This is a genomic window from Pseudomonas sp. gcc21 (assembly GCF_012844345.1).
In the GTDB taxonomy this organism is placed as follows: domain Bacteria; phylum Pseudomonadota; class Gammaproteobacteria; order Pseudomonadales; family Pseudomonadaceae; genus Halopseudomonas.
Genome location: NZ_CP051625.1, coordinates 3,441,948 through 3,499,618, shown reverse-complemented (window position 1 = coordinate 3,499,618; position 57,671 = coordinate 3,441,948). Strand labels below are relative to the sequence as shown.

Annotated in this window: 49 protein-coding genes, 3 tRNA genes and 3 rRNA genes (2 of these 55 cut by a window edge); 22 read left to right on the top strand and 33 right to left on the bottom strand. The window is 58.3% G+C overall.

The features are described 5' to 3' along the window. The 4 genes from ychF to putA all read left to right on the top strand — a co-directional run. Nucleotides 1-1,071, top strand: partial view of a redox-regulated ATPase YchF gene (gene ychF / locus HG264_RS16205; RefSeq protein ID WP_169408568.1) — the 3' portion only. Its footprint begins 30 nt before the window's first position; only the last 1,071 of its 1,101 coding nucleotides appear in the window; its start codon lies off the left edge, out of view; its stop codon occupies nt 1,069-1,071. A 166-nt stretch (nt 1,072-1,237) separates the two neighbouring features. Next, on the top strand, nt 1,238-2,320 hold the full coding sequence (locus tag HG264_RS16200) for a mechanosensitive ion channel family protein (protein WP_169408567.1): 1,083 nt from the start codon (nt 1,238-1,240) through the stop codon (nt 2,318-2,320). Nucleotides 2,321-2,448: 128 nt separating this feature from the next. Next, nucleotides 2,449-2,525: transfer RNA gene (locus HG264_RS16195), tRNA-Met, on the top strand. 317 nt (nt 2,526-2,842) lie between these two features. Beyond that, complete coding sequence (putA, locus tag HG264_RS16190) at nt 2,843-6,817, top strand: trifunctional transcriptional regulator/proline dehydrogenase/L-glutamate gamma-semialdehyde dehydrogenase (protein WP_169408566.1); 3,975 nt, start codon at nt 2,843-2,845, stop codon at nt 6,815-6,817. Between the two features lie 25 nt (nt 6,818-6,842). Here putA and HG264_RS16185 read toward each other — a convergent pair whose 3' ends face one another. The 14 genes from HG264_RS16185 to HG264_RS16120 form a co-directional block, all read right to left on the bottom strand. Then, a complete protein-coding gene (locus HG264_RS16185) occupies nt 6,843-7,739 on the bottom strand; it encodes a DMT family transporter (protein WP_169408565.1) in 897 nt (298 codons plus the stop codon). Beyond that, on the bottom strand, nt 7,739-8,374 hold the full coding sequence (gene can / locus HG264_RS16180) for a carbonate dehydratase (protein ID WP_169408564.1): 636 nt from the start codon (nt 8,372-8,374) through the stop codon (nt 7,739-7,741). Before can ends, HG264_RS16185 begins: the two co-directional genes overlap by 1 nt. A gap of 71 nt (nt 8,375-8,445) precedes the next feature. Continuing rightward, nucleotides 8,446-8,898: a ribosomal protein S18-alanine N-acetyltransferase gene (gene rimI / locus HG264_RS16175; RefSeq protein WP_169408563.1), complete on the bottom strand. Its 453-nt coding sequence runs from the start codon at nt 8,896-8,898 to the stop codon at nt 8,446-8,448. After that, nucleotides 8,891-9,373 carry a hypothetical protein gene (locus tag HG264_RS16170; protein ID WP_169408562.1) on the bottom strand — a complete coding sequence of 161 codons (483 nt, stop codon included), beginning with the start codon at nt 9,371-9,373 and terminating at the stop codon, nt 8,891-8,893. Before HG264_RS16170 ends, rimI begins: the two co-directional genes overlap by 8 nt. 314 nt (nt 9,374-9,687) lie before the next feature. Further along, the gene (locus HG264_RS16165; RefSeq protein ID WP_169408561.1) at nt 9,688-11,232 is read right to left on the bottom strand and encodes a 2-isopropylmalate synthase; all 1,545 of its coding nucleotides are present in this window, start codon (nt 11,230-11,232) and stop codon (nt 9,688-9,690) included. 361 nt (nt 11,233-11,593) lie between these two features. Further along, nucleotides 11,594-11,709, bottom strand: a 5S ribosomal RNA gene (gene rrf, locus HG264_RS16160). A 151-nt stretch (nt 11,710-11,860) separates the two neighbouring features. Further along, nucleotides 11,861-14,751: ribosomal RNA gene (locus tag HG264_RS16155) — 23S ribosomal RNA — on the bottom strand. Nucleotides 14,752-15,046: 295 nt separating this feature from the next. Then, nucleotides 15,047-15,122 (bottom strand) — tRNA-Ala (locus HG264_RS16150). A 26-nt stretch (nt 15,123-15,148) separates the two neighbouring features. Continuing rightward, a tRNA-Ile gene (locus HG264_RS16145) sits at nt 15,149-15,225 on the bottom strand. A 64-nt stretch (nt 15,226-15,289) separates the two neighbouring features. Next, nucleotides 15,290-16,826: ribosomal RNA gene (locus HG264_RS16140) — 16S ribosomal RNA — on the bottom strand. The 16S, 23S and 5S rRNA genes sit together here with 2 tRNA genes alongside, the layout of an rRNA operon. A gap of 550 nt (nt 16,827-17,376) precedes the next feature. Next, nucleotides 17,377-18,222 (bottom strand): CDP-diacylglycerol--serine O-phosphatidyltransferase, encoded by an 846-nt coding sequence (pssA, locus tag HG264_RS16135; RefSeq protein ID WP_169408560.1) that lies wholly within the window; start codon nt 18,220-18,222, stop codon nt 17,377-17,379. A 123-nt stretch (nt 18,223-18,345) separates the two neighbouring features. Further along, nucleotides 18,346-19,362, bottom strand: coding sequence for a ketol-acid reductoisomerase (gene ilvC / locus HG264_RS16130; RefSeq protein WP_169408559.1), 1,017 nt, complete (start codon nt 19,360-19,362; stop codon nt 18,346-18,348). 58 nt (nt 19,363-19,420) lie between these two features. Then, entirely contained in the window at nt 19,421-19,912 is a 492-nt protein-coding gene (gene ilvN, locus HG264_RS16125) for an acetolactate synthase small subunit (RefSeq protein WP_150301401.1), read from the bottom strand. A gap of 1 nt (nt 19,913) precedes the next feature. Then, entirely contained in the window at nt 19,914-21,638 is a 1,725-nt protein-coding gene (locus HG264_RS16120; RefSeq protein WP_169408558.1) for an acetolactate synthase 3 large subunit, read from the bottom strand. A gap of 411 nt (nt 21,639-22,049) precedes the next feature. On the opposite strand from HG264_RS16120, the gene HG264_RS16115 reads away from it, so the two are divergent. Beyond that, on the top strand, nt 22,050-22,478 hold the full coding sequence (locus HG264_RS16115; RefSeq protein WP_169408557.1) for a DUF4124 domain-containing protein: 429 nt from the start codon (nt 22,050-22,052) through the stop codon (nt 22,476-22,478). Here HG264_RS16115 and HG264_RS16110 read toward each other — a convergent pair whose 3' ends face one another. The 3 genes from HG264_RS16110 to mrcB are packed head-to-tail and all read right to left on the bottom strand — an operon-like array spanning nt 22,479 to nt 25,853. Beyond that, nucleotides 22,479-22,808, bottom strand: coding sequence for a YqcC family protein (locus HG264_RS16110; RefSeq protein WP_169408556.1), 330 nt, complete (start codon nt 22,806-22,808; stop codon nt 22,479-22,481). Beyond that, nucleotides 22,808-23,509, bottom strand: coding sequence for a tetratricopeptide repeat protein (locus HG264_RS16105; protein WP_169408555.1), 702 nt, complete (start codon nt 23,507-23,509; stop codon nt 22,808-22,810). The genes HG264_RS16110 and HG264_RS16105 overlap by 1 nt, the downstream gene beginning before the upstream one ends. Before the next feature lie 16 nt (nt 23,510-23,525). Further along, a complete protein-coding gene (gene mrcB, locus HG264_RS16100) occupies nt 23,526-25,853 on the bottom strand; it encodes a penicillin-binding protein 1B (protein ID WP_169408554.1) in 2,328 nt (775 codons plus the stop codon). Nucleotides 25,854-25,976: 123 nt separating this feature from the next. Between mrcB and HG264_RS16095 the strand changes: the two genes are divergently transcribed. The 3 genes from HG264_RS16095 to HG264_RS16085 all read left to right on the top strand — a co-directional run bounded on the left by HG264_RS16095 (nt 25,977) and on the right by HG264_RS16085 (nt 28,918). Next, nucleotides 25,977-27,524 carry a bifunctional aminoglycoside phosphotransferase/ATP-binding protein gene (locus HG264_RS16095; protein ID WP_169408553.1) on the top strand — a complete coding sequence of 516 codons (1,548 nt, stop codon included), beginning with the start codon at nt 25,977-25,979 and terminating at the stop codon, nt 27,522-27,524. Nucleotides 27,525-27,711: 187 nt separating this feature from the next. Further along, nucleotides 27,712-27,978: a TfoX/Sxy family protein gene (locus HG264_RS16090; protein WP_169408552.1), complete on the top strand. Its 267-nt coding sequence runs from the start codon at nt 27,712-27,714 to the stop codon at nt 27,976-27,978. 148 nt (nt 27,979-28,126) lie between these two features. Further along, nucleotides 28,127-28,918: a cyclic nucleotide-binding domain-containing protein gene (locus HG264_RS16085; protein ID WP_169408551.1), complete on the top strand. Its 792-nt coding sequence runs from the start codon at nt 28,127-28,129 to the stop codon at nt 28,916-28,918. 172 nt (nt 28,919-29,090) lie between these two features. Here the strand turns inward: HG264_RS16085 and HG264_RS16080 are convergent, their stop codons facing one another. Genes HG264_RS16080 through HG264_RS16070 form a run of 3 tightly spaced genes read right to left on the bottom strand, consistent with a single transcriptional unit; the run spans nt 29,091 to nt 31,760 of the window. Next, the gene (locus HG264_RS16080; RefSeq protein ID WP_169408550.1) at nt 29,091-29,945 is read right to left on the bottom strand and encodes a ChaN family lipoprotein; all 855 of its coding nucleotides are present in this window, start codon (nt 29,943-29,945) and stop codon (nt 29,091-29,093) included. A 7-nt stretch (nt 29,946-29,952) separates the two neighbouring features. Further along, a complete protein-coding gene (locus tag HG264_RS16075) occupies nt 29,953-30,714 on the bottom strand; it encodes a heme ABC transporter ATP-binding protein (protein ID WP_169408549.1) in 762 nt (253 codons plus the stop codon). Then, complete coding sequence (locus HG264_RS16070) at nt 30,714-31,760, bottom strand: iron ABC transporter permease (protein ID WP_169408548.1); 1,047 nt, start codon at nt 31,758-31,760, stop codon at nt 30,714-30,716. Before HG264_RS16070 ends, HG264_RS16075 begins: the two co-directional genes overlap by 1 nt. A gap of 119 nt (nt 31,761-31,879) precedes the next feature. Here HG264_RS16070 and HG264_RS16065 point away from each other — a divergent pair, with 119 nt between their 5' ends. After that, nucleotides 31,880-32,236 (top strand): Rieske (2Fe-2S) protein, encoded by a 357-nt coding sequence (locus tag HG264_RS16065; RefSeq protein ID WP_169408547.1) that lies wholly within the window; start codon nt 31,880-31,882, stop codon nt 32,234-32,236. A gap of 300 nt (nt 32,237-32,536) precedes the next feature. Here HG264_RS16065 and sfsA read toward each other — a convergent pair whose 3' ends face one another. Together sfsA and HG264_RS16055 are read right to left on the bottom strand one after the other, a co-directional pair. After that, complete coding sequence (gene sfsA, locus HG264_RS16060; RefSeq protein WP_169409174.1) at nt 32,537-33,238, bottom strand: DNA/RNA nuclease SfsA; 702 nt, start codon at nt 33,236-33,238, stop codon at nt 32,537-32,539. Then, nucleotides 33,238-34,419: a pyridoxal phosphate-dependent aminotransferase gene (locus tag HG264_RS16055; RefSeq protein ID WP_169409173.1), complete on the bottom strand. Its 1,182-nt coding sequence runs from the start codon at nt 34,417-34,419 to the stop codon at nt 33,238-33,240. Before HG264_RS16055 ends, sfsA begins: the two co-directional genes overlap by 1 nt. Nucleotides 34,420-34,636: 217 nt before the next feature. Between HG264_RS16055 and dksA the strand changes: the two genes are divergently transcribed. From dksA to HG264_RS16000, 11 genes are all read left to right on the top strand, one after another. Continuing rightward, on the top strand, nt 34,637-35,077 hold the full coding sequence (dksA, locus tag HG264_RS16050) for an RNA polymerase-binding protein DksA (protein WP_150301411.1): 441 nt from the start codon (nt 34,637-34,639) through the stop codon (nt 35,075-35,077). Between the two features lie 75 nt (nt 35,078-35,152). Next, nucleotides 35,153-36,049, top strand: a complete 897-nt coding sequence (gluQRS, locus tag HG264_RS16045) for a tRNA glutamyl-Q(34) synthetase GluQRS (protein WP_169408546.1) — start codon at nt 35,153-35,155, stop codon at nt 36,047-36,049. Nucleotides 36,050-36,104: 55 nt separating this feature from the next. Further along, the gene (locus HG264_RS16040; protein ID WP_150301413.1) at nt 36,105-36,281 is read left to right on the top strand and encodes a hypothetical protein; all 177 of its coding nucleotides are present in this window, start codon (nt 36,105-36,107) and stop codon (nt 36,279-36,281) included. Then, nucleotides 36,271-39,213 (top strand): sensor histidine kinase, encoded by a 2,943-nt coding sequence (locus tag HG264_RS16035; protein ID WP_169408545.1) that lies wholly within the window; start codon nt 36,271-36,273, stop codon nt 39,211-39,213. Before HG264_RS16040 ends, HG264_RS16035 begins: the two co-directional genes overlap by 11 nt. Before the next feature lie 31 nt (nt 39,214-39,244). Then, complete coding sequence (locus tag HG264_RS16030; protein ID WP_169408544.1) at nt 39,245-40,660, top strand: sigma-54 dependent transcriptional regulator; 1,416 nt, start codon at nt 39,245-39,247, stop codon at nt 40,658-40,660. 825 nt (nt 40,661-41,485) lie between these two features. Continuing rightward, nucleotides 41,486-42,865: a polynucleotide adenylyltransferase PcnB gene (pcnB, locus tag HG264_RS16025; RefSeq protein ID WP_169408543.1), complete on the top strand. Its 1,380-nt coding sequence runs from the start codon at nt 41,486-41,488 to the stop codon at nt 42,863-42,865. A gap of 3 nt (nt 42,866-42,868) precedes the next feature. Further along, nucleotides 42,869-43,375, top strand: coding sequence for a 2-amino-4-hydroxy-6-hydroxymethyldihydropteridine diphosphokinase (folK, locus tag HG264_RS16020; protein ID WP_169408542.1), 507 nt, complete (start codon nt 42,869-42,871; stop codon nt 43,373-43,375). A gap of 159 nt (nt 43,376-43,534) precedes the next feature. Then, nucleotides 43,535-44,329: a 3-methyl-2-oxobutanoate hydroxymethyltransferase gene (panB, locus tag HG264_RS16015; protein WP_169408541.1), complete on the top strand. Its 795-nt coding sequence runs from the start codon at nt 43,535-43,537 to the stop codon at nt 44,327-44,329. A 4-nt stretch (nt 44,330-44,333) separates the two neighbouring features. After that, a complete protein-coding gene (panC, locus tag HG264_RS16010) occupies nt 44,334-45,185 on the top strand; it encodes a pantoate--beta-alanine ligase (RefSeq protein WP_169408540.1) in 852 nt (283 codons plus the stop codon). Between the two features lie 258 nt (nt 45,186-45,443). Beyond that, on the top strand, nt 45,444-47,387 hold the full coding sequence (gene acs / locus HG264_RS16005; protein ID WP_169408539.1) for an acetate--CoA ligase: 1,944 nt from the start codon (nt 45,444-45,446) through the stop codon (nt 47,385-47,387). Nucleotides 47,388-47,473: 86 nt separating this feature from the next. Beyond that, nucleotides 47,474-48,655 carry an acetyl-CoA C-acetyltransferase gene (locus HG264_RS16000; RefSeq protein ID WP_169408538.1) on the top strand — a complete coding sequence of 394 codons (1,182 nt, stop codon included), beginning with the start codon at nt 47,474-47,476 and terminating at the stop codon, nt 48,653-48,655. A gap of 62 nt (nt 48,656-48,717) precedes the next feature. Here HG264_RS16000 and HG264_RS15995 read toward each other — a convergent pair whose 3' ends face one another. The 11 genes from HG264_RS15995 to HG264_RS15945 all read right to left on the bottom strand — a co-directional run bounded on the left by HG264_RS15995 (nt 48,718) and on the right by HG264_RS15945 (nt 56,509). After that, nucleotides 48,718-49,122, bottom strand: a complete 405-nt coding sequence (locus HG264_RS15995; protein ID WP_169408537.1) for a DUF2784 domain-containing protein — start codon at nt 49,120-49,122, stop codon at nt 48,718-48,720. Between the two features lie 12 nt (nt 49,123-49,134). Further along, a complete protein-coding gene (locus tag HG264_RS15990; RefSeq protein ID WP_169408536.1) occupies nt 49,135-49,545 on the bottom strand; it encodes a lysozyme inhibitor LprI family protein in 411 nt (136 codons plus the stop codon). 163 nt (nt 49,546-49,708) lie between these two features. Beyond that, entirely contained in the window at nt 49,709-50,080 is a 372-nt protein-coding gene (locus tag HG264_RS15985; protein ID WP_169408535.1) for a DUF1622 domain-containing protein, read from the bottom strand. 35 nt (nt 50,081-50,115) lie between these two features. Next, a complete protein-coding gene (locus tag HG264_RS15980) occupies nt 50,116-50,268 on the bottom strand; it encodes a hypothetical protein (RefSeq protein WP_178102822.1) in 153 nt (50 codons plus the stop codon). Between the two features lie 519 nt (nt 50,269-50,787). Continuing rightward, nucleotides 50,788-51,702, bottom strand: a complete 915-nt coding sequence (locus HG264_RS15975) for a class I SAM-dependent methyltransferase (protein ID WP_178102838.1) — start codon at nt 51,700-51,702, stop codon at nt 50,788-50,790. A 96-nt stretch (nt 51,703-51,798) separates the two neighbouring features. After that, complete coding sequence (locus HG264_RS15970) at nt 51,799-53,229, bottom strand: iron-containing redox enzyme family protein (protein WP_169408533.1); 1,431 nt, start codon at nt 53,227-53,229, stop codon at nt 51,799-51,801. Between the two features lie 117 nt (nt 53,230-53,346). Beyond that, entirely contained in the window at nt 53,347-53,868 is a 522-nt protein-coding gene (locus HG264_RS15965) for a DUF421 domain-containing protein (RefSeq protein ID WP_169408532.1), read from the bottom strand. Nucleotides 53,869-53,880: 12 nt separating this feature from the next. Further along, entirely contained in the window at nt 53,881-54,864 is a 984-nt protein-coding gene (locus HG264_RS15960; RefSeq protein WP_169408531.1) for a cation diffusion facilitator family transporter, read from the bottom strand. Then, a complete protein-coding gene (locus HG264_RS15955; RefSeq protein ID WP_169408530.1) occupies nt 54,861-55,583 on the bottom strand; it encodes a transporter substrate-binding domain-containing protein in 723 nt (240 codons plus the stop codon). The genes HG264_RS15960 and HG264_RS15955 overlap by 4 nt, the downstream gene beginning before the upstream one ends. Nucleotides 55,584-55,675: 92 nt before the next feature. Continuing rightward, a complete protein-coding gene (thpR, locus tag HG264_RS15950; protein ID WP_169408529.1) occupies nt 55,676-56,212 on the bottom strand; it encodes an RNA 2',3'-cyclic phosphodiesterase in 537 nt (178 codons plus the stop codon). A 36-nt stretch (nt 56,213-56,248) separates the two neighbouring features. Beyond that, nucleotides 56,249-56,509 carry a hypothetical protein gene (locus tag HG264_RS15945; protein ID WP_169408528.1) on the bottom strand — a complete coding sequence of 87 codons (261 nt, stop codon included), beginning with the start codon at nt 56,507-56,509 and terminating at the stop codon, nt 56,249-56,251. Between the two features lie 173 nt (nt 56,510-56,682). Here HG264_RS15945 and HG264_RS15940 point away from each other — a divergent pair, with 173 nt between their 5' ends. Beyond that, nucleotides 56,683-57,273 carry a hypothetical protein gene (locus tag HG264_RS15940; protein ID WP_169408527.1) on the top strand — a complete coding sequence of 197 codons (591 nt, stop codon included), beginning with the start codon at nt 56,683-56,685 and terminating at the stop codon, nt 57,271-57,273. A 44-nt stretch (nt 57,274-57,317) separates the two neighbouring features. After that, nucleotides 57,318-57,671, top strand: the 5' portion of a protein-coding gene (locus tag HG264_RS15935) for a pseudouridine synthase (protein ID WP_169408526.1). 342 nt of this gene lie beyond the right edge of the window; only the first 354 of its 696 coding nucleotides appear in the window; the start codon lies at nt 57,318-57,320; the stop codon falls past the right edge of the window.

Genomic DNA, 57,671 nt, shown 5'->3' with positions numbered 1-57,671 from the left:
CCTAACGTAGGCAAATCCACTCTGTTCAATGCCTTGACCAAAGCCGGCATCGGTGCTGAAAACTTTCCCTTCTGCACCATTGAGCCGAACAGCGGCATCGTGCCCATGCCCGATCCGCGCCTGGACGCCCTGGCGGCCATCGTCAAGCCGCAAAAGACCCTGGCTACCACCATGGAGTTCGTCGATATCGCCGGCCTGGTTGAAGGCGCATCGAAGGGCGAAGGCCTGGGCAACCAGTTTCTCGCCAATATTCGCGAGACCGATGCCATCGCCCACGTTGTGCGCTGCTTCGAAGACGAGAACGTCATCCACGTTTCTAATACAGTCGATCCCAAGCGAGACATCGAGATCATCGATCTGGAATTGATTTTTGCCGACCTCGACAGCTGCGAGAAGCAACTGCAGCGCGTTACCCGCAACGCTAAAGGGGGCGACAAGGAAGCGGTGGCGCTGAAGGCCTTGATCGAGAAGCTGATCCCGCATTTTTCTGAGGGCAAACCTGCACGTTCGCTATTGAGCGATCTGGCCGATGACGAAAAGAAACTGATCAAGAGCCTTCATCTGCTGACCAGCAAACCCGTGATGTACATTGCCAACGTGGCCGAAGACGGCTTCGAGAACAATCCGCACCTGGACGTTGTACGCGGCATCGCGGAAGCAGAAGGCGCGCTCGTCGTGCCGGTCTGCAACAAGATCGAAGCCGAGATTGCTGAGCTTGACGACGGCGAAGAGAAGGACATGTTCCTCGAAGCCATCGGCATGGAAGAGCCCGGGCTGAACCGCGTGATCCGTGCCGGCTACGAATTATTGAACCTGCAAACCTACTTCACCGCCGGCGTGAAGGAAGTGCGTGCCTGGACAGTCAAGGTAGGGGCGACCGCGCCTCAGGCTGCCGCAGTCATTCACACCGACTTCGAGAAAGGCTTCATTCGTGCCGAAGTCATCGCCTACGAGGACTTCATCAAATACAACGGCGAAGCCGGCGCCAAGGAAGCGGGCAAATGGCGCCTGGAAGGCAAGGAGTACATCGTCAAGGACGGCGACGTTATGCACTTCCGCTTCAACGTCTAATCCATCCTGAATCTTAGATCAGGCCTTGCGAAGCCGCCTCCGGGCGGCTTTTTCTTGCCCGCAAACTAATGGCTGCCGCTGCCGAGGTCAGCGGGGAAGGAACTTATCCAGCACAACACCGCCAGAATCCATATCGCCTTTCCTACGTTTCGGGAGAATTCGAGGTATGAATTGGGAAGCTTTCTGGACTAATTCGTTGCTGTTCGATCTGATAATCCTCTGTGGCATCACCATCGGCAGTTACATCCTGTTGAGTGCGGTACTGGGCATAGTCAGTCGGCGACTGGACGGGCTGGCCAAGCACCGACGCGCGAGGAGCTACTTCTTTGTCGCGCAGTTATTACGCAATACCAGCCGACTCCTCATCCTCGCATTCTCGCTACTGATCGGCCTCAAGGCGGTGGAGCTTTCCCCCCGGTGGGAAGAAGCCATGTCCCATGGCTGGTTTATTGCCCTCGCCTTTCAGATAGCCCTCTGGCTGGATATGGCAGTACGGCTCTGGACGGACAGTCTCACGCGGGACGGCAAGACGCGTAACCCGGTGACCACAACCATCATCGGCATCATGATACGTATCGTAGTCTGGACGATGATGCTGCTTTCAATTCTGGCTAACCTGGGCGTGGATATCACCGCCATGGTCGCCAGCCTTGGGGTGGGCGGCATTGCCATTGCGTTAGCCGTACAAACCCTCCTCAGCGATGTGTTTGCCTCTTTATCCATCGGCATCGACAAACCCTTCGAAATTGGTGATTTCGTGGTGTTCGGAGAAGTCGCCGGCAACATCGAACATATCGGACTCAAGACAACCCGGATCCGCAGCCTCAGCGGTGAACAGATCGTCTGCGCGAACGCCGACCTCCTCTCGCAAACTCTGCACAACTACAAACGCATGCAGACCCGGCGGATCGTTTTTGGCTTCGGCATCAGTTACCGGACCCCGTCAGAAAAAGTGCGTGAGGTCGGACAAATGGTTCGCCGGGTAATCGAACGTGTCGACAAGACCAAATTTGACCGGGCTCATTTTTCTGCCTTCGGAGAAAGCAAACTCAACTTTGAAGTCGTGCATATCGTGCAAACCGCCGATTACAACGAGTACATGGACATCCAGCAGGAAATCAACCTGGGCATCATGAAGGGCCTGGAAGACATGGAGGTGGATTTTGCGTTCCCGCGTCGCAGCGTGGAATTTATAGGCGGCACCCTACCGGATGTGCAGGTGCGAGAAGCCCAACCCGAACTGGGCTAACAGGTGTGCGCAGCGGCGTGCGCTTCGCACCCGCTGCGAACCTGGCTAAGCGATTGAAAATTTTAAGGAACGACACGCTCCTGCCCTTGACAATATTTTCGCAGATGGGAATAATGCGCGCCTCGGATGGCTACATAGCTCAGTTGGTTAGAGCACAGCATTCATAATGCTGGGGTCCCTGGTTCAAGTCCAGGTGTAGCCACCAACCTATTCAAGGGCTTAGCTTCGGCTAGGCCCTTTTTTATTGCGCTGGAAATAACGTCTCGCTGACTCCTTCCTTCCGTCAACCTTGTCCGCGCCCTCCTCGCTCTGCATGCCCGTGCCTCCGCCATAACCAACTATCTCTGCTAATTGCGTTAACGGTGCCGCTGGTTCGACCACGCATGCGCGCAGCGGCCATTAGTCCAAAGCGAACACTTCACTCGCCTGATACAGGTTGCACCCGGTTGCACCTTTGGCTTAGCGTGCATTTTTGACCAATACTGACTGCTTGCCTGGAGTCGGTTAACGGAGCATAAGCGTATGGCCAACACCACACTCGGCGTAAAGCTGGACGAAGCTACCCGTAACCGCTTGAAGGACGCAGCTGCACGCCTCGATCGCACGCCGCACTGGCTCATCAAGCAGGCGATATTCAGCTATCTGGAGACCCTGGAACGTGGCGTCGAAATGCCCGAGCTGGCGGCCCTGGCTCAGCGCATAGAACCTGGCGATAGCGGCGCCATCAATGAACTGGCGGAACACTCTTTTCAGCCGTTTCTTGAATTTGCCCAGAGCATTCTGCCGCAAACGGTGCTCCGCGCAGCCATCACGGCAGCCTATCGCCGGCCAGAGCCGGAAATTGTGCCGCTGTTACTGGAGCAGGCCCGCGTCCCGGAACAGCTCGCCAGATCCAGCCACGAGCTGGCTTATCGGCTCGCCGAGCAGCTGCGGGCGCGCAAGGGCGCCAGCGGCCGAGCCGGACTGGTGCAGGGCCTGCTCCAGGAGTTCTCGCTATCCTCCCAGGAAGGGGTTGCGCTGATGTGCCTGGCCGAGGCCTTGCTGCGCATTCCGGACAAGGGCACCCGCGACGCGCTGATTCGCGACAAGATCAGCAACGGCAACTGGCAACAGCATCTGGGACACAGCCCCTCGATGTTCGTCAACGCAGCTTCCTGGGGGCTTCTGGTTACTGGGCGACTGGTGTCGACGCATAACGAAGCAGGCATGACGCGGTCCCTCAATCGCATCATCGGCAAGAGTGGCGAACCGGTTATCCGCAAGGCTGTGGACATGGCCATGCGCATGATGGGCGAACAGTTTGTGACCGGCGAAACCATTGGCGAGGCACTGGCCAATGCATCCAGACTGGAAAAGCAGGGCTTCCGCTATTCCTACGACATGCTCGGCGAGGCGGCGATGACTGAAGGGGACGCTCGCACCTATATGAGCTCCTACGAACAAGCCATTCACGCCATTGGCAAAGCCTCAAATGGCCGCGGTATCTACGAAGGGCCCGGCATTTCCATAAAGCTATCCGCCCTGCACCCACGTTACAGCCGTGCGCAATATGATCTGGTAATCGACGAGCTCTATCCTCGCTTACTCGAGCTGGTACGGCTGGGTCGACAATACGACATCGGCATCAATATCGACGCCGAGGAAGCCGACCGCCTGGAGCTATCCCTCGACCTTCTCGAACGGCTGTGCTTTGACCCGGAGCTGCGTGGTTGGAATGGGATCGGGTTCGTTATTCAGGCTTACCAGAAGCGCTGCCCGTACGTGATCGATTTCCTTATCGACCTGGCGCGTCGCAGCAGCCATCGCCTGATGATTCGCCTGGTAAAGGGCGCCTACTGGGACACCGAAATAAAGCTCGCCCAGCTTGAAGGGCTTGAGGGATACCCGGTGTTCACCCGCAAAATGTACACCGACGTTTCCTATATAGCCTGTGCCCGCAAACTGCTGGCAGCGCCGGACGCGGTATATCCCCAGTTTGCGACACACAATGCGCATTCGCTGGCGACGATCTACCATCTGGCCGGACAGAACTATTATCCCGGCCAGTACGAGTTCCAATGTCTGCACGGTATGGGCGAGCCGCTGTACGATCAGGTGGTCGGCAAGACCACAGAGGGCAAACTGAATCGCCCGTGCCGCATTTACGCCCCGGTGGGCACCCACGAAACTCTGCTCGCCTACCTCGTGCGCCGGCTTCTGGAGAATGGCGCCAACACGTCCTTCGTCAATCGCATTGCTGATCGCTCAGTCTCCATCGGCGAACTGGTCGAAGATCCTGTCGCTACCGTGCAACAGGCTGCTGCCGACGAAGGCGCACTGGGCCTGCCGCACCCGCGGATCCCTCTTCCACGCGATCTGTATGGAAAAGGGCGCGCCAATTCCAGCGGCATAGATCTGTCCAACGAGCAGCGTCTCGCCTCGCTTTCCAGCGCGCTACTCGCCAGCACCCAGCAACAATGGCGCGCCCAGCCCATGCTTGGCTGCCCTGTTGCGAAAGGGAACGGGGAAGACGTACGCAATCCGGCTGACCTGCGCGACTGCGTGGGCCAGGTACGCAACGCTTCCGAGCAGGAGGCACGCGATGCCCTGCAGGCCGCACAGATCGCAGCGCCCATATGGCAAGCGACACCGGCGGCGGAACGTGCCGCCATCCTCGAGCGAGCCGCTGATGTGATGGAGTCGCACATCGAGCCCCTGCTCGGCCTACTGGCGCGCGAAGCCGGAAAAACCTTTTCCAATGGTATCGCCGAAGTGCGCGAGGCGGTCGACTTTATACGCTTCTATGCACGCATAGCCCGTGAAGACTTCAACAACGATACCCACCGTCCACTGGGTACAGTGCTATGCATCAGCCCGTGGAATTTCCCGCTGGCGATCTTTACTGGCCAGGTGGTGGCTGCGCTGGCCGCCGGAAACACAGTGATTGCCAAGCCGGCTGAACAGACGCCGCTTGTCGCTGCACAGGCTATTCGATTCCTGCTGGATGCTGGGGTACCCGAAGGCGCGGTTCAGCTGCTTCCGGGTGACGGCGCGGCATTGGGTAACGTGCTAGTAAGTGACGAGCGAATCAGGGGGGTGATGTTTACCGGCTCAACCGAGGTCGCAAGCATCATCTCGCGAACGCTGGCCGGCCGTCTGGATGTACAGGGGCGCCCGATTCCCTTGATAGCCGAGACAGGCGGCCAGAACGCCATGATCGTCGATTCGTCTGCCCTGACCGAACAGGTTGTAGCTGATGTGGTCGAGTCCGCCTTCGACAGCGCCGGGCAACGCTGCTCCGCCCTGCGCGTGCTCTGCGTACAGGAAGACGTAGCCGAGCGTCTGCTGTGGATGCTGGAGGGCACGTTCGCCGGATATAGTGTCGGCGACCCCGGCAACCTCGCTACCGATGTGGGCCCGGTGATCGACGCCGAGGCAAGGGCTACAATCGAACGTCATATCACCGAGATGCGCGAGAAGGGGCTTCGCGTCGTACAAGCTGGACGCCATGAGCCAGACGCTTTGAACCGGGGGACCTACGTACTTCCGACGTTGATCGAAATCGAAAGCCTGGCAGAACTCCAGCGTGAGGTGTTCGGCCCGGTATTACATGTGCTCCGATATAGACGCGAAGACCTGCCGGACCTGCTGGACCAGATCAATCACACCGGCTACGGGCTGACGCTTGGTGTACATACGCGCATAGACGAGACCATCGAGCGGGTAGTAAACAGGGCCCGTGTCGGCAATCTGTACGTCAACCGCAATATGGTCGGTGCAGTAGTGGGCGTGCAGCCCTTCGGTGGCGAGGGGCTCTCTGGCACCGGCCCCAAGGCCGGCGGCCCGCTGTATATGTATCGCTTGTTATCCAGCTACCCAGCTCAAGGCGCAACGCCCACCTTCGAGCGCATGGGGAGCGAAAGCGAAACCGAGACTCGCATGCGTGAGCGCCTGGCCGAGCGCATAGACGTTCCGGCTCAAGCACTACGAGCCTGGGCCGACGAGCAGCGCAATCCAGCGTTAGCGGACGCTTGCGCTGCATTTGCGGCTCTGTCACAGAGTGGATTGACGCGCGTGTTGCCAGGCCCGACGGGTGAGCGCAATACCTACACAATATTGCCGCGAGAACGCGTACTGTGCCTGGCGGACGCAGAGCAGGATCGCCTGATCCAATTGGCTGCGCTGCTTTCTGTTGGCTGCATGGCGGTCTGGCCTGAAGACGAAGTTACCCAGACCCTGCTTTCACGTCTCCCCACTCCGGTACAGGCCCGTATCGACAGGACTGCAAACTGGGAGGATGAAGACACTGAGTTCGAAGCCGTTCTGCATCATGGCGACTCCGATCAGTTGTGCGAAATCTGCAAAATACTGGCTCAACGCAGCGGGCCGATTGTCGGCGTTCAGGGTCATGCGCAGGGGGAGCGAGATATATTGCTTGAACGCCTTTATATAGAAAGATCATTGAGCATCAACACTGCAGCGGCCGGAGGCAATGCGAGCCTGATGAGCATCAGTTAATAATGACCGCAGCGGGCCGTTCGGATTACCGCGCGTGCCCCGGTCGCGTAGCCAGAACCAGGCCAAGGAAGGTCAGTGTTCCGCCGGCAAAGTGGAACCATCGCAACTGCTCATCCAGAATCAGCACGCTCAGCATGGCCGCAAATACCGGCATCAGATAACTGAACAGTGATGCTGTGGCCGGCCCCAGCACTCTCACGCCATTGTTCCACGCCCAATAGGCGAGCAAGGACGCGAAGACCGCCGTATAACCGACTGCGCCCATAGCCTGCGCAGTCACCGGCATCGCGCCGGTAGTACTGTATTCCCACAGATAAAACGGCAACAGGATCGGCACGCCACATATCAGCAGCGCAGCCAGCTGGACCAGTCCGGGCACCGGCAACATCCAATGCCGCAGCAAGACCGAATAGAGCCCCCAGCATAAAACCGCCAGGACCATGATCAGGTCGCCCTTATTGAACTCCAGCGACAGTAGCCGTTCAGGCTGCCCGGTACTGAGGATGATCAGCAGACCGAAGAAAGACAGCAGCGTGCCAAGCAGCGTCAACCTGCTCGGCCAAATGCGCAGCAGCAACACAGACCAGACGAAGGCAGCAACAGGCAAACCCGTATTAACCAGCGTCAGATTGATTGCAGTGGTGCTCTGCGCTGCCTGATAGAGCAAGGTGTTGTAGGAAGAGATACTCAAGGCCGCAAGCACGACAACGTGGCGCCATCGTGCGAGCAATACGTCGCGGTACTGCCACAAGCCGCGAACGGTGAAGGGCAGCAATAGCCCCATCGCGGTGGTCCATCGCCAGAATGACAAGCCTATGGGCGGTAAGTCACCCGCCGTCGCACGGGCCACCAGCGCATTTCCTGCCCAGGCCAGCGTGCAAACCACCAGTCCGACTACCGCCCAGTATCGCTCGTTGCGCATCAGGGTGGGCTAAGGCGGTATTGCTCGGGAATTTGCTCCGGCCCAGTCACGGTGACGTCGAGATTTTTCAGATGACCATTCTTGATACCGTAAATGAAGCCGTGGACCGCCAGCGGCTGGCCGCGGTGCCAGGCGTTCTGAACGATACTGGTATGGCTGGCGTTGGCTACCTGGCGGATGACGTTCATTTCACACATTCGATCCAGACGCGTCTCTTCGTCCTCAATCAGCCGTAACCGTTCACGTTGTTCGAAATACAGGTCGCGAATCGATCTGAGCCAGCCGTCGCTCAGGCCCAGCTGTCTGTTGCTCATCGCCGCCTTAACGCCACCACACCCGTAGTGACCGGTCACGATGATGTGTTTGATCTTGAGCACATCCACGGCAAATTGCATCACCGAAAGACAGTTCAGATCCGTATGTAGCACGACGTTGGCAATGTTGCGATGGACAAATAACTCACCCGGAAGCAAGCCGACGATCTCGTTAGCAGGTACGCGGGAATCTGCACAGCCAATCCAAAGAAACTCCGGCGCCTGCTGACCGGCCAGCTTGGCGAAAAAATCCGGATCCTCCTGTTTGATGGATTCGGCCCATTCACGGTTGTTTTCGAACAGCTGTGTAAGGTCGTGCATGCATTCACCTGTTGAGATCGTTTGGGAGCAACGTGCAGTGTCGGCCATTCAAACCGACTGACGTGACGAGATTAATCCAATAGAGAGAAGGCCATCACCAGAGCATCCTCCCTCCCCTGCGCTGCAGGATAATAGCCGCGGCGCCGGCCGATCTCGTTAAAGCCGGAGCGCTCATATAAGCGAATCGCTGAAAGGTTTGATTCTCGAACCTCGAGGAACGTGACCTCGGCGTCACGGAGTTTTGCGCTCTCCATCAGATGCTCGAGCATTTGCAAGCCGTAACCCCGGCCCTGGCGGTCCGGGCGGACAGTCAGATTGAGCAGATGAGATTCCTGCGCTGCGGCTGACAATACGCCGTGGCCTATTTGCTTGTCGCCCTCGAAAAACACCCAGCACTCATAACCGGAACGAATACAATCGAGGAAAATGCCACGCGTCCAAGGGTGCGAAAAAGCAGAACATTCGATTTCCAGCACTGTCTCGACATCGACCTCGCCCATCGGGCGGAAATACAGATCAGTCATTCACTAGCGTCCAATGCGACCTTATACGTTTAAGAAAATGCCAGAGCTTGCGTTTTTCCTCGGGCGCGGTCATCAGATCTTCCAGCGAGGGCACAAACCATGCCGGTGGGAGCTGCTCAATCGATTCGACCCGCCCGGCCAACGCTGCGATGGACTCCGCATCGGGGTCACTAAGCAAGACAGTGTGAGTGCCGAAACAACCGATGGAGCTGATCTGTTGAGCTTCCAGGCGTGCTTGCATGAATGCCTGTAGCCCCTGACTGGCGGCCACGGCACTGTTATCCAGCTGCCGGTTACGGGTCAAAGGCCAATGAAAGTCAGCATAAAGCCGGGCTGGCGTCGGCAATTGAGCCGCTCGCAGGATTTCATTGAGTAGCCGGAACGAAGCAGAGGCGCTTTCCAGTCCTGGCTCTTCAGTTTCGATCAACAATGCACAGGGGCCAGCCAACCAAAGCTGCATATAGAATGGACGCACGGGCGCTGCAGGGGCAGTTTGTTCAAGCGAAACAGGTGCAGAAACGGGTGCCTCGACTACTGGCGCTTTCGCTGAACTACCGGGACGCGGGACCGGGATGGGAACCCGCTTCCTGACAGGCTGGTGCTCGATCTCAGAGTTGGAAGCAGCTGAGGTTATTGTTTGCTCTACGTCTATACGCTCCGGGGCACGCTGTTTTGGAGGGTTGGGTATATCGGCGGGGGCACGTTGCGCTGCGTTGGGCAACACGTCACGGGGCACCCAATTGGCTACCCCCATGGCCTCCAGATAGGACAGTCGCGTTTGCTCAAGCATTAAACGCCAGCCGCTTGCGGGTGCGCCTTGAGTGCACCGGCCTGGATCAGATTAAGCGCATTGATATAGGCTTTGGCCGAGGCGATCACAATATCGGTATCCGCGCCGTTGCCATTGACGATACGGCCTGCCCGCTCCAACCTGACCGTCACCTCCCCTTGGGAATCGGTGCCCTGGGTGATGGCGTTGACAGAATAAAGCTGCAACGTCGCGTTGGATTGGATGATTTGCTCGATGGCCTTGAATGTAGCATCCACCGGGCCCGAGCCCTCTGACTGCGCCTCCCGCTCTACCCCGTCGACATTCACCGCTACCCGGGCCAGGGGCGTCTCACCCGTGCGTGACGCGACATCCAGAGAAACCAGCTTGATGTGTTCGACCGCTTCGGTAAGCGTATCCGAGACCAGCGCTTGCAGGTCTTCATCAAAGATTTCGTGCTTCTTGTCTGCTAATTCCTTGAAGCGACTAAACGCAGCGTTCAGCTCAGCTTCACCTGGTAATTGGATCCCCAACTCATCCAGACGGCTACGGAACGCATTCCGCCCCGAAAGCTTTCCCAGCGACAAGCGGTTGGTATGCCAACCGACGGACTGGGCGCTCATAATCTCATAGGTTTCCCGATGCTTGATGACGCCGTCCTGATGAATTCCCGATTCATGGGCAAAGGCATTGGCGCCCACGATCGCCTTGTTTGGTTGAACCGGGAAACCGGTAATCCCGGATACCAGACGCGAAGTACTGAGGATGTTTTCAGTAACGATGCTGGTCTGTACACCGAGAATGTCTTGACGCGTTTTGATCGCCATCACGATTTCTTCAAGCGCGGCATTACCAGCACGTTCGCCAAGCCCATTGATCGTACATTCCACCTGTCTGGCACCTGCGCATACTGCCGCGAGTGAGTTAGCGACCGCCAGGCCCAAGTCATTGTGACAATGCACGGAAAAGATGGCTTGATCGGAATTGGGCACCCGTTCGATGATCTGGCGGATCGTCTCGCCAAACTGATGTGGAATGGAATACCCAACGGTATCCGGAATATTGATGGTGCGTGCACCGGCATTGATGGCCGCTTCGATGATCCGGCACAGAAAATCGATTTCGGATCGACCTGCGTCTTCGCAAGAAAACTCGACGTCATTGCAGAGATTACGGGCGTACTTAACGGCGTGCACTGCCTGCTCAAGCACCTGGTCGGGAGCCAGACGCAGCTTATGCTGCATGTGTATCGGGCTGGTCGCTATAAAAGTATGAATCCGTCCCGAGTTTGCCCCAGCAAGCGCCTCAGCAGCCCGTTCGATATCAGCTTCCACTGCACGAGCAAGACTACAAACCGTACTGTCCTTGATGTTGTCCGCTATTGTCTTAACCGCTGCGAAGTCGCCGGGACTGGCTATGGCGAAGCCTGCTTCGATTACATCGACCTTGAGCTTTTCCAGCGCCTTGGCGATTCGCAGCTTTTCCTCGCCAGTCATCGATGCGCCGGGGCTCTGCTCACCGTCACGAAGAGTAGTATCAAAAATAACAACGCGGTCCTGGTTCATGGCGGTCTCCTCAGTATCAAGCCCGGCCCGAACATGGGCCGCGTCAGTGGAAAATTAGCTTGGAAGTATACCGCATAGGATGCCGGCAGCGCCTTGCGACGAATAACCGTCTGGCAACTGGAAAACCGGGGTCGCTGCGGACCGAACCGTTAACCCCGCCTCAAGCACGAGGTAAAACCGGCGCCTGGGTCCGATAGGCGTGTCTCGTTCTGTAAATGGTACATCCTAAAACCGAAGAACCAGCAGCGGCGCGGACTATCCCACTTTGCAGAGGCGCAGGGAGATTCGCTACGGATGGATTTTTGGGCGCATAAAAGAACACCCCGACCTGTTTCCAGGTCGGGGTGTTCTCGGTATAAGCGCTTGACGATGACCTACTCTCACATGGGGAGACCCCACACTACCATCGGCGATGCATCGTTTCACTTCTGAGTTCGGGATGGGATCAGGTGGTTCCAATGCTCTATGGTCGTCAAGCAATTCGTTGCTGTGCGGTGTTTAGTCCACACGGCGCAAAGGGTTGGGAGCGTGATAGAAGCTCGGACAAGGGGGTAACTGTCATCTCTGCAGTTCCAGACTGTCGTTCAATCGGTGTCTTGTATAACACGTTAAATTGCTTGGGTGTTATATGGTCAAGCCACACGGGCAATTAGTACTGGTTAGCTCAACGCCTTGCAACGCTTACACACCCAGCCTATCAACGTCGTAGTCTTCGACGGCCCTTCAGGGGAGTTAAGCTCCCGGTGAGATCTCATCTTGAGGCAAGTTTCCCGCTTAGATGCTTTCAGCGGTTATCTCTTCCGAACGTAGCTACCCGGCAATGCCACTGGCGTGACAACCGGAACACCAGAGGTTCGTCCACTCCGGTCCTCTCGTACTAGGAGCAGCCCCTCTCAAATCTCAAACGTCCACGGCAGATAGGGACCGAACTGTCTCACGACGTTCTAAACCCAGCTCGCGTACCACTTTAAATGGCGAACAGCCATACCCTTGGGACCGGCTTCAGCCCCAGGATGTGATGAGCCGACATCGAGGTGCCAAACACCGCCGTCGATATGAACTCTTGGGCGGTATCAGCCTGTTATCCCCGGAGTACCTTTTATCCGTTGAGCGATGGCCCTTCCATACAGAACCACCGGATCACTAAGACCTACTTTCGTACCTGCTCGACGTGTTGGTCTCGCAGTCAAGCGCGCTTTTGCCTTTATACTCTACGCACGATTTCCGACCGTGCTGAGCGCACCTTCGTACTCCTCCGTTACTCTTTGGGAGGAGACCGCCCCAGTCAAACTACCCACCATACACTGTCCTCGATCCGGATAACGGACCAGAGTTAGAACCTCAAAGTTGCCAGGGTGGTATTTCAAGGTTGGCTCCACGCGAACTGGCGTCCACGCTTCAAAGCCTCCCACCTATCCTACACAAGCAAATTCAAAGTCCAGTGCAAAGCTATAGTAAAGGTTCACGGGGTCTTTCCGTCTAGCCGCGGATACACTGCATCTTCACAGCGATTTCAATTTCACTGAGTCTCGGGTGGAGACAGCGCCGCCATCATTACGCCATTCGTGCAGGTCGGAACTTACCCGACAAGGAATTTCGCTACCTTAGGACCGTTATAGTTACGGCCGCCGTTTACCGGGGCTTCGATCAAGAGCTTCGCCGAAGCTAACCCCATCAATTAACCTTCCGGCACCGGGCAGGCGTCACACCCTATACGTCCACTTTCGTGTTTGCAGAGTGCTGTGTTTTTAATAAACAGTTGCAGCGGCCTGGTATCTTCGACCAGCCAGAGCTTACGGAGTAAATCCTTCACCCTAGCCGGCGCACCTTCTCCCGAAGTTACGGTGCCATTTTGCCTAGTTCCTTCACCCGAGTTCTCTCAAGCGCCTTGGTATTCTCTACCTGACCACCTGTGTCGGTTTGGGGTACGATTCCTAGTTACCTGAAGCTTAGAGGCTTTTCCTGGAAGCATGGCATCAACCACTTCGCTTTCTTAAAAGAAAGCTCGTCATCGGTTCTCGGCCTTAGGATCCCGGATTTACCTAAGATCCCAGCCTACCGCCTTAAACAAGGACAACCAACGCCTTGCTGGCCTAGCCTTCTCCGTCCCCCCATCGCAGTAACTAGAAGTACGGGAATATTAACCCGTTTCCCATCGACTACGCCTTTCGGCCTCGCCTTAGGGGTCGACTCACCCTGCGTCGATTAACGTTGCGCAGGAACCCTTGGTCTTCCGGCGTGGGAGTTTTTCACTCCCATTGTCGTTACTCATGTCAGCATTCGCACTTCTGATACCTCCAGCCAACTTCTCAATTGACCTTCACAGGCTTACAGAACGCTCCTCTACCGCACATCCTAAGATGCACCCGTAGCTTCGGTGTATGGTTTGAGCCCCGTTACATCTTCCGCGCAGGCCGACTCGACTAGTGAGCTATTACGCTTTCTTTAAAGGATGGCTGCTTCTAAGCCAACCTCCTAGCTGTCTAAGCCTTCCCACATCGTTTCCCACTTAACCATAACTTTGGGACCTTAGCTGACGGTCTGGGTTGTTTCCCTTTTCACGACGGACGTTAGCACCCGCCGTGTGTCTCCCGTGCTCGCACTCACTGGTATTCGGAGTTTGCATGGGGTTGGTAAGTCGGGATGACCCCCTAGCCCAAACAGTGCTCTACCCCCAGTGGTGATACACGAGGCGCTACCTAAATAGCTTTCGAGGAGAACCAGCTATCTCCGAGCTTGATTAGCCTTTCACTCCTATCCACAAGTCATCCGCTAACTTTTCAACGGTAGTCGGTTCGGTCCTCCAGTGCCTGTTACGGCACCTTCAACCTGCCCATGGATAGATCGCCCGGTTTCGGGTCTATACCCTGCGACTGTTCGCCCTATTAAGACTCGGTTTCCCTACGCCTCCCCTATACGGTTAAGCTCGCCACAGAATATAAGTCGCTGACCCATTATACAAAAGGTACGCAGTCACGGAACAAGTCCGCTCCCACTGCTTGTACGCATACGGTTTCAGGTTCTATTTCACTCCCCTCACAGGGGTTCTTTTCGCCTTTCCCTCACGGTACTGGTTCACTATCGGTCAGTCAGGAGTATTTAGCCTTGGAGGATGGTCCCCCCATGTTCAGACAACGTTTCACGTGCGCCGTCCTACTCGATTTCACAGCTAAGAGCCTTTCGTGTACGGGGCTATCACCCACTACGGCCGCCATTTCCAGGGCGTTCCACTAAACTCTAAACTGCTTAAGGGCTGCTCCCCGTTCGCTCGCCACTACTTGGGGAATCTCGGTTGATTTCTTTTCCTCGGGGTACTTAGATGTTTCAGTTCCCCCGGTTCGCCTCACACACCTATGTATTCAGTGTGTGATACCCAGCTTATGCTGGGTGGGTTTCCCCATTCAGAGATGTCCGGATCATAGCTTGTTTGCCAGCTCCCCGAACCTTATCGCAGGCTACAACGTCTTTCATCGCCTCTGACTGCCAAGGCATCCACCGTATGCGCTTATTCACTTGACCATATAACCCCAAACAATCTGTGCTGTTGCCAGCGCGACTGATGAAGTCACATGTTATATCGACATGATTTCACGACAATCCGGAACTTGCGTTGAGATTACAAGTTACCTTAGCCATAACCCTGTGCAGTGAAACACAGTGCTATGTCTTGTCTTACTTCTATCACTTTCCCAAATTTTTAAAGAGCGGCTGGTATAAAGACCAGACATCAATGATCTACCCTGAGGCAATCATTCATGTATGAACTCTAGGTCCAGCTAAGGCGTTGTTGTTGCGTCGGTACGTCGGTCTGTCTTGGTGGAGCCAAGCGGGATCGAACCGCTGACCTCCTGCGTGCAAGGCAGGCGCTCTCCCAGCTGAGCTATGGCCCCTTTAAGAACCGTCGCACCTCGACAATTGGTGGGTCTGGGCAGATTCGAACTGCCGACCTCACCCTTATCAGGGGTGCGCTCTAACCAACTGAGCTACAGACCCAATCGCCTTTCTTTTGAATCAAGTAATTCGTGTGAGTGCTTGAAGAGTGTCGAGATCTATCGATTAAGGAGGTGATCCAGCCGCAGGTTCCCCTACGGCTACCTTGTTACGACTTCACCCCAGTCATGAATCACACCGTGGTAACCGTCCTCCCGAAGGTTAGACTAGCTACTTCTGGTGCAACCCACTCCCATGGTGTGACGGGCGGTGTGTACAAGGCCCGGGAACGTATTCACCGTGGCGTTCTGATCCACGATTACTAGCGATTCCGACTTCACGGAGTCGAGTTGCAGACTCCGATCCGGACTACGAACGGTTTTTCGGGATTAGCTCCACCTCGCGGCTTGGCAACCCTTTGTACCGCCCATTGTAGCACGTGTGTAGCCCTGGCCGTAAGGGCCATGATGACTTGACGTCATCCCCACCTTCCTCCGGTTTGTCACCGGCAGTCTCCTTAGAGTGCCCACCATTATGTGCTGGTAACTAAGGACAAGGGTTGCGCTCGTTACGGGACTTAACCCAACATCTCACGACACGAGCTGACGACAGCCATGCAGCACCTGTGTCTGAGTTCCCGAAGGCACCAATCCATCTCTGGAAAGTTCTCAGCATGTCAAGGCCAGGTAAGGTTCTTCGCGTTGCTTCGAATTAAACCACATGCTCCACCGCTTGTGCGGGCCCCCGTCAATTCATTTGAGTTTTAATCTTGCGACCGTACTCCCCAGGCGGTCAACTTAGTGCGTTAGCTGCGCCACTAAGAACTCAAGGTTCCCAACGGCTAGTTGACATCGTTTACGGCGTGGACTACCAGGGTATCTAATCCTGTTTGCTCCCCACGCTTTCGCACCTCAGTGTCAGTATCAGTCCAGGTAGTCGCCTTCGCCACTGGTGTTCCTTCCTATATCTACGCATTTCACCGCTACACAGGAAATTCCACTACCCTCTACCGTACTCTAGTTCAGCAGTTATGAAAGCAGTTCCCAGGTTGAGCCCGGGGATTTCACACCCATCTTACTGAACCACCTACGCGCGCTTTACGCCCAGTAATTCCGATTAACGCTTGCACCCTCTGTATTACCGCGGCTGCTGGCACAGAGTTAGCCGGTGCTTATTCTGTTGGTAACGTCAAAGTTGCTACGTATTAGGCAACAACCCTTCCTCCCAACTTAAAGTGCTTTACAATCCGAAGACCTTCTTCACACACGCGGCATGGCTGGATCAGGCTTGCGCCCATTGTCCAATATTCCCCACTGCTGCCTCCCGTAGGAGTCTGGACCGTGTCTCAGTTCCAGTGTGACTGATCATCCTCTCAGACCAGTTACGGATCGTCGCCTTGGTGAGCCATTACCCCACCAACAAGCTAATCCGACCTGGGCTCATCTGATAGCGCAAGGTCCGAAGATCCCCTGCTTTCTCCCGTAGGACGTACGCGGTATTAGCGCCCGTTTCCGGACGTTATCCCCCACTATCAGGCAGATTCCCAGGTATTACTCACCCGTCCGCCGCTCTCAAGAGAAGCAAGCTTCTCTCTACCGCTCGACTTGCATGTGTTAGGCCTGCCGCCAGCGTTCAATCTGAGCCATGATCAAACTCTTCAGTTAAAAAACTGCTTGGGTTTTGAGAAAACCCTAAACTTGGCTCAGCTTTTACAAATTAACTCGATGAATTCACAGAGTAACTTGCTTGGCTGATAATCTTGCGATCATCGAGCAATTCAGCAAGCACCCACACGAATTACTTGATTCAGATTGTTAAAGAGCGATTCGGCCGGCGTTTCCGCCTGACCAAGGCCGCGTATTCTACGCTAACCTTCTGATCCGTCAAGCAATTTTGTGAAGTATTTTTGCTGCTTCACTTGTTGCCCGAGTGGCCTGAACAGCGCTGCTGCTCCGTGCCAGGGAGGCGCATTCTACAGGAGCCAAACTCGCTGTCAACACCTTCCGTAAACCTTGATGAGCTTCCTCATCACCGCGAATAACCGATCCATCCAGCCCTTCGCAGAGCGGCGCATTCTACGCCTTCTCCCGAGCCTGTCAACCACTAAATTGTCGCTAACTTATTGATTATTAAGCGCTTATTCTGTAGCGTCCTGACTTGGGAGACGCGCATTATAGGCCTGTGAGATTTAGCGTCAACTGTTTTTTCACATCACTATTCACCCGATTCCGGCTTGGCACCGGGACCACCCTGTTTACGCAGCCGCCACAGCATGAAAACCGGACCCGATACCGTATAAGCAATGAAAATAAGCCACAGGATCCGCGACGGATCAGTCGAGACCACCGCAAAGCCAAGCACCACCAGCAAGATGACAAAAAATGGCACCCGCCCCTTCAGATCAAGATCCTTGAAGCTGTGGTATTTGATGTTGCTGACCATCAGCACCCCAGCCAGCGCAGTAATCAGCCCCACCAGCAAGGCGATATCCCCGCCATCCACACCGAAGTCACTGAGCGCCCACACCATACCTGCGACGAGACCGGCAGCCGAAGGACTAGCCAGCCCGGTAAAGTATCGCTTGTCTTCATCGCCGATGTGCGTGTTGAAACGCGCCAGACGTAACGCCGCGCCAGCAACATAGATAAACGCGAAGACCCACCCCGCCTTACCCAAATCGGCAAGCGCCCAAGTGAATGCGACAAGCCCTGGCGCGACGCCGAATGCAACCATATCCGACAGCGAATCAAACTCGGCGCCGAATGCGCTTTGGGTGTTGGTCATGCGTGCGACGCGGCCATCAAGCCCGTCCAGCACCATAGCTACAAAAATAGCAATGGAGGCGTTGGCGAAGTTGCCGTCCATTGCGCTGATGATTGCGTAGAAGCCGGAAAACAGAGCTGCCGTCGTAAACAGGTTTGGCAGCAGGTAAATACCCCGATGACGAATCTTTTTGCCATCAGGCCCCCGCTCTTCTTCGACATGCTCATCGATAGGCAAAAGCAGGCTGGGTATCTCTTCTTCGCCATGCTTCTTCTCGTGCTCTAGGTTGTCGCTCATGTTGTTACCTTACAACGATACCGGAAATGACAGTGTGGCAACTCGACCTGTAAATGGCTACAGGACAGGCATAAAAAAACGCGGCCGTGGCCGCGTTCTTTCATGCGCAACAAAGCAGAACGATCAGTTCTTGTCTTTATCGACGATCTTGTTGGCAGAGATCCACGGCATCATGCCGCGCAGCTTCTCGCCCACTTGCTCGATGGGATGCGCCGCGTTGTTACGACGGGCAGCAGTCATCGAAGGATAGTTATGCGCACCTTCAGCGATGAACATCTTCGCGTACTCGCCGCTCTGGATGCGCTTGAGTGCATTGCGCATCGCTTCACGGGATTCGGCGTTGATCACCTCTGGGCCGGTCACATACTCACCGTACTCGGCATTATTTGAGATCGAGTAGTTCATGTTGGCGATGCCGCCTTCGTACATCAGGTCAACAATCAGCTTCAGCTCGTGCAGACACTCGAAATACGCCATTTCAGGCTCGTAACCAGCTTCCACCAGCGTTTCAAAACCAGCCTTGACCAGTTCGACCGCGCCACCGCAAAGAACAGCCTGCTCGCCGAACAGGTCGGTCTCGGTCTCGTCCTTGAAAGTGGTTTCGATGATACCGGTACGGCCGCCGCCAATGCCGCTCGCGTAGGACAAGGCCAGGTTCTTGGCGTTGCCGGAAGCATCCTGGAAGATCGCAATCAGGTCAGGGATACCGCCACCTTTGGTGAATTCGGTGCGCACTGTGTGGCCCGGGGCCTTCGGCGCAACCATGATCACATCGAGGTCCTTGCGCGGAACGATCTGGTTGTAATGGATCGCAAAACCGTGAGCGAAAGCCAAAGTCGCGCCCTGCTGCAGGTTCGGTTCGATTACTTCCTTGTACAGCTGCGCCTGGAACTCGTCGGGCGTAAGGATCATTACCACATCGGCAGCAGCAACTGCGGCCGGCACGTCAGTGACCTTAAGACCATGCGCCTCGGCCTTGGCTACACTGGAAGACCCAGCGCGCAAGCCAACAGTGACGTCTACGCCGGAATCTTTCAGGTTGCACGCGTGTGCATGCCCCTGTGAACCATAGCCAATGATGGCGACTTTCTTGCCCTGGATTAGGCTCAGATCACAATCTTTATCATAAAAAACGTGCATGTAATTCCCCTGTTACTGTGCGGGCCCAGCCGGGCCCTGCTGACAAATTTCAGAAATCCTAGATACTCAGGACCTTCTCACCCCGGGCGATACCAGACACCCCGGTACGCACGACCTCAATTACTGCCGTCGGACCGACCGCCTCGATAAAGCTGTCCAGCTTATCGGACGTGCCTGCCAGCTGCACGGTATAAACGCTGCTGGTCACATCCACGATCTGGCCGCGGAAGATATCGGTGGTGCGCTTGACCTCGGCGCGCTGTGCGCCGGTAGCCTTGATCTTGACGAGCATCAGCTCGCGCTCGATGTGCGCGCCTTCGGACAGATTGACCAGCTTCACCACCTCGATCAACTTATTGAGGTTCTTGGTGATCTGCTCGATGACCTCATCATGACCCACTGTAGTCAGCGTCAGACGAGACAATGTCGGGTCTTCGGTTGGCGCAACGGTGAGCGTTTCGATGTTGTAGTTACGCTGCGAGAACAGACCAACCACACGAGACAGCGCACCCGGTTCGTTTTCCAGAAGTACGGAAATGATGTGTCTCATGTCAGGTACGCTCCGTCTTGCTCAGCCACATATCGCGCATCGATCCATCCTTGATTTGCATCGGATAGACGTGCTCGCTGTCATCCACGCGAATATCCATGAACACAAGGCGCTTGCGGTTGGCAAAGGCCTCTTCCATGGCCGGCTTCAATTCTTCCGGCTGATCTACGCGTATACCGACGTGCCCGTAGGACTCGGCGAGTTTGATGAAATCAGGCAGCGATTCCATGTACGAATGCGAGTAACGGCTGTTGTACTGCATGTCCTGCCACTGACGAACCATACCCAGAGCACGGTTGTTCAGAGTAATGATCTTGACCGGCAGGTCGTACTGCAGACAGGTCGACAGCTCCTGAATGTTCATCTGAATGCTGCCCTCACCGGTCACACAGGCGACCTGCGCATCGGGGTAATGCAGCTGAACGCCCATGGCGGCCGGCAAGCCGAAGCCCATCGTTCCGAGGCCACCGGAATTGATCCAGCGATTGGGCTTGTTGAACGGATAGTACTGCGCAGCGAACATCTGATGCTGACCCACATCGGAGGAAACGTAGGCATCACCCTCGGTAACTTCCCAGAGCGTTTCGATAACCGACTGCGGCTTGATAATGGAGCCGTCGCCCTTGTCATACGGGAACAGGCCGCGACTGCCGCGCCACTCGTCGACCTGCTTCCACCAACTGGTCATGGCTTCCTTGGTCGGCCGCAAATTGAATTCGCGCGTGGTTGCCAGCATTTCAGTCAGAACGCCATCAACCGGACCGACAATCGGAATATCCGCATGAATCGTTTTGGATATGGACGCAGGGTCGATATCGACATGGATTATCTTGGCGTTCGGACAGAACTTGTTGGCGCCGTTGATGACACGATCATCAAAGCGCGCGCCGACACACATCACCACGTCGGCGTGATGCATCGCGACGTTAGCAACGTAGCTGCCGTGCATACCCAGCATCCCCAGGAACTGACGATCGCTACCGGGGTAGGCACCTAGCCCCATCAAGGTATTGGTCACAGGAACATTGAGCTCCCTGGCCAGCTCGGTCAGTTGCGCCGATGCGCCACCAAGGATGACGCCACCGCCCGAGTAAATGATCGGACGCTTGGCTTCGGCCAGCATATCCAGCGCCTTGCGGATCTGCCCGGAGTGACCACGGACCGCAGGGTTATAGGAGCGCAGCTTGACCTTCTTCGGATAGCTGTATTCGAACTTCTCCGCCGGATTGGTCATATCCTTCGGGATATCCACGACAACCGGACCCGGCCGGCCGGACTGTGCGATATAGAACGCCTTCTTGATGACTTCGGGAATCTCGCGCGGATCCTTGATCATGAAGCTGTGCTTCACGATCGGCCGGGAAACACCCATCATGTCGGTTTCCTGGAACGCATCGGTACCAACCATGTTGCTCGCAACCTGGCCGGAGATAATCACCATCGGAATGGAATCCATGAAGGCTGTCGCGATACCGGTGATGGTATTGGTCGCACCGGGGCCGGACGTTACCAGCACCACGCCGGCCTTACCGGAGGCACGCGCGTAACCGTCAGCCATATGCGCTGCGGCCTGTTCATGGCGCACTAGAACGTGCACGACATCATCCTGACGGAAGATCGCATCATAGATATGTAGCAGGGCACCGCCTGGGTACCCGTAAATATATTTAACCCCTTCGTCACGCAATGAGCGGACGACCATCTCAGCGCCGGATAAAAGCTCCACTTAGAATCACCTCTAGCTTGCCACCCATCGGGAGAGGGCAGCAGGGTACCTGTTTACTGCTCGGCAGAGCATTGGCAACGGTGGTTGCCATGCGTCAGCTTGACTACGTGCATCGGAGACAGCCCTTGGTTACCGAACCGTCTCACCCAGCGCGAGGTAGCGCGTGCGGGTGCCAGGCCAGGAGTTGGCGGGGTCTCGCCTCCTGGATTGAGCAACAAAGCGCTACGCCCGGATACCGAGTAGGTCCCGATAGCGACGCGCTTATGAGAACCACGAATTGTTTACACTCGAGCACGAAAAGTCAATCAGGTTGAGACAAAAGCATGCGGTTATCGCCCGGCGTATACCTGCCCGGGCGCGATTGGCTATAGTAGGCGTTCGCCGACGCTCATACCAAGGAAGGAGACTCGCATGTACAAGATATTGACTGCACTGGGCCTTGCCCTGCTCTGCTCCAATGCAACCGCCGTATCAATGTACCAATGGACGGACGATCGGGGAGGCCTGCAGTTCGGTCAACAACCGCCTGCTGATCGACCTTACCGCATCGTTGACATCACCACTCCGCCCCCGCCAGGCGGCACTTTGCGTGAGCGCCAACCACTCCCGCCTATCGAAGCCAAGGGCACGCAAGCGCCTGAAGAGCGGGCAGCCGCGCGCGCAGAGAAAGCAGAACTCCAGCGTCATTGCGAACAGCTGAACAAGAACCTCGAAACATTGGTCAATAATCCGCGACTGACGCGGACCAATGCATCGGGTGAGGTGGAACGAATCGGCGAGGATGAAAGACAGAAGATGATCGCCGACACGCGCGGTGAAATCGACAATCGCTGCGACTGATCAGCTGAGTCTGGCAGCCAGACCGTCGATGCGGGTCAGGATAGCTACCAGAGTATGACGGCGACGGCCTAACCAGGCCAGCGCCTCCTCACCCATGGGCGCTATATTGAACGCCCCGGGCAGATCGCGACCTTGCTGGATGATGACAGCCATGCGCGGCACGAAAATCCACTGCAACCATTGCTCGAAACCGAGGGTATCGACGCAGAACGGTTGCCGGCTGGCGAGCAGCTCGGCATCCGGCGGACTCTGAGCCCACAGCCCGAGCCCACGCAACTCCCTTTCCAGATCGATAAGTGCGTCTGCCAGCTCATGCCAGAGCGGGTCCATCACAGCTGAACCCTGGCCCGTTCTCGCGCTTCGGCAGCGCCTGACCGGTTGCCTTGCTTGTCCCGCGCTTCGGCAATCAGGTTCCACAAACCGGCCTGAAGCGTCGGACGGTCGGCTGCATACGCCAGGCCGCGCTGAGCCAGCTGTTCTGCCTGTGCGGCATCTCCCTGAGCCAGGCGCACCTGCGCCAACCGGTACAGCACTTGCGGTTCACGCGGAGCAATACGCATTGCCCGCTCGAGACTGGCCGACGCGTTCCCCAGATCGCCGCGCCCTTCCTGCTCGCGCGCTACAGTCAGCAGCGCAAGCACCGGACCGTCCAGCTGCTCGTCGCCCTGCAAAGCGCCACCCGACGTGGCGGGCGTGCGGGACGGTGCCGGCTGTGCTTGTGGCTCGCTGGACTGTTGTTGCTGTTGTTGCTGTTGCTCGCCCTGCTGCCAGGAGGGCTGGCCATCCAGCGGATAGGACTCGATCGCACGTGAGCCACCGGCTTCGTCAGGCACCATCACAACTACACTGCTTTGCTCCGGTTCAGGAGCTGGTTGCTGCTGCACCGGCTGACGACCGGCCCCCACCCGCATTTCTTCGCTGGACACCGAACGTCCCGAATCAACTACCGGAACCGTGCCCCCTGTTCCGGCACAACCAGCAAGCACCAACGCACACCCGGCAAGCAGGCCGAACCGTTCATATCGCATCATTCAATCCTCTCTTGATTCATGGCAACCAGCCACGAATAACATCCAGTACTCGATTCGCGCCGTCTTTTACCGCCTCGGTATCGATCAGCGGCTGACAACCCGGACCCGGCAACGGCGCAAACCCTTTTCTGAACGGCTCCTCGATACTGCCTGGACAGCTCGGGTCACTGCCCTGCCCGGTTTCCGGATCGATCCAGGCCATATCCACGCCTGCGGGTGGGCTGGTGGAAAGCCCTTGCGGGTGTGCGTCGCGCATGAACGCGCTCCATACCTGCAAGGCACCGGTGGCACCGGTCAAGCGGGTCGCGCCATTATCATCCCGCCCCAGCCAGGTCACCGCGAGCAAATCCTGTGAATAGCCAGCAAACCAGCTATCGCGCAGATCATTGGTCGTTCCCGTTTTACCCGCAAGACGCACCGTAGACGGAATCTGATTATACGCCGATCGCCCTGTCCCTTCGGTCATTACCCGGACCATTGCTTCCTGCATCAGATAGATGGTCGCTGAATCGAAGCGTTGCTGTACCGCGAACGGGTAACGGCCCAGCGGCTCTCCGTCAGGCGCCAGCACGCTACGAATAGACCTCAGCGGTGTATTGAAGCCGCCGTTGGCCAGCGTCTGGTACATATCCGTGACCTGCAATGGCGTCATGGCGCCTGAGCCGAGCAGCATCGAAGGATACGGCCGCCAACCGTGTTGAACGCCCATCCGCTCGATGGTCTTGAGCACTTCGGGAACCCCAAGTTCCACACCCAGCCGCACCGTGGCCTGATTATAGGACCGGCTCAACGCGACGTGCAGCGGCACCAGACCATGACTCTCGCGACCATAGTTCTGCGGCGTCCAGGTCTTGCCTGGCTCGGCCTCGAGCGTGATCGGCGAATCATCAACCGGCGTGATCAGGGAGTAGCGCTGTGGCTGCTCCAGCGCGGTCAGAAAGACCGCAGGCTTGACCAGCGAACCAATGGGCCGTGACGCGTCGAGGGCACGATTGAACCCTGAGAATCTGGGGTTGCGTCCGCCGACCAGCGCCAGCACCTCACCGGTTTGCGCACTGGTCACGACCATCGCGCTTTCCATCTCCACATCACCCGGCGCTGGCCCTAATCGCTTCAGCGTGGTCTCCACTGCCCGCTCGGCCTTGTTCTGCATAACCGGGTCGAGACTGGTAAAGATGCGCAGGCCTTCGCTGGTCAGATCTTCGTCGCGATATTCCTCACGCAACTGACGCTTGATCAGGTCCATGAACGCTGGATAGCTGGTATCGGTCAAACGGCCGCGCGCTGCAACATCCAGGGGTTTGGCAATAGCCGTCTGAGCATGCTGTTCGCTGATGACGCCTTGCTCAGCCAGCAATTCGATCACCAGATCCCGGCGCTGCTTGGCACGTTCCGGTCGCCGGCGTGGGTTATAGAAGGACGGCCCCTTGACCATACCCACCAGCAATGCCACCTGGTGCAACTCGAGCTCGCGCAGCGGCTGTGCAAAATAATACTGGCTGGCAAGTCCAAAGCCGTGCACGGCCCGGCGGCCATCCTGCCCCAGGAACACTTCGTTTAGATAGGCTTCGAGGATATCTTCCTTGGAATAGTGCAGTTCCAGCAGGACCGCCATGATGGCTTCATTGGCCTTGCGCAGCATGCTTCGCTCGCTGGTGAGATAGAAGTTCTTCACCAGCTGCTGGGTCAACGTACTGCCGCCCTGCACTACTCCTCCCGCCTTCATATTGACGTAGGCAGCGCGCAGAATGCCCTTGGGCGAGACACCGAAATGCTGGAAGAACTCTCTATCCTCTACAGCCACCAGCGACTCGACGAGGTAGGGAGGCGCCTCCTGCAACTGAATCAGGACGCGGTCTTCATTATGAGCCGGGTAGATGCCGCCGATCATCAGAGGCTCGAGTCGCGCCATGACCAGATTCCCGTGCCCGGCGAGGCCGGCGACCTGGTTGCCGTCAAAGCGTACGCTCAGGTGCTGGGCAGGCTCGTCGCCCTCGGAAAATGCGAAGCCGCGGGTATGCACGTCGACCCGGTTACCGGCGACCGATACCTGGCCAGGCGAACGCGCCGCCTGAGTGGTCCGGTAGCCCAGCGCCTCGAGCTCGGCCAGAAAGTCGTCCTTGTTCAGCCGCTGCCCCGCAAACAACTCCAGCGGCCTGGCATACACCTTGGCCGGAACCGCCCAGCGCTTGCCGGAAAACTTTTCCTGTACAACCGCATCCAGGTAAATGACCAGCCCACCAAATAACACCAACGCAACCAGCCCCAGCTTGAAGATCCAGCCAGACCAGCGCCTCCAGAAGCCGACCTTTTTGGCCGCCCGTCCCCCGCGTTTTCTTCCCATAACCTTTCCAACCACCCCGTAACCGATGCAACCGCCTGATTCGTCGGCGGATATAGCGAAGGTTGGCCTGCAGCCTACCAGCCTTCATAATGCTGCTGTTGTCAGTCCAAGCAAGGATACACCGTGAGCCAGACACTGCTGAACGCACTGCAAGATCCTGCCCTGTACGATCATCCGGTTTCCGGATTCAAGCTGATGGAGACCCATATTTCATGGGTATTGCTGACCGGCGACTATGTCTACAAGATCAAGAAGCCGGTCAATTTCGGTTTCCTTGACTATTCGAGCCTTGAGCAGCGCGCCCACTACTGCAATGAAGAACTGCGCCTCAACCGTCGTCTTGCACCCGAGCTGTATCTCGACGTCATCCCGGTACGCGGCAGCGAAAGCTCACCGACCCTGACCGGCGACGGCCAGATCATCGAGTACATGGTCAAGACGCGCCAGTTCAGACAGGAAGACCTGCTCGGCAATATGCAGCGAGCCGGTACGCTTACCACCGACCATATCGATTCGCTGGCCCGTGTGCTGGCTGACTTCCATGGTCGCATCGACTGTGCCGCGCTCGACGCTAGCTGGGGCGAACCCGAGCAGGTGCATGCACCAGTCGCCCAGAACTTCGAACACATCCGCTCCATGCTGAGCGACGCTGAACAACTAGCGCAGATCGAGCAGCTGGAGCTGTGGGCGCATAGTACATTCCAGCGGCTGATTCCCCAACTGGCCCAGCGCAAAGCAGAAGGATTTATCCGCGAATGTCACGGTGACATTTATCTCGATAACGTAACCATGGTGGACGGTAAGGTCACGCTGTTCGACTGCATTGAATTCAATGAAGCCTTCCGCTGGATCGATGTCATGAGTGATGTAGCGTTCATGGCCATGGACATTGAAGACCGTGGCCTGCCTGCGTTGGCCCAGCGCTTCGTGAACGGTTATCTGGAGCATACCGGCGATTATGCTGGCCTGCTGCTGCTGAACTATTACAAGGCCTACCGCGCCATGGTCAGGGCCAAAGTCGCCCTGCTGCGCCTCAGCCAGCCGGGCATTAGCGATAACGAGCGCAACGAGGTCATGGCGCGCTTCCAGGGTTACGTCAATCTCGCTGAAAGCTATACGCAAATACCCAAGCGCTTCGGTTTGCTCATGCATGGCGTATCGGGCTCAGGCAAAAGCACAGTGACCAGCCAACTGGTCGAGCCGCTGGGGGTGATCCGGATACGCTCTGACATCGAACGCAAGCGGCTGTTTGGCAATGACGGTGCCGGCAAGCCGGACGCGGGACTCTACGCGCCGGAGCGTAGCCAGCAAACCTATGCCCGCCTCGGCTCCCTGGCCGCGCAGGTGCTTGCGGCCGGCTACCCGGTCGTGGTTGATGCGACGCACCTGAAGCGCGACCAGCGTGCGCTGGTTCGCCAGCATATCGAGGAGCAAGGCGCGCCCTGTCTGATCATTACATGCAAGGCTCCGCTGGGCACCATTGAAGCCTGGATTGCCAAGCGGACCAAAGCGGGCACCGACCCCTCGGACGCCACCATCGATATCGTGCGCCACCAGCTCGAAACAATGGAACCACTGGACGATGAAGAGTCGCAACACAACCTGACGGTTCAGACGGATAAGAGCCAGAGCGTGCAGGAACTCATTGCTACGCTGCGCAAGCGACTCTGATCGTCCACAGGCCAACCGCCCCCTGGCTGTACGGAACTGACAGGGGGCACTACACTGGATTCGGGAACCAATAAAAAGAAGCCCCGAATCATGCAATCACTTCGAAGACCGGACCCGTTGTCGGTCCAACTGCTGTCGCCCCGAAACAGCTTCGCCCTGCCACATCCCGTTGAATTGCGGGGTAACCATGCAGGAAGATGAATTGCTGGGTCTGCGCAACCTGGGCAAAACCTCCACACAATGGTTACATGCGACCGGCATCCACAGTCTTGAGGAGCTGCGTCGGCGCGGTCCGGTAGGCTGTTACTGCGCCGTACGCGCCCGTGGATTTCGCGCCTCCAAGGCGCTACTGTTTGCCATTGCAGGGGCCTTGCAGGATGTACACTGGAACCAGCTTGACCCTGCTTATAAAGCAGAATTGCTTGATCAGTTGCGCAGGGAAGAGAAACCCTGAAATCAGAAAAAAGAGAACCGGATCACATTTTCTGGTGTTGCCTTACCGCAGCCCCAACTTATATTAGAAAGCGCGCTGTAGCATTTGGACCGTCGCAGAGCGTCTACTGCCGGGAGCGGCCTTAGACTTTATCAAAAGGAATTTTTGAATGTATCTCATTGGTGACCAGCCTCCCTACGCCGAAAAACTCATCAGCGACCTGCAGCTCATACCCGAGCAGTTGCTGGTTGGCCTGGAGCCGTGCGACGCGACAGTGCATCTTGACTCGACCGATGACCTGTATCGCACGATCGGCAACAACCGGCTCTATCTGCTCAAGAGCGGCCTCCTGCACGCCATGATCGACGGCAAGCCGCTGTTCTATATGCAGGAAGGCGATCTTATCGGACTACGCCAGGGGCTGAGCACCGCGCCCTGCGTCTATACCAGTGACGAACCTCTGGAATTGATTCCCTATGATCGCGAGGCGCTGTTCAAGCATATCCATGCCAGCAGCAGACGCCAGGAGCAATTTACCCAGTACATACTCGGGCAGGCGGCGCTTATGTCAGATGCATTGGCACATAACAAGCCGGCGGAAATCCGGCCGGTCACCGGCTTCCAGCATTTCGACGCAGGAGCTGAACTGATACGTCAGGGCGATGATGCGGACCATGTGTTCATCATCACCGAAGGCCACGCCGAAGCTTTTGTGGAGGGCATCAAGGTTGGCGATGTACAAAAAGACGAAATTTTCGGCGCCATGGCGCTGTTCACCCGGGAGAAACGCTCAGCGACCGTGATTGCCAGCGCTCCGACTACGGTAATGATGATTCCGAAGGAACAGTTTCTGGCACTGATGCAAAGCAACCCGCGCATCGCGCACAGCCTGATCGAAAGCATGGCCCGTCGCATCGATCTGATGAACAAGGAACTGAGTCACTACAAGCGCGCAAAATAAATCCGGCCCTTCGCTTGACATGATAATGAGAACGATTACTATTAACGCAAGCCATCGCGAGGTGGCCCGATAACAAGGTGTCGCGAGACAGCTGGTTATCTCCTCATCAGGCTAATCACGGATATTCGACCCGCTCTTTGAGCGGGTCTTTTTTTGTGTGAAAAAAGCTGATTCACCAGTCGGCGCAGTAATCCTTCGGCTCCATCGCTGCGGTCAACCAGACGTAATCAGCTTGCGCTGCATCGGGCGGAGTCTGTCCCGCCTCGATCAGCATCACCACCACCGGCGCGGAATTACCCGGCCAGTGCAGCGGTGCGCCCAGATCCTTGCGTACATGAAAGTTGCCAGCCAGCAGCAGAGCTGGTTGGTCGGCGGCGTGCAACGCTTCGGCCATGCGCTGATCGCGGGCCTGCTGGATACTGAGCATTGCCGGAAAATGCGTTTCGGATAGCTTGCCGCAGTGCGATGCCACAATCGTTTCGCGCAACTGCCGTCCCGCGTCTTCGCTATAGACATCCCTCAATGGGCTCGGCTCGCGGTAGCGATTTTTCATCTCGTCTTCTGCGATATTAGCCGCGAGCAACCGGCCAGACTCATTCAGTCCCCAGCGAACCAGGTCGCCATACAGCGTCCAGTCCCAGCCGGGTGCCCAGTTCAGGCGCGCCTGCAGTGTTTCGTCCGTCAGTTTGTCGTTACGCAGCAGCGCATCTGCAGCTGCCTGTTGCTCGGGCGCGAGCATTTCCAACAACAGACTCGCCTGCGGCCGGCGCTCCGCCAGCGCGCGCAGCAACCACAGCTGTAGCCGATGATGGTCAGCGTTGTCATGCTTCTCTCCCACCATGACGTGGGGCGCGTCTGCCAGCACCTCCACCAGCTCAACAGGATTGATCCACTCCCCAGTCGCAGTGTCTTTGACCTGACCCACCTGTGGATGCTCTGTGTGCAGGGGACTGACCCATTCCGGTAAGGGTTTTGCCTGAGTGCCCAGGGAAAACAATATTGCAAATCCAATCAGAAATGCCTTCATCCTCACCTCAGATGATTATCAAGGGGCTGTCCTGGGTCGGATGCCGTGTGACCTGGACCGACACTGCGAAAACCTCGGCAATGCGCTCCGCCTGTAACACATCCCAAGGGGTGCCCAGCGCGGCGACTTCGCCCCCATCGAGCAACAGGATACGGTCCGCGTAGCGGGCGGCAAGGTTCAGGTCATGCAACACCACCAACACCGCGCCGCCCCCCGCGGCAATGCGTTGCGCCTGTTCAAGAATCAGTTGCTGATGCGCCAGATCCAGCGACGCAGTGGGCTCATCCATGATCAGACAGGCCTCGGGTGTTTCCCAGATCTGCGCCATGACGCGCGCCAGGTGAACACGCTGACGCTCGCCGCCAGACAGCTTGAGATAGCTACGCCCAGCGAGATGCGTCACATCCGCCGCCCGCATCGCCTCGCTGACGATACGCCGATCGATCTGCAAACCGGTGTCGTGGGGCATCCGACTCATTGCCACGACTTCTTCGGCAGTAAAAGCGAACGCAAGCGACGAGGATTGCGGCAGCACCGCCAGACGGGTCGCGAGCTCGCCACCCGGCCACTGCGCCAAAAGTCTCCCGGCCAGGCGAACCTGCCCGCCCGAAGCAGAAAGCTCCCCCACCAGCGTAGCCAGAAGTGTGCTTTTTCCTGCCCCGTTGGTACCCAGTACGGCCAACACTTCGCCCGAGCGCAGTTCGAAATTGACCTGGTTCAGGATGGTCTTGCCGCCCCGGGCGCAACTGAGATCGACAGCCTCCAGCATCAGACGCCTCCATGGCGCTGGGCGCGCAGAAGCAGGGCGAGGAAGAACGGCGCGCCGATCAATGCCGTCAATATCCCCAAGGGCAATTCCGCGGGCGCCACCACCAGCCGGGCTGCCAGATCGGCGAGCAACAGCAACCCTGCACCCAACAGCATGGAAGCAGGCAGTACGTAACGATGATTCGCACCGACCATCAACCTGACCAGATGCGGGACTACCAGACCAACGAACCCGATCAGCCCGGCGGCCGCAACGCAGGCACCGACGCCGAGCGCTGTCAGCAGCACCAGTTCGCGTTTGACTCGCTCTACCTCAATGCCAAGATGCCGCGCTTCGGATTCGCCCAGCAACAAGGCATTCAGCGCCTCGGCCTGACGCGGCAGACGCCACCAGACCAGCGCACAACATAGCGCGAGCATGCCCACCCGCTCAAAACTGGCGCCACCGAGACTGCCCATATTCCAGAACACCAGAGTCCGTAGCATGGCATCGTCAGCGAGATAGCTGAGCAGACCGATAAAGGCACCGCTAACGGCTGCAATGGCGATACCGGCCAGCAGCATGTTGGCGACCGAGGTGCCCTGAATGGACTGCCCCAGCCGGTAAACCAGCCAGGTCGTCAGCGCACCGCCAATGAACGCTCCCAGCACAGTCGCGTAAGGAGCCAGCACATCGGGCATCATCATCAACAGTGGCCCACCCAGCACCAACATCAGGGCGACGCCGAGTGCCGCGCCGCTGGATACGCCAATCAGGCCCGGATCAGCCAGCGGATTGCGGAACAAGCCCTGCATCGCCGCGCCGGTGAGTGCCAGCGTCGCGCCCACCAGCATGCCCATCAGGGTACGCGGCAGGCGTATCTGCTCGACGATAAGCTGGGCCTCGACTGCATGTTCCACCGGCAGAATCAGGTTGGCCAACACCACAACCGTATCGCCCAGCGGAACCGTTACCGCGCCCAGCGCAAGCGATAGCAGTACCGCCAACACCAGCAGAACGGCGAGCAGCACCATGACCATCAGCTTGAGCCGACGCGCAGCATCCATCTGTTGTCCTTTCAATAATCAACTGATCCGGGAGCGCCTTGAACCGGGCCGCCCCAAGGTGGCACAAGGTACCAGTATTGCTGCTGGCCGTCAGGCCGGCGAGTTGGGATAATCGGCCAATGACCAAGCACACCCATCACCGAGAACCCCGCGCACTGTGCCGGCTGGATGAGCTGCCTGACCCCGGCAGCAAGGGCTTCGCCAACGGTACGACCGGCATTCTGGTTGTGCGTCAGGGCGGCGAAGCCTTTGTCTACGAAAACCGCTGTCCGCACCGCGGTATTCCGCTGGAATGGACGCCCGACCAGTTTCTCGACAGCTCCGGCCGATTGATTCAATGCGCGACGCATGGCGCGCTGTTTCTTCCCGAAAGCGGCGAATGCATCGCCGGGCCTTGCAGTGGAGACTCGCTGCGCAAGCTGGACAGCTATCTAGACGACGGCCTTGTCTGGCTTGGAAAAGCCAATCCCCCCTAGCCCCCCTTTTACCAAGGGGGGAATCGGTCCGTCGTGTTTGATGGTTTTGTTTTCAGGCAATACCTTGGACCTTGGTTTCCCTGGCCAAGCGAGGCAAGGACGGTTTGAAAATCTGGGCTATTCCGATGCTCGAACAAGCCTGCCGGCTGGCAGGGTGGAGCAAGTGTTGAAAACAGGGATGTTTTCACCAAGCCCCCAGGGATGGGTTCACGGCGTCTTGCGTAATCCTGGCGGACGGCGGGCGATTGGCTTCGGCTATATCAGCGCGCCCGGCTCGCTGAAGCGCTCAACCCCGGGCCACTACAGAACAACCGGCAACTGCCCCGCCACGTTCAACCCTTCCGACTGAGGCACCACCGACCAGGCGATGATTTCCACGCCCTTCTGCGCCGCATCACGCAGCAATCTTCCATAGACCGGATCAATCTCATCGGCGGGTCGTACCGAGCGGATGCCGCTGTGCATCACACAGAACAACAGGCACGCACGGCGCCCCGTTTGCACTACTTCAATCAACTCCTTCAAATGCTTCTGCCCGCGCAGGCTGATCGCATCCGGAAAAGCACCTTCGCCCTCTCCCAATGCCAGCGTAACGCTTTTGACCTCCACCACGCATTCGCCCGGCTCGCTCAGCAGAAAATCGAATCGGCTTGCGCCAGGAATCAGCGTGACCTCGGGACGCATATGCGCAAAACCGGTCAGCGGACCGATTGCCCCCACTGCCAGCGCCGCGCCTATGATCTTGTTGGCGCGCGCACTGTGAATACAGGCCAGCTCGCCTGGCGCTGTCTCGACCAGTTCCCAGGTGCCGGGAAGCCTGCGTCCCGGCTTGTCGACCATCCTCACCCAGACCCGACTGCCCGGCTCGCCGCAATTTTTCATGGAACCGGTGTTCGGGCAATGGACAGTCAGTTCGCGCCCATCAGCCAGCAGCACATCAGCCAGAAAGCGCTTGTAGCGCTTTACCAACACGCCTTCGGTAAGCGGCGACTCGAAGGGTATCAGCATGCGCGCCAGCTTTGTAATCCACGGGCGAGGCGTTCAACAGCCTGCTCGAGACGTGACAGAGACGTGGTATAGGCGAAACGCACATGCTGATCAGCGAGATAGTCACCGAAATCCAGCCCGGGGGTTACCGCCACATGCTCGGTCTCGATCAGATGCTGACACAGCGCCGCGCTGTCACCCCCGAATGCTCGGGTCCCCGCGTATAGATAGAAGGCACCATCAGGCGTGACCGGCACCTCGAAGCCCAGTTCGCGAACCGCCGGCAGCAGGAAGTCCCGGCGCTGGTGGAACGCCTCGCGCCTTGACTCGCAGATTTCCAGGCTCTCGTCACTGAAAGCCGCCAATGCGGCAACCTGCGCCATGTGGGGCGCGCATATGTAAAGATTCTGCGCCAGCTTTTCCAGTTCCGGAACCGCAGCCTCGGGCGCTACCAGCCAGCCCAGGCGCCAGCCCGTCATGCCGAAGTACTTCGAGAAGCTGTTCAACACGAAGGCGTCGGGCGCTACCTCCAGCGCAGACACCGCATCGCAACCGTAGGTAAGGCCATGATAAATCTCGTCCACAATCAACGAACCACCCAGCCTCCGGGTCGTCTCGGCGAGGCCGGCAAGCTGGGCGCGACTCAACAGCGTACCGGTTGGATTAGCCGGCGATGCAGCCAGCACCGCCACCGTCTGCGGATCCCAGAATTGTTCGACCATGGCCGGCGTCAGCTGATATTGGGTCTCGGCACCGGTTGGAATCAGACGGGTCTGACCTTCTACCAGACGTAGAAAATGCCTGTTGCAGGGATAAGCCGGATCGGCCATCAGCACGTTGCAGCCAGGCTCTACCAGCAAGGCGCTGATCAATAACAAAGCTGCCGAGCCACCCGGCGTGATGACCACGCGCCGGGGGTCCAGATCGATACCGTATCGGCTGGCATACAACCCGGCGACCGCTTCACGCAGCGCCGGTATTCCCAGCGCTGAGGTATAGCCCGTGCGACCCTCGGCCAGAGCCGCCTGCCCGGCCCGCACTATAGGCTCGGGTGTGACAAAGTCGGGCTCGCCGATTTCCATGTGAATCACATCGTATCCCTGCGCTGCCAGAGCCTGGGCCCGGGCCAGAACGGCCATAACGTGAAAAGGCTGGATATCACGTGCCCGTTGGGCCCAGCGATACTGCTGCATCATCATCTCCTGGTTCAGGGCAACATCGAAACGCGAATGATACCGCCGATAGCCCCAGGCTACAGCCCGCCTCAACGCTGGCCGGCCTTCTGGCGCCAAACAGTAGCTTACGGTACAAGGTTCTGGTAGCTTTGCCCGCTGCAAGCCACCGGCCGCCTCCACACGGACAGTTACGGTGGGTACCCGGTCAGATTGATTGAGCAAAAGTGAGGCGCTTCCCATGCCCAGCAATGTCAAAGAAAAAACACAATTGTTACGCGGCTTTGTTCCTTATAAGGAAGAACAGGGCGAGGAATACATGAATGAGCGCCAACTCGCCCATTTCACCAATATCCTCGACACCTGGAAAAAACAGCTGATGGAAGAAGTGGACCGTACTGTTATGCATATGCAGGACGAAGCCGCAAACTTTCCGGATCCCGCCGACCGTGCCAGCCAGGAAGAAGAATTCAGCCTGGAGTTGCGCGCCCGCGATCGCGAGCGCAAGTTGATCAAGAAAATCGATCAGACCCTGCTGCGCATCGAAGATGACGACTACGGGTTCTGTGATTCCTGCGGCGTCGAGATCGGCATCCGCCGTCTGGAAGCACGCCCCACCGCCACGCTTTGCATCGACTGCAAAACCCTGGCGGAAATCAAGGAAAAGCAGATCGGCGGCTGATAGCCGGCCCCTCTCCCGCTGGCGACGCTTAAGGATTAGCGCCGCCAGCCGGTCCCCTGACACAGGCCCCGCAGCATGCATGCCAAGCCTTACGTCGGACGCTTCGCCCCAACGCCCAGTGGTCATCTTCACTTTGGTTCGCTGCTCGCGGCGCTCGCCAGTTATCTCGACGCGCGTCACCATGACGGCCGCTGGCTGGTGCGTATCGAAGATCTCGACCAACCTCGCAATATGCCCGGCGCAACTGATCACATTCTCAGCACGCTCGAAAGTTACGGCATGGCGTGGGACGGCGATATCTTGCACCAAAGCCGGAATCTCGAACGCTACAGCGACTTACTGCACAGCCTGATCGAGCGCGGCGAAGCCTACTACTGCGATTGCTCACGCAAGCTGATCATGGAACAGGGCGGACTCTACCCCGGCTTTTGCCGTACCCGGGCCTTACCGGCCGGGAGCGACCACGCCATCCGCGTCCGGGTTCCGGATCAACAGCTCAGGGTGAGCGACCGTCTGCAGGGCACATTCAGCCAGAATCTGGCCAGCGATGTAGGGGATTTCGTGGTGCGACGTCGCGATGGCATCGTCGCCTATCAGTTCGCGGTAGTGGTCGATGATATCGATCAGGGCATCACCGACATCGTCCGCGGGGCCGATCTGCTTGATTCAACGCCGCGCCAGCTGTGGCTCTATCACCTGCTGGACGCAACGCCTCCGTGCTATCTGCATATTCCGCTGATCATGCGCAGACAGGGCGAAAAGCTCAGCAAGCGACTCGCTTCAGAGCCAATTGAAACGGGTCACGCGCCTGCCACGTTGTTTCGGGCGCTGACTGCGCTGGGCCAACAGCCGCCACACACCTTGCGCAACGCGCCGGTCAGCGAACAGCTGGCCTGGGCCGCACCCCACTGGCAACCTCAGCGGCTGCCCGCAGTCCAGCAAATGCTTGAGGAGAGTCTCCCGCCCACGTAACTTGGCAAGCCCACCCGGCCTGATTACCATCAGACAACTTCGATACGGAAGCGTCATGTATATTTACCGATTGGTACTGTTGCTGGTAATCGGCATCTACCTGTTTTCCCCTGCAATCATGGACTGGTGGATCGAGCCCCAGGGCGCCTGGTATCGCCCCTATGTTCTATGGTTGATTCTGATCATTGCCGGCATGCTTCTGCAAAGCCCAAAGGACACTGATGAGCTTTGATCTGGGACTGCTGCTGCTTATCAGCGTCGTCTACCTGCTTGCCCTGTTCGGCGTCGCCTGGATCACTGAAAAGAGCATGCTGCCCCGTGGCGTGCTGCATCATCCAGCGGTGTATACGCTCTCGCTTGGCGTCTATGCCAGCGCATGGGCCTTCTATGGCACTGTGGGTCTGGCCTACCAGTATGGTTACGGCTTCCTTACCTACTATCTCGGGCTGTGTGGCGCTTTCCTGCTCGCGCCGGTGCTGCTGAACCCGATCCTGCGCCTGACCCGTACCTACCAGTTATCCTCGCTGGCCGACCTATTCGCGTTCCGCTTCCGTAGTACCTGGGCCGGCACACTGACCACTATCCTCATGCTGATCGGCGTGCTACCGCTGCTGGCCCTGCAGATCCAGGCAGTGGCCGATTCCGTGCAGATACTGACCCGCGACCCGACTCAGCATTCGATTGCCCTCGGCTTTTGCGTGCTGATCACCCTGTTTGCCATCCTGTTCGGCGCACGGCATATATCCAACAGAGAGAAGCACGAAGGCCTGGTCATGGCGATCGCCTTCGAATCGCTGGTCAAGCTCATCGCCATCGGCGCCGTAGGCCTTTATGCTTTGTTCGTGGTGTTCGATGGCCCATCCGGGCTGGAAGACTGGCTGGCGAATAATCAGCAAGCTTTGAAAACCCTGCATACGCCGCTTCAGGAAGGGCCTTGGCGGACTCTGCTGCTGGTGTTCTTCGCAGCCGCCATCGTCATGCCGCACATGTATCACATGGCTTTTTCGGAGAACATCAACCCCAGGGCGCTGGCTACGGCCAGCTGGGGGTTACCGCTATTTCTGTTGCTGATGAGCCTGGCGGTGCCACCCATTCTCTGGGCCGGCCTGCACCTCAACGTCTCAACCAACCCGGAATATTTCACGCTGGGTCTGGGGGTGGCAGCCGGAGCCGACTGGCTGACGTTGCTGGCCTACGTGGGCGGCTTGTCCGCAGCCAGTGGCCTGATCATTGTTGTCACCCTGGCGCTTTCCGGCATGGTGCTTAACCATATTGTGTTACCGGTCTACCAACCCAGCGCCGATAACAACATTTACCGCTGGCTACGCTGGACCCGGCGCACATTGATTGCAGCCATCATCATGGCCAGTTACGGTTTCTACCGCATGCTGGGTGCGGAACAGGACCTGGCCAACCTGGGCATCGCCTCGTTCGTCGCCACACTGCAGTTTCTGCCAGGCGCGCTGTCGATACTCTATTGGCCACAGGCCAATCGCCGGGGCTTTATCGGCGGTCTGCTCGCCGGCATGCTGGTCTGGGTCGTCACGCTGCTATTACCGCTGGTCACTGAACTGCGCAGTCTTGCGCTGTTCGGTCTTGTACTGGATTTCCACGAAGATACCTGGCATTTCGCGACCATCGCCTCGCTTGCGGTGAATATCGTGGTGTTTACCCTGATTTCACTGTTTACCCAGCGTTCCAATGAGGAGCGCAGCGCGGCCGAAGCCTGTTCCGTGGATAACGTCAGCCGCCCGCAGCGTATGGAACTGGTTGCCAATTCGCCGCAGGAATTCGCCCAGCAGCTGGCCAAACCATTGGGCAACAAGACCGCGCAGAAAGAAGTGGAACAGGCGCTGAACGACCTACAACTGCCCTTCGATGAACGCCGCCCCTACGCGCTCCGCCGCCTGCGCGATCGCCTGGAAGCCAACCTGTCAGGCCTGATGGGTCCGGCCGTCGCACAGGAAATGGTTGAAACCTTTCTGCCCTTCAAACTGGCGCGCGATGGCTATGTCACCCAGGACATACACTTCATCGAGAATCGACTGGAAGACTATCACTCGCGGCTGACCGGTCTGGCCGCAGAACTCGACGCCCTGCGCCGGTATCACCGCCAGACATTGCAGGATTTGCCGATGGGCGTATGTTCGCTGGCAAAGGACAGCGAAGTATTGATGTGGAACCGCGCGATGCATGCGCTCACGGGGATCGAAGCAGACAGCGTTATCGGTTCTCGCCTGGCGAATCTGCCCGCACCCTGGAACAGTCTGCTGGAGCGCCTGGTGGCGGACCAGTCAGCGCACCTGCATAAACAGAAACTGGTCATCAACGGCCATACCCAATGGCTCAACCTGCACAAGGCAGCGATCGACGAACCAGGCAATCTGGGCAGCGGCCTGGTGCTGCTGATCGAGGACCAGACCGAAACCCAGATGCTCGAAGACGAACTGATCCATTCCGAGCGGCTCGCATCCATCGGCCGTCTCGCCGCCGGCGTCGCCCATGAGATTGGCAATCCGATCACCGGCATCGCCTGCCTCGCTCAGGAAATGCGTGAGGAATCGGCTGAACCGAATACCCGGGAAATGGCTGAGCAGATCCTGGAGCAGACCCGGCGCGTGTCGCGTATCGTCCAGTCCATGGTTAATTTCGCCCACGTCGGCAGCCGCCACAACAATGCCAACGAACCCGTTGACCTGGCCGCCTGCACGAGTGAAGCAATACATCTTCTGTCACTCAGCCGTAAGGGCCCCGATGTCAGATATGTTAGCCTGTGTAATCCGGACCATCTGGCAGCCGGCGACAGTCAGCGACTGGTGCAGGTATTGATCAATCTTCTGGGCAACGCCCGGGATGCCAGTCAGGACGGAGACACCATCACAATAAAAACTGTACAGGACGAACATCAGGTCCTGCTCACGGTTGAAGATCAGGGTAGCGGAATCGACAAGGCGATCATGGCGCGCCTGTTCGAGCCGTTTTTCACGACCAAGGAACCCGGCACGGGCACTGGCCTCGGACTGGCACTGGTCTATTCCATCATTGAAGAACATTACGGGCAGATCACCATTGATAGCCCGATCGATGCAGCAACCATGCGTGGCACGCGGTTCACTATTACCCTGCCCCGCTATAGCGTATTGGGTAACGGCACCAGTGCCTGAACAGGCCGGGCCGTGATCACAAGAGGTAGATATGTCACATATTCTGGTTGTTGAAGACGAAACCATCATCCGCTCGGCATTACGACGGTTGCTGGAACGCCACCAATACCAGGTCAGCGAAGCGGGCGCAGTTCACGAAGCTGTCGAGCGCTATAACCTCGATGACTTCGACCTGATTATCAGCGACCTGCGGCTGCCCGGCGAACCCGGCACCGAGCTGATTGCCCGGGCGTCCTCGACCCCTGTGCTTATCATGACCAGCTATGCCAGCCTGCGCTCGGCGGTCGACTCGATGAAGCTGGGCGCGGTGGACTACATCGCCAAGCCCTTTGACCACGAGGAAATGCTGGCTGCGGTTGCGCGGATCATCGAAGACCACAGCAAGCGATTGACTCAGCCTGAAGCAGACGCTGCGGCAGCTGACGCTGACGGCGAGGCGGCTACAGTGGGTGATATGGGCATCATCGGCAGCAGCCCGTCCATGCAAACGCTGTTCAAGCGGATCGGCAAGGTTGCCCCCACTGACTCAACCGTCCTCATCCAGGGTGAATCCGGTACAGGCAAGGAGCTGGTTGCCCGCGCCCTGCACGAGCACTCGCGCCGGATCAAAGCCCCGATGATCTCGGTGAACTGCGCGGCCATCCCCGAAACTCTGATCGAATCCGAGTTGTTTGGCCACGAAAAAGGCTCTTTTACCGGCGCCACAGCCGGACGCACCGGCCTGGTCGAAGCCGCTGACGGCGGCACCCTGTTCCTCGACGAAATCGGTGAGCTGCCACTGGAAGCCCAGGCGCGACTGTTACGCGTATTGCAGGAAGGCGAGATACGCCGGGTCGGCTCGGTACAATCACACAAGGTCGATGTGCGGCTGGTCGCGGCTACCCACCGGGATCTGAAAACACTGGCCCGTCAGGGTCTGTTCCGTGAGGATCTCTACTACCGGCTCAACGTTATTGAGCTGCGCCTGCCGCCACTGCGCGAGCGCGGCGACGACGTCATGCTGATCGCCGAAGCGCTACTGCGCCGGGCGGCCAGAAAGATGGGGTTGAGCGGCCTGCACTTCAGCCGCGAAGCGGCGCAAAGCATTCGCCTGTATAACTGGCCGGGCAACGTCCGCGAACTGGAAAACGCCATCGAGCGTGCTGCAATCCTGTGTGACGAGGACGAAATATCGACGGATCTGCTGGGCATTGACCTGGACCCCGAGTACCAACGCGCGTCAGAGGCGACCAGCGCGCTCGAAACCATGCGCCATTCCGCGCCCAAACCGCAGCAGGATCCCACTGAAGACCTGTCACTGGAGGATTACTTCCAGCACTTCGTCCTCGAACATCAGGAACACATGACCGAAACGGAGCTGGCAAACAAGCTGGGCATCAGCCGCAAATGCCTGTGGGAGCGCCGTCAGCGTCTCGGCATCCCGCGCAAGAAAACCGCCAGCAGCTAGAAACGCCATCCACAGACCCGCTTCGTCCTGGCGGGTCTGTTACCTGTTACCTACCCCACCCCCACAAACTGTTACCTCCAATCCGGACTTACGTAACACCCGCACGGGTTGATTGGTAACAACCCCGCTCCCGGCACGCTTTGCCACCAAAGCATAAACAACTAACTGATTGATTTAACAGGGCTTTCAAAACCTGGCACGGCTAATGCTTTATATCCAGTACAACAACAATAAAAACCAACGACACATAACAAAAACAACATTTGCTCTCACCACAACAAAAACAAAACGTGCGGGCGTAGCAAACTGATTTTTTTGGAGAGTGGGAACTCTTTTAGCGAACAGGACGTTCGATTGGATTCGAGAACAATAAAAGTTGCCCAAGCAACCTACCGTTCCAATGCCGAAGAGGCCTGAGTCGCACACCTAAGCTTCCAAAGCAATCCGTTTGTTTTTGGACAACCCGGGATGGGTAAACCATAAGGCGACTTTGTCGCCTGTGTCTAAAAACAACAACAGCTCGATTCAAACAATAATAAAAAACACCATTAGGGGGAGCGCATACTCCCCTTGAGCTTTATTTCCCTTCCTTACAATTCCTCCTTCATCACGCTAGAATACTCCTCTATTAAAAACAGGCAACACTACCGCCTTTGCCCGGATCGCTTTGCTGGCACGCTCATGCCCAGCGCCATCGCAACGGCCACGTATGCCAAAGTAACCCACATTTTTTTCCCTGGGATCTGCTGACGTCGCGGTACGTCGCGACGGAACGCCAAGCGATCTGGCCCTGGACGGAAATATGCCGGTGGAATACCTGCCCCTATGATTCGAAAGCTGTTGCAAAAGATCCCCTACCCCTTCGGTCGTCCCGCTCGACGGCGCACGACGCCTGCCATTATCCCCGCCAGCCAGCACAACCTAAGCCGCGAGCGGATGAACAGGAATGCCGTAACAGTAGTGGATCGCTTGCAGCAGGCTGGCTACGAAGCCTTTGCAGTAGGCGGATGCGTGCGTGACCTGCTGCTAGGTATGGAACCGAAAGATTTCGATGTAGCAACCAGCGCCACGCCCGAACAGGTACGTGCAACCTTTCGCAACTCGCGGCTGATTGGCCGCCGATTCAAACTGGTGCATGTCCATTTTGGTCGCGAGATCATCGAAGTCGCTACCTTCCGTTCCAGCCATGGAGAGGAATCGGCCGACGGCGCAGTGCAGAGTGACGAGCATTCGCGCCAGAGTGAAACCGGACGGCTGCTGCGCGACAACGTTTACGGCACGCTCGAACAGGACGCGCAACGCCGCGACTTCACCATCAACTCGCTGTACTACGATGTGCGCACCGGCAATATTCACGATTTCGCCAATGGTCTGCGCGACATCCGCAACGGTGAGATCCGCCTGATTGGCGATCCGGTACAGCGCTACCATGAAGACCCGGTACGTATGCTGCGGGCGGTGCGCTTTGCTGCCAAGCTGAACTTCGAGATCGAGCCCCACAGCGCAGCCCCTCTGGTAGAAATGTCCGAGCTGTTACACGACATTCCCGCTGCGCGCCTGTTCGATGAAAGCCTCAAGTTGTTGATGAGTGGCCAGGGCGAACAGACTTTTGAGCTACTTCACCATCACGATTTGTTCGCCCCGCTATTCCCGGACACCGATGAAGCCATCGAGGATAATCCGGAATACACCCTGAAGCTGATTCGCCATGCGTTACGCAACACCGACGACCGCATCCGCGAAGGCCGACCGGTAACGCCTGCTTTCCTGTTTGCCGCCCTGCTCTGGCCGGCGTTGCCCAACCGCATTGAGGAACTGGAAGAACGCGGCATACCCAGCATTCCGGCCCACCAGCAAGCGGCGCACGAACTGGTGTTCGAGCAATGCCGGCACACCGCGATACCCAAACGCTTCAGTGTTCCCATGCGCGAAATATGGGACCTGCAGCCCCGCCTCGAACGCCGTAACGGGCGCCGCGCCGATCAGATGCTGGAACATCCGCGCTTTCGCGCAGCCTATGACTTCCTGTTACTGAGGGAAGCCGCCGGTGAGCAGACTGACGGCCTAGGCGAATGGTGGACCCGCTACCAGAGCGCTACCGAAGAGCAACGACGCAGCATGATTCGCGGCCTCGGCGACAAGAGTTCAGGACCCAAGCGTCCGCGTGGCCGCCGCAAACGCAAACCCCGCGCCCAGGCCGACTAACCCATGTCTGAACGGTGTTTCATCGGGCTTGGCAGCAATCTGGCCGATCCTGTCGCGCAGATCGAGAGTGCCTGCGAAGCGCTCAGCCGGCTATCCGGCGTCAGGCTGCGCGCACGATCATCGTTGTACACCAGCGCGCCTCTCGGGCCTCAGGACCAACCGTCCTATACCAACGCAGTGGTCATGCTCGATTCCCAACTGCAACCCGAAGCCTTGCTTGATGCTCTACAGGCCATCGAGCAACAACAAGGACGCGTACGCAAAGCCGAACGCTGGGGTCCGCGCACGCTGGATCTTGATATATTGCTGTACGGCAACCGGGTCATTGATACGCCACGGCTGCAGGTTCCGCATTACCATATGCATGCCAGACCCTTCGTGCTCTACCCTCTTGCCGAGCTGGATGCCCACCTGGTAATGCCCGACGGCAGACCCTTGCGTGATTGGCTTCAGGCCTGTCCGATGCAGGGTATCGAGCCTATCGCTGACAGCGCAAAGACCTATTGCTGATGAACCGGGACTGCTGCTGCAACGCCAGAGCTATAATTGGCCTGGAACAGATTCAAGACAAGGATCCCACCCGTGGAGAACACAGGGTTGTCGGGAAAAACAACATGGACAGTAACTGCGGATATAATCGCCCACCAATCCTAATCACTGGGACCAACCATGCCTGACGTAACTCTGACGACGCTCAACAAGCTCAAGCGGAATGGCGAAAAGATTGCCTGTCTGACTGCATATGATGCGACTTTCGCGCATATGGAATGCCAGGCCGGTGTAGAGGTCATACTGATTGGCGATTCATTGGGAATGGTCCTGCAGGGACACGATAGCACCCTGCCCGTGGCCATCGACGACATGGCCTACCACACCCAGTGCGTCAAACGCGGTAACCAGGGCGCGCTGATCATGGCTGACCTGTCTTTCATGACCTACGCCACGCTGGACCAGGCCTTGGCCAACAGCGCCCGGCTGATGCAGTCAGGCGCACATATGGTCAAGATCGAAGGTGGGAGCTGGCTCGCCGAATCGGTGACTACCCTGGTTCGCAACGGCATCCCCGTCTGCGTGCATTTGGGGCTGACACCGCAGACGGTCAATGTGCTCGGCGGCTACAAAGTGCAGGGCCGCGAAGAGGCGCAAGCAAAAGCGCTACTGGCCGATTGCAAGGCACTTGAAGCCGCCGGCGCCAGCATGCTGCTGCTTGAGTGCGTTCCCAGCAGCCTGGCGGCGGAAATCACCCGCTCGGTGAATGTTCCGGTTATTGGGATTGGCGCAGGCAGCGAGACCGACGGCCAGGTACTGGTCGTTCACGATATGCTCGGGCTGTCGCTTACCGGTCGTACACCAAAATTCGTGAAAAACTTCATGACCGGGCAACCGGATATCCAGTCAGCAGTCCGCGCCTATGTCGAAGCGGTCAAGGCTGTCGAATTCCCTGCGGCCGAACACGAGTTCTGAACAGATGAACACCGTACATACCATTGCTCAGCTACGTGCTGCCGTTGCCCGGGCGCGCCAGGAAGGCAAACGCATCGGACTGGTGCCCACCATGGGCAACCTGCACGACGGCCACCTCGCGCTGGTGGAAAAAGCGTTGCAAAGCACCGATTACGTGGTGGTCAGCATTTTTGTGAACCCGCTGCAGTTCGGCCCCAATGAAGACCTCGACAGCTACCCACGTACGCTGGCAGCGGACCAGAGCAAGCTGCTGGACGTCGGCGCCAATCTCGTGTTCGCTCCGACGCCCAAGGAGATGTATCCGGAGGGCATGGACGGGCACACCCGCATCAGCGTCCCGCTGGTATCCGAAGGTCTGTGCGGGGCCAGCCGTCCCGGACACTTCGAAGGCGTCGCCACCGTGGTCAGCAAATTGCTCAATATGACGCAACCAGACCTCGCCGTCTTCGGCAAGAAGGATTACCAGCAGCTGGCGGTGATCCGCAAAATGGCGCACGACCTGTGCATGCCGGTGCAGATCATGGGCGAGGCCATCGTGCGTGATGCCGATGGTCTGGCGCTCTCCTCCCGCAATGGCTTTCTGACTGCTGATGAAAGACAGATTGCGCCCAGGCTGTACCAGGTATTGAAACAGGTCGCCGAGCAGATCCAGAGCGGTCAGCGTGACTACGCGGCGGTCCTCAGCGAGGCGCAACAGCAGCTTTTCGAGGCAGGTATGCGGCCCGATTATCTGGAGCTGCGCGACTCGGTGACGCTTAAGCCGGTGGACGCCGACAGCAAGCAACTGATCGTACTGGCAGCGGCATACCTTGGCACGACCCGGCTGATCGATAATCTCAGTTTTGAATTGAACTGAGTGCGCCCCCAGCTGCCGGTACACACCGGCAGCTGCACCCCTCCTGAACTACACTCCAACAGACTCGAGCCCCGCTCTGCGGCGGCCTGCGCGTATTGACTGCAAGCCGGATATCTTCTGTCATCGTGGTCATATCAGACCAAAGAAGGGTTGAAGCAGTTGTTTTTATCGGCAAGTCTTGAGCCATAGGGTTCTGTCACGCGACAGGCTGCCAAAGGCCTGACAGAGCCCGCCGCCAATAACAATAGAGGACTGTCCATGTACAAGATCGAGAACCACAAGATATCCGAAGCTGCCCGCCTCAACACCCATGCTGACGAAGCCACCTACAACCGGCTTTATAAGCAGTCGATCGAGCAGCCTGACGAATTCTGGGCCGAGCAGGCCAAGCGCTTTCTCGATTGGGACCAGCCCTGGTCCAAGGTACATGAAAGCGACATGAACAAGGGCGAAGCGGCCTGGTTCATTGGTGGCAAGCTCAACGTCAGCAGTAACTGCATCGATCGTCACCTGGCGACCCGCGCGGACCAGGTCGCCATCATCTGGGAAGGCGATGACCCTGCCGATTCCAAGAACATTACCTACCGCGAGCTGCACGAACAGGTCTGCCGGCTGAGCAATGTGCTCAAGGCACGTGGCGTGAAAAAGGGTGATCGGGTATGCCTGTATATGCCGATGATTCCGGAAGCTGCCTTCGCCATGCTGGCTTGCGCTCGTATCGGCGCCGTGCACTCGGTGGTATTTGGTGGTTTTTCCCCTGACGCGGTACGCGACCGCATCCTTAATGCCGATTGCCGTGCGGTCATCACCGCCGACGAAAGCGTGCGTGCAGCCAAACGGGTACCCTTGAAGCAGAATGTCGACAAGGCTCTGGCGGAGTGCCCCAACGTGCACACCGTGATTACCGTGCAGCGCACCGGTGGCGATATCGAGTGGAATGAATCACGCGACATCTGGTACCACGAAGCGTGCGCAGGCGTCAGTGCCGACTGTGCCCCCGAGCCGATGGACAGCGAAGATCCGCTGTTCATTCTCTATACCTCAGGCTCGACCGGCCAGCCCAAGGGCGTGCTGCACACTACCGGCGGCTACCTGCTCGGCTCGGCCATGACTCACCACTACGTATTCGACTACCACCAGGGCGAAGTGTACTGGTGCACGGCCGACGTCGGCTGGGTCACCGGACATTCATATATCGTTTATGGGCCGCTGTGCAACGGCGCCACTACATTGATGTACGAAGGCGTGCCGACTTATCCGGACGCGTCCCGCTGCTGGGAAATCATCGACAAGCACCAGGTCAATATCTTCTATACCGCCCCTACCGCTATCCGCGCGCTGATGGCCAAGGGTAATGAATATGTCACCAAGACCTCCCGCGCCAGTCTGCGTTTGCTCGGCAGCGTGGGCGAGCCGATCAACCCGGAAGCCTGGGAGTGGTATTACCACGTGGTGGGCGATATGCGCTGTCCGATCGTGGATACCTGGTGGCAGACAGAAACCGGCTCCATCATGATTGCCCCCCTGCCTGGCGCCACCGATCTCAAGCCTGGCTCGGCAACCCGTCCGTTCTTTGGCGTCGAGCCGGCGCTGATGGACCCCGACGGTAACGAACTGACCGGGCCCGCGAGCGGCAACCTGGTTATCAAGCGTTCCTGGCCGAGCCAGATCCGCACCGTCTATGGCGACCACCAGCGCCTGATCGACACCTATTTCAGCACCTACAAGGGCGTCTATTTCACCGGCGACGGCGCTCGCCGGGACGAAGACGGATATTACTGGATTACCGGCCGGGTCGATGACGTGCTCAACGTATCCGGACATCGAATTGGCACCGCCGAAGTGGAAAGCGCTCTGGTATTGCATGATGCTATCGCTGAAGCGGCTGTTATCGGCTGCCCGCATGACATCAAGGGCCAGTGCATTTACGCCTACATCACGCCGATGCACGGGGTGACGCCCAGTGATGAACTGGTTCAGGAAGTGCGAGCATTCGTCGCCGAACAGGTCGGCGCATTCGCCAAACCGGATTTCCTGCAGTGGGCACCCGGACTTCCGAAAACCCGCTCGGGTAAAATCATGCGCCGCGTTCTGCGCAAGATTGCCTGCGATGAGCTCGACACCCTGGGTGATACCTCGACCCTCGCCGATCCGTCGGTTGTCGATGACCTGATCAAGAACCGGCAGAACAAGCCGTCCTGATACATTTTAGCGGTGACCGGCAGTTGCCTTGAGTGACTGCGAACGCTACTCTGGTCCTTTTCAGAACGGGACCAGAGGAGTCGTTCATGCAAGACGTTGTAATTGTTGCCGCCACCCGTACCGCCATCGGTAGCTTTGGTGGCCAATTTGCCAATGTTCCGGCCCACGAACTGGGTGCTACCGTCATTCGGACGCTACTGCAACAGTCCGGAATAGACCCGGCAAGCGTGGACGAAGTAATCCTCGGTCAGGTACTGACGGCTGGCTGCGGCCAGAACCCCTCCAGACAGGCGGCCATTCTCGCTGGCCTGCCCCATGCCGTCCCGGCAATGAATCTGAACAAAGTATGCGGATCAGGGCTCAAGGCGCTGCATCTGGGCGCGCAGGCCATTCGTTGCGGTGACGCTGAGGTGATCATTGCCGGTGGCCAGGAATCCATGAGCCTGTCTCCCCACGTGCTGCCCAACTCCCGTACCGGCCAACGCATGGGCCATGGCAAGCTGATCGACACCATGATCAACGACGGCCTGTGGGATGCCTTCAACAACTATCACATGGGCATTACTGCCGAGAACCTGGTCGATAAATATCAGATCAGCCGAGAGGATCAGGACGCCTTCGCTGCAGCCTCCCAGCAAAAAGCGGTCGCCGCTCAAGAGTCCGGTCGTTTCGACAAGGAAATTACCCCCGTCAGCGTACCGCAGCGTAAGGACGAGCCCCTGCAGATCATCAAGGACGAGCAACCGCGCCCCGGCACCACCACTGAGTCACTGGGTTCATTGCGCCCTGCCTTCAAGCCCGACGGCTCGGTTACCGCGGGCAATGCATCCGGTTTGAACGATGGCGCTGCCGCAGTACTGATGATGAGCGCGGCCAAGGCCGAAGCGCTGGGGCTGCCTGTACTGGCGAAGATAGCCGCGTACGCCAATGCTGGTGTCGATCCGGCTATCATGGGCATTGCGCCGGTCTCGGCTACGCAGCGCTGCCTGAGCAAGGCCGGCTGGACGATCGAGGATCTTGACCTGATCGAAGCCAACGAAGCCTTCGCAGCCCAGGCGCTGGCGGTCAGCCGTGAACTGAAATGGGACATGGACAAGGTAAACGTCAACGGCGGTGCTATCGCGCTGGGTCACCCCATCGGTGCATCTGGCTGCCGGGTACTGGTGACACTGCTACACGAAATGCTCAACCGGGACGCAAAAAAAGGCCTCGCGACACTCTGTATCGGTGGCGGTCAGGGCGTTGCACTCGCACTGGAACGGGACTGAAACAGATAGAAGTAAAGAGTATGCGCCAGTGCAACGCTGGCGCATCCACGCCGTCTGTCACCTCAGCGCCGCTTGAAGCGTGGCGGAAACCACCAGAACGTCGCTATTACCATTAGCCCGAACAACGTATACAGAGTCACGAACACCCACTCTGGTGCGTTGTAATACAGAACGCTTTGCAGCCAATGTTCGATAAATCCGCCCTGATAGCCCTCAGCGCCAGCCTGTTGGCGCAACCAGGTTTCCAGTGTGGTCACCGGGCAGACGACGCCCAGCCAAGCCTCGGCAACAACCACCACAATCGTGCCCACATGAGCCAGCCGAAACCAGAGATTGTTGACCCATGCCCAGTGGAGCAGGTTGCCCAGGATGATAATGACCAGACCCAGGACGACGAAGGCGACCAGCATGACATGGGTAATCAGTACGATGTCAGCCAGGGTCTGATAGAGGTTCCAGCCGTCCATCGTGGCTCCCGGCTACCTGTCCAGCGAGGGTTCCGGCAACACCGGCTCATCATCCGAACTGGCGAGATAGACTTCCCATATGTCATGCGTGCGTCGCCGGGTATGGTCGAGCAGGCAGGTACCAAGCATGGCGCCACGCACCGTGCCCTCGTGCCACAAATCATAGACCGCCAGACAGTGGCTGTCGCGATACCGTACCCAGGCTCCCTGGGCAACTTCCATGGTAACCACCGCATCGGCGCGCTCGGCGTGCAGCGTACGGCTCGCCTCCAGATAGCGGCTGAGCACGCCCTCGGCCTTTTCAACCTCGGCGTGGATGCAGGTGTTCAAGGCCGCAGTGTCTTCGGCGTCCTTGCAAAGCTCTTCCGCCAGGGCGAGGCCCGGCAGCAACAGGAATAACCCTGCCAGCCATTCTTTGTTCATCGAGGCTCCTCGGATCGATTCTGGTCTGCGACCCGTCTGCTCCAGGATGACAGTAACGGGGCGGGGTCAACAGACGCTCAGGCGGGTATTACACCGTACCCGGCCCACAGGAGCAACGCGGACCGGCGGCTTGCTTGCGTAAGCCAGTACAGTTTCACATCGATCAGGACGATTCCGTCTCTTCCTTGGGGTTCATCTGCCAGGGCCACTTGCCGGTCAACTCGACTTCGAGCGTGAAACTCAGGAACGCGCGCACCAGCACGATGACAATCAAGACCCCGACATTCTCGAATGACAGGTCCACTGCGACAGTCAACATGATGTCCGCAGCGATCAGAAACTCGAGCCCCAACAATATCCCCCGACCGAGCCGCAGCCGTACCTCGCGGAAAATGGTCTCGGTTTCATGTCGGTGATAGACCATATGCACCATGGCGATGATCACCGAATAAAAGGCGGCGCCTGCGATGATCGCAATCCCGATCCCTCCTACAGCAATCGCAGTGAAGTCAGCAACGGGTCTGAGCACTTCCATTGAACGGTTCTCCAGTAAAAAGACGGGGCGCTAGATCAGCAGTCGGCGGGCAAGCGGGTATCCAGCTGATAATAGTCTGATGACATGTCGATCATGAACGGACGGATAAAAGGCTTTTCGCCCTTGTCAAAATCGTCCGGCACCAGCGGTTCTGCCTGCGCCTGGGCCCACGCGCCTATTTTGGCCACTGGCTTGGGCAGGGTCAGGGTTTGCCATTTTTCTGCACCGTGAATCAGCTCGCCCAGGCGGAACCACCGGTAATCACGACAAGGGGCTTGCGGTCAGGTGCCTGGCTCTCCGTCATGCTGTCGAAACCCTTCCAGAGAAGACATTTCAGCCTGCACTCCGACGGTTACGCCGCAGGAAAGGCCCTAGGGTCTGTTGACGTTTAGTCGCGAGCCGCGTTGCTGGGGCAAATTACGCCAGACCGAGCGGCGGTCCCAAGGCGCGGGACGCAGGTAATGATTGCTCCCTTGCCGAGTCGCGCAACGCCGCATGGCGTAATTTGCCACGCAACCCCAAGGGCCGGGGCCCGTTCGGCGCAGCACTGCGTTACTCGTCGCTCATTTGGAACAACCAAATTACGTTCCTCGCGCCTTGTGCTGCGCCAAACAGGTCTCCGTCGCGGCCGCGTCAGAACGTCAACAGACCCTAAACTCGTGACTCGCACGTCCGGATAAAGTTGCACCTGCTGGTGTGGGTGGGGCTTAGCGATCCAGGGTCAGCACCAGCCCTACCGCTGCAATGCGCTCGACCTCCGCATAGGCCGGTTTCAGCAATTCCTCGCCGAACACATCGGGGTCGATCTCCTGGTAGCGCCAGCTGCATGGCTGAGCCGCCAGACGTTGGTGCAGACCTTCGCGAAAAACGTCGCGCCCTGCCACGATCGCAACGCCGGTATAGAGCACCAGACTGCCGCCGGGGGCCAGTCGCTCCAGCGCTGCGCTGACAATTCGCTCAGACAGCCCCGCACCCAGCGTACCGCCGCCATGCCGGTAGGCCCGCTCCTGCGAGTCCATCATGTAAGGCGGGTTGGCGACAATCAGATCGAAGCTTCCCTCGACATCATCCAGCAGATTGCTCTGCGCCGTGCGGACGTTGTCCAGCCCCGCCAGCTCAGTGTTGATGGCTGCCATACGCAACGCCTGCGGGTTGATATCGACCGCCAGCACATCCGCATCCGGGCACGACCCGGCCACCAGCATCGCGCCGGCGCCCGAGCCGCAGCCAATATCGACTGCGCGGCGCACCGAGCCGGCATTGTCTGCCAGGTACGCCTGGATAAGCCGCGCGAAGCGGTAGGTGTCCGGACCGAAAAATACCGCATCCGCCGAATCAGTTGGGTAGGCCGAATGCGCGCACAACCAGTTGCCCAGACTGGACCAGCGCACCCTGCTTCGCCATGCCTCGCCTTTGTGGCCCAGAACCCCCGCCTGGTCCATCAGTTCAAACTCGTCAGCACTGACCTGATCCTCTCTGAACGACCGGCTCCAGCCAAAAATATCTCTGAGATCACGGACCGGACGGTCTGTCATCCGCTTCAGATAATGCTGATGAGTCTCGGGCGTGACGGCGACGAAGCGGTAATCCACCGATTGCAGATAGCGTCCGAGCGCCAGCATGCCCTGCGCAGTATCCGGCGCCTCTGCAGACGAGTCGCAATCAATCGATGGCGCAGGCGACAGTTTCATGGTCATTAGTGAATCCTTGATAATGGATCAGCCCAGGGCGGTAGTGAAAAGCCGGGTAGCCAGCAGCCCCGCTGCAGTAGAGTGCGAAGCAGGCGCCATCAGCTCGATCAGGCGCTGCATTCGCGCTTCGGTCGGCAGGTCGCGCAAAGTACGTTGCAGTTCGACCAGCTCCTGATCGACATCGCCGGCCTTCTGTCCCTGGACAGAGGGCAGCTCCTCGCTCACAGCACGCCGCCGCGCGCGCGGCCGGAATGCCTTGCTCCGGCCTCCTGCAGCGGCAGACGAGCCGGCATCGCCAAACCAGTCGCCGGCAATCCAGTCGCGTAACAGCTGTTTTTCGAAATGACTGAACACACCGAACATCTGCGCATCCGGGCCATCGACCAGCTGCCAGAACCGGCTGTTGGCAGGGTCTTCGTGACGTTTGATCCAGCCACGCTGCTCCAGCGCCGCGAGAAAGTCGGGGATATCTCCGGGGCGCGATAACCATTCATTCACGGTGCGTCCGCCAATCCGGCAAAAGTCCGAGTGCATTTGCTGGCCGAAAACGCGCTTTCGCTCGAACATGTCGATCAGCTCGGATTCGAGGTCGAAGGCTTCGATCACGTCAACGGTGCCGAGCCCCAGATCGTTCAGGCGGTAACCGTTAGCCACTCGTTTGAGAAAAGCCTTGCTGTCACCCACTGCGGGCATGCTATCGAGTACCGCCTGCACAGCCTTGCGCGCATGCCCTGTCGCGGCGTTATCAATAGTCACGTGCAGGGTGAAGTAATAGGGGTCGATGTCCAGCTCGTTCAGCTCGAAGGCTGTGATCAGCAGATGCAGAGGCAGCTGTTCATAACCCAGGTTGTAGCCGATCAGTTCGGGCAGGAACGCGTCTGCGTGATAGCCCAGGGCAAGCTGCATCGCGCCTTGCAGGTAATGCCCATCACTGAATTCCGGCAGGGTCTCGCAGCCCTGTTCGGCCAGTAACCGCTGATAGAGCACTACGTGATTCTGTGCCGGAACACCGTCGCCGAGCTCTTCCAGATAGGTGCGGATAAGGCCGTAGAAGCGGCTATCGTTCCACTTGTCCAGTACGCCATACAGCCAGGCACCATCGACCAGCTTGGTCGGCGCGACCCGCTGCAAAAACGCGAGCGCGTGGGCTTTACAGCTGAAATAGCGCCTCGGTTGCCCCGCTTTACGGCTCTCAAGATAGGCCGCGTACCGATCGCCGGTGGCCAGTACCTGTCGCTCCATCCACTCGACCATTGCTTCAGGCTGCGATGGCAGTTCACAGGGCAGACGTGAGGCCGCCTGCAACTGCTCTTCGAGAAAGTCCCGCGACTCGCTCAGGCTGTTCGCAGACGAGGGCTCCTCCAGCAAGGCCTGGTAGACACGCCTTGCACGGCCGCTATCGGCCGTTTCGGTACGGCTCGAAGGGGTAACTCTTTGAAGCGTATCGGGCGTCAACATCTGCACTCCTGACTCATGCAATGCCCGCAGCGCTGTCGGCTGAAGGCTGTCATTGTCTATCTAAGAGCCTGGTCGGCGATGAAAATTCCATCCCACCCGTGACGCTGCGCTGAGCGGTTATCCGATCTTTCCGGGGCCTTGTACATCCTTGAGTGTCGGACTCTCAGGCGCCTCGGCTTGCCCGATGACATCGAAGCTACCGTCGGTCTCCAGAATCACCGCGCCGACCTTGGCCAGGTCCGCATAGCCGCTGGCGCGCGCGACGGCGAGTATTTCATTCTCGGTCACTCGCTCCTTGCGTAAAGCATCGTCCAGCATGCGCCCGTTGTGATAGAGCAATCTCGGCTCGGATTTGACGAAGCGCCGAACCGCCGCGGAGCGGACCGACAAGGCAGTAATGATGTATTGGGCGGAAATCAGCAGACCGAAGGCAAGAATGCCCTCCAGCAGCGGCACATCCTTGGACAGCAGTACCGTAGCCAGAGTCGAGCCCAGCGCCACGGTTACTACCAGATCGAAGGCGTTGAGTTTGGACAGTGTGCGTTTGCCCGAAATACGCAGCAGAACCACCAGCGCGATGTAGGCCAGCGCGCCTACGACAAGGACCCTCCCCAGCCCTCCCCAGCTTTCAAAAAACATCAGACCACCTCACTATTCAGGCTGCTGCCCGTCCTGCGGCACGGTTTCTCTCGGTGACAGCGCGACGGGCATCACCACCAGATCATGCAGGCGCCAGTCCACTGACAAGGCAGCATCGATAATCTCCTCGATGCGCCGGGGTAATTCATCGTAGTCATTGAAGACGATGAATAACTCGCCGGACATCGAGTGCCCTTCTTCACGCAAGCGCACCGAAATGTGATCGATATCCGGACGCCCGCGCAGTGCATTGCAGATGCGTTGCTCAAGTCCCAGTGGCTCCCCTGTCGCGACGGTAGTCGGGCGGTGATCCATCAGGTCGGAGATTGCACGCCGTGTGTTACCTGCCCCGTCCCGTATCACATCGATTCCAATGACACCGGCTGCCACCGCGTCGGCCCACCATATGCCGAAACCTATCCCTATTACGCCCAGTATCGCCGCCCCGGCAGTCAACCAGTCGGCCCGGTTCATCGCGGCATCGGCGTACAGCGTGCTTTCATGCAGGGAATCAGCGAGGGGCAGCTTCATATGGCCGAGCACCAATGGCGGGATAAAACTGTAAACAAGCGCGGCGATCATGATCCAACCGGACCAGATCTCCCATTGTTTGAACAGATAGAAATGCCCGAGCGTGGGGTGTTGTTGACTGATGAGCGTACTGGCGGCCTCGTACAGTACAAAGAGCCCCAATATCAGGATGGCGACGGCAGCGCAGAGAAAGGCCAGCAACGTGGCCTTGCTATAGCCATAGGGATGCGCCGCATCCGGTCGGCGATTACGCACCCGCACGGCAATCAGAAAGACGATGGGCGGGATAAGGCTGATGATGTCTTCAATCAGCGCAGCCTTCATCGCCTGGGACTTGCCCATGGAGAAATACATCACCACCACAATGCTGGACATGAACAGGATCGTCAGCCATTCCAGCACCTTGGCCTTCTTCAGCTGGCGCTGTTTGTCGGGCGGCAAAAGATAGTTCGGACGGATCCTCATTGTTCAGCGGCCCGCCACAGCGCAGCGTCCAGGTGCGCATTGTCGTTGTGCTGGAACAGGTATCGCTCCAGCTCCATCAGCAGGGCATTTTCCCCTGGCGCAACGGCGATAACCTGTTCGTCCTTGCGGAGCTCAATGTCCGTCGGGGTATAGCCGCGCCCGATGATCTCCCAGTATGGCGCTGCGACCAGACCATCAGTGAAGAAAGGATCGCTGTGTGCATCGGGTTCACCGCCCTTGCGTTCGATCACTTGCCGCAATCTGCTGTGCGGCTTGAGCGCAACAGAGCGGCCATCAATGTCCTTGACCGCTTGCTGGCCCAGCGGGGCCGCTATCTGCGTACGGTTGATGTAGAACGGATTGGTGTAACCCACCTGCTTCAACCAAGGGTTCGTGGCGCTGAAGCCACCCACTATGATGTCCAGTTCGTTATGCATGAGCGCTTCGAACAGTTCCTGATCGCCGCCCCACACGGTATCCACACGCGCGTCGAGCTGTTCGGCAAAACCGCGCACTAACTCGCCTTCCACGCCGCTTAGCTGATCACTGTCGCCGCCGGTTACCCAGGGGCTGTTGAATATGGCCCCCACCCGCAGGACCCGATCCGTCTTGATGCGCTCGAGCGAGTTCTCGGGGTCACGCGGAAAACCGTCACATCCGGCAAGCGGCATCAGAAACACCAGCAGGAAAAGGAACGACCGTAGAGGGTCGTGGCGCATGGGCATAGCGGCTCCAGAAAACAACCTTGACGAGGCGTCTCCTGTATTCGGACCGGTGCCGTACGAACGGGTTCCTCCGACGCTGGCCGGAGTCAGGACAAGGGAAATTCATGCAGCACCGAATACACCGATCCTTCCGATGCCTGTGTGCTGGAGAACAGGGCAAGGGTGTCGAACCTGAACCACTCGGACGTCAGCCCGTCATGGCGCCGCGCGACCTGCATCGCCGAGTGGTCGCCCCCGCGGATTCGGGCAAGCGTGATATGCGGCTTGAAGCCGGCGTGTCGATCCTGCGGTAAGGCAAGCGGCGCCAGGCGCTCATCGATCTGTTCACGAAGCTGCACCAGGGGTTGTTCCGGCGCGACACCTGCCCACAATGCAAACGGCCGTTGCGGGCCCCCGAAGCATCCGGCGCCATGCAGCCGCAGGGTTATCCGCTCGGTATTCAGGTCGGTTAGTGAGTCGATAATCATCGGGATGAACGCATCACTCGCCTGGCCAAGAAAGCGCATGGTCAGGTGAATTTGATCAGCACGCTGCCAGCGCGCCCCCCGCAGTGGCTCGTGGATGTCCAATAGCTGCTGCTTGACCGGCGCTGGCAGCTCAAAGCCAAGGAACAAGCGAGGCATATCGAGATTCTCCTGCGATCAGCACCGCAACCTTTCTTACGCGCCACAGGCATCGCAGATAGAGAGGATATCGACACGGTATTCAATATCACCGTTGCGCTCCAGTTCGGCCCTCTGCTTCTCGTCGAGATTCAGATCGCTGGCCGCAATCTGCTCTGCGCTGACCTTGAAGGAGCGGCCCTGTTCGATCGCCTCGATCTGATCATCAGTCAGCCCGACGATATCGACCTTCACCCGCACCTCTTCCTCACACTCGTGATGGGTCTGATCGGCGCAATTGAGAGAGTAGACTGGCATGCCGCTGTCCTCGTAGATAATGAAATATACCTTTCACAGTCTGGCATGCGTTATGCGCTGCAGTTCCGCCCTGGATATACACCATTCAACCGGCGCGGCGCCTTCCGGTTTGCGTCGCTGGCCAAGCGTTACTAACCTGTCTGCATACATGCGTCTCCCTATGGAGGACCACTATGAGCACGATCATTGCCGCCAGGTTCGAGGATCAGGACCACGGAGAGAAAGTTGTCGCCGCGTTACGTGACGCAGGATTCTCGCCGGAGGGCATCTCGTTGTTTTACGTCAACCCGCACGGCCAACACGACATCTATCCCATAGGTGGGGACGAAAACACCTCGCCGGGCGCGCGCGAGTCGGGCAAAGGTGCCCTCGCCGGCGGTGGTGTCGGTGCCGTGGTTGGCGCCGCAGCCGGGCTGGCCGCCACGCCTGTTGCCGGGCCTCTAGGCGTCGCGATTGGTGCCGGTATCGGCGCGTACACCGGCTCACTGGCAGGTGCGATGGGCAAGACCGATCAGGGTTCCGGCGTAGACGAAGCCGAATCCAGGGGTGAGCTGGACGAAGAAGAAGTCAAACAGCACAAGGCGATCGAACGCCAGGCCGGAACCTATGTCGCGGTGCGCACAGGCGGCACTGAGAGCCGCGCCAAGCAGGCGGTGGAATTATTCCGCGTGCATGGCGGCGTCGACATCGAGCATGCTGAAGGTGAACTACGCAACGGCCACTGGACCACCTTCGACCCGCGCTCGGTGGTCAACCTGGTCTGACAGCTATTCCTGCGGCGAACCACCGGCGGCTATACTGCGCCGCCATGAGACTCGACCGCTTCATCAGTAAACATACTCCACACAGTCATCAGGCTTCGCGTCTGATGATTGCGCGTGGATTGGTGCAGGTGAACGGTAAGGTGGTACAGGATCCGCGCGTCGACATCGACCGGTTCATGGCGGTCACGCTGGGCGATGTCCTGTTACAGCAACGAACGGCACACTATCTGATGCTGCATAAGCCAGCCGGCTATCTCAGCGCAACCAGCGACCCGGTGCATCCGACTGTCATGGAGCTGCTGCCTGCGCCGCTGCGTCCGTTATTGCATATCGGCGGTCGCCTTGACCGCAACAGTTCCGGCCTGCTGATCCTGACCAATGACGGACTCTGGTCCCGG

What these genes read in the sequence shown, in the direction of transcription:
- HG264_RS16200 (WP_169408567.1), top strand. Translation starts at nt 1,238, where the DNA reads ATGAATTGGGAAGCTTTCTGGACTAATTCGTTGCTGTTCGATCTGATA.
- putA (WP_169408566.1), top strand. Translation starts at nt 2,843, where the DNA reads ATGGCCAACACCACACTCGGCGTAAAGCTGGACGAAGCTACCCGTAAC.
- HG264_RS16185 (WP_169408565.1), bottom strand. Translation starts at nt 7,739, where the DNA reads ATGCGCAACGAGCGATACTGGGCGGTAGTCGGACTGGTGGTTTGCACG.
- can (WP_169408564.1), bottom strand. Translation starts at nt 8,374, where the DNA reads ATGCACGACCTTACACAGCTGTTCGAAAACAACCGTGAATGGGCCGAA.
- rimI (WP_169408563.1), bottom strand. Translation starts at nt 8,898, where the DNA reads ATGACTGATCTGTATTTCCGCCCGATGGGCGAGGTCGATGTCGAGACA.
- HG264_RS16165 (WP_169408561.1), bottom strand. Translation starts at nt 11,232, where the DNA reads ATGAACCAGGACCGCGTTGTTATTTTTGATACTACTCTTCGTGACGGT.
- pssA (WP_169408560.1), bottom strand. Translation starts at nt 18,222, where the DNA reads ATGAGCGACAACCTAGAGCACGAGAAGAAGCATGGCGAAGAAGAGATA.
- ilvC (WP_169408559.1), bottom strand. Translation starts at nt 19,362, where the DNA reads ATGCACGTTTTTTATGATAAAGATTGTGATCTGAGCCTAATCCAGGGC.
- ilvN (WP_150301401.1), bottom strand. Translation starts at nt 19,912, where the DNA reads ATGAGACACATCATTTCCGTACTTCTGGAAAACGAACCGGGTGCGCTG.
- HG264_RS16115 (WP_169408557.1), top strand. Translation starts at nt 22,050, where the DNA reads ATGTACAAGATATTGACTGCACTGGGCCTTGCCCTGCTCTGCTCCAAT.
- HG264_RS16110 (WP_169408556.1), bottom strand. Translation starts at nt 22,808, where the DNA reads ATGGACCCGCTCTGGCATGAGCTGGCAGACGCACTTATCGATCTGGAA.
- HG264_RS16105 (WP_169408555.1), bottom strand. Translation starts at nt 23,509, where the DNA reads ATGATGCGATATGAACGGTTCGGCCTGCTTGCCGGGTGTGCGTTGGTG.
- mrcB (WP_169408554.1), bottom strand. Translation starts at nt 25,853, where the DNA reads ATGGGAAGAAAACGCGGGGGACGGGCGGCCAAAAAGGTCGGCTTCTGG.
- HG264_RS16090 (WP_169408552.1), top strand. Translation starts at nt 27,712, where the DNA reads ATGCAGGAAGATGAATTGCTGGGTCTGCGCAACCTGGGCAAAACCTCC.
- HG264_RS16085 (WP_169408551.1), top strand. Translation starts at nt 28,127, where the DNA reads ATGTATCTCATTGGTGACCAGCCTCCCTACGCCGAAAAACTCATCAGC.
- HG264_RS16080 (WP_169408550.1), bottom strand. Translation starts at nt 29,945, where the DNA reads ATGAAGGCATTTCTGATTGGATTTGCAATATTGTTTTCCCTGGGCACT.
- HG264_RS16075 (WP_169408549.1), bottom strand. Translation starts at nt 30,714, where the DNA reads ATGCTGGAGGCTGTCGATCTCAGTTGCGCCCGGGGCGGCAAGACCATC.
- HG264_RS16070 (WP_169408548.1), bottom strand. Translation starts at nt 31,760, where the DNA reads ATGGATGCTGCGCGTCGGCTCAAGCTGATGGTCATGGTGCTGCTCGCC.
- HG264_RS16065 (WP_169408547.1), top strand. Translation starts at nt 31,880, where the DNA reads ATGACCAAGCACACCCATCACCGAGAACCCCGCGCACTGTGCCGGCTG.
- HG264_RS16055 (WP_169409173.1), bottom strand. Translation starts at nt 34,419, where the DNA reads ATGATGCAGCAGTATCGCTGGGCCCAACGGGCACGTGATATCCAGCCT.
- dksA (WP_150301411.1), top strand. Translation starts at nt 34,637, where the DNA reads ATGCCCAGCAATGTCAAAGAAAAAACACAATTGTTACGCGGCTTTGTT.
- gluQRS (WP_169408546.1), top strand. Translation starts at nt 35,153, where the DNA reads ATGCATGCCAAGCCTTACGTCGGACGCTTCGCCCCAACGCCCAGTGGT.
- HG264_RS16040 (WP_150301413.1), top strand. Translation starts at nt 36,105, where the DNA reads ATGTATATTTACCGATTGGTACTGTTGCTGGTAATCGGCATCTACCTG.
- HG264_RS16035 (WP_169408545.1), top strand. Translation starts at nt 36,271, where the DNA reads ATGAGCTTTGATCTGGGACTGCTGCTGCTTATCAGCGTCGTCTACCTG.
- HG264_RS16030 (WP_169408544.1), top strand. Translation starts at nt 39,245, where the DNA reads ATGTCACATATTCTGGTTGTTGAAGACGAAACCATCATCCGCTCGGCA.
- pcnB (WP_169408543.1), top strand. Translation starts at nt 41,486, where the DNA reads ATGATTCGAAAGCTGTTGCAAAAGATCCCCTACCCCTTCGGTCGTCCC.
- folK (WP_169408542.1), top strand. Translation starts at nt 42,869, where the DNA reads ATGTCTGAACGGTGTTTCATCGGGCTTGGCAGCAATCTGGCCGATCCT.
- panB (WP_169408541.1), top strand. Translation starts at nt 43,535, where the DNA reads ATGCCTGACGTAACTCTGACGACGCTCAACAAGCTCAAGCGGAATGGC.
- panC (WP_169408540.1), top strand. Translation starts at nt 44,334, where the DNA reads ATGAACACCGTACATACCATTGCTCAGCTACGTGCTGCCGTTGCCCGG.
- acs (WP_169408539.1), top strand. Translation starts at nt 45,444, where the DNA reads ATGTACAAGATCGAGAACCACAAGATATCCGAAGCTGCCCGCCTCAAC.
- HG264_RS16000 (WP_169408538.1), top strand. Translation starts at nt 47,474, where the DNA reads ATGCAAGACGTTGTAATTGTTGCCGCCACCCGTACCGCCATCGGTAGC.
- HG264_RS15995 (WP_169408537.1), bottom strand. Translation starts at nt 49,122, where the DNA reads ATGGACGGCTGGAACCTCTATCAGACCCTGGCTGACATCGTACTGATT.
- HG264_RS15990 (WP_169408536.1), bottom strand. Translation starts at nt 49,545, where the DNA reads ATGAACAAAGAATGGCTGGCAGGGTTATTCCTGTTGCTGCCGGGCCTC.
- HG264_RS15985 (WP_169408535.1), bottom strand. Translation starts at nt 50,080, where the DNA reads ATGGAAGTGCTCAGACCCGTTGCTGACTTCACTGCGATTGCTGTAGGA.
- HG264_RS15975 (WP_178102838.1), bottom strand. Translation starts at nt 51,702, where the DNA reads ATGCTGGCGCTCGGACGCTATCTGCAATCGGTGGATTACCGCTTCGTC.
- HG264_RS15970 (WP_169408533.1), bottom strand. Translation starts at nt 53,229, where the DNA reads ATGTTGACGCCCGATACGCTTCAAAGAGTTACCCCTTCGAGCCGTACC.
- HG264_RS15965 (WP_169408532.1), bottom strand. Translation starts at nt 53,868, where the DNA reads ATGTTTTTTGAAAGCTGGGGAGGGCTGGGGAGGGTCCTTGTCGTAGGC.
- HG264_RS15960 (WP_169408531.1), bottom strand. Translation starts at nt 54,864, where the DNA reads ATGAGGATCCGTCCGAACTATCTTTTGCCGCCCGACAAACAGCGCCAG.
- HG264_RS15955 (WP_169408530.1), bottom strand. Translation starts at nt 55,583, where the DNA reads ATGCGCCACGACCCTCTACGGTCGTTCCTTTTCCTGCTGGTGTTTCTG.
- thpR (WP_169408529.1), bottom strand. Translation starts at nt 56,212, where the DNA reads ATGCCTCGCTTGTTCCTTGGCTTTGAGCTGCCAGCGCCGGTCAAGCAG.
- HG264_RS15945 (WP_169408528.1), bottom strand. Translation starts at nt 56,509, where the DNA reads ATGCCAGTCTACTCTCTCAATTGCGCCGATCAGACCCATCACGAGTGT.
- HG264_RS15940 (WP_169408527.1), top strand. Translation starts at nt 56,683, where the DNA reads ATGAGCACGATCATTGCCGCCAGGTTCGAGGATCAGGACCACGGAGAG.